Here is a 55044-nt window from a genome sequence, read left to right on the forward strand (position 1 = left end):
GCCGGGGCGGTGGACGCCTGCGCGGCCGGAGCGCCCGAGCCCGGCGTGACCGCGCGCGCCACGGTGGTCCGCGACCCGCACGAGCCCGCCGGGCTGCCCGGCATCGCCTACGTTGAGGTGCGCAGCGCCGCCGAGGAGGAATGGGAGTCACGCGAGCGGGACGCCGTCATCACCGCGATCCACGAGGCCGAACGGCCGGGCGGGTGCGGGCTCGCCGCGCGCACCCGGGATCCGCAGGTGCTGGAGGACATGGCGGTGCTGGCCCGTACGTTCGGGCTGCGGCTGCTGGCCGACCTCGACGCCCACGCGCCCGTCGCCCTCGACGAGGCCGGGGTGCTCGGGCCGCTGTGCCACGTGATCTGCTCCCGGCCGCTGGATCCCGGCGAGCGCAAGCTGCTGCGGCTGCGCCGCACGGCCGTCGCCGTCGGGCCCGCGCATCCCGCGGCGGACGTGCTGGCCCTGCTGGAGGAGGGCAACGTCGTCGCCTTCGGCTGTCTCGGGCTGCCGGGCGGGCCGCTCGCGCAGGCGGCGGACGTCCGGCGGCGGGCCCGCGAGCTCGGGCTGCGCCCCCGCGCGCTGGACCGGCGGCTGGTGGCGGCGGCCACGCTGGGCGGAGCGCGGGCGCTGGGCATGGACCAGGGGGCGGGCCGGATCGGGACGCTGGGTCCCGGGGCGCGGGCCGACTTCGCGGTGCACGACGCGCGCGGGCGTTATCCGTACGCGGCGCTGCTGGCCGGGGCGCCGTGCGCCGGCACGGTGCTCGGCGGCGCGATCGTCGCGGGCGCCCCCCAGTAGCGCGGTCGCCCTTGCGCGGGCCTGCTCGACGTCGCTCCCCCGCTCAGGGCCGCCCTTCGCGGGCCTGAGCAACGTCGCTCCCCCGCTCAGGGCCGCCCTTCGCGGGCCTGAGCAACGTCGCTCCCCCACTCCGCTCAAGGCCGCGCCTCGCGGGCCTGCTCCAGGTCGCGGTCCCTGGCCTGCGCCGCCGCGTCCACGGTGGCGAGCAGCTCGCCGAGCTGCTCGCGCTGCCCGGGCGTGAGCACGGCGAACAGCTCCTCGCCCACCTGGCGGCGCGCGTCGCGGGCCCGCTCGTCGGCCGCCCTCCCTTCCGGCGTCAGCTCGACCAGCGTGGAGCGGCGGTTCGCCGGATCCGTACGCCGCCGCACCAGCCCCGCCTCCTCCAGCGCGTCCACGACGGGCGTGAGCGAGCGCGGCACGATGCGCAGCCTCTCGGCGAGCTGGACCATGCGCAGCGGCCGCTCCGGATCGGCGGCGAGCACCCGCAGCGCCCGCGCGTGGCTCGGGCTGAGCCCCATCGGGACCAGCCCCTGCACATAGCCGTGCCGCAGCCGCCGGTTGACCAGGTGCATCAGCTCCGCCAGCTCTCTCTCACCCATGCCGACAGTTTAGCCGAGAAAAATATGAGTTAACCTCTGTTTGAGTGCGCATCTGAAAGGAGCACCCCCTTGGCGGAGGAACCACGCGCGCCGCTGCGGCGCATCTTCACCCTGTTCCGCGCCTACCGGGGCCCGCTGGCCCTGGTGGGCCTCCTCATCCTGCTGTCGTCGCTGGTGTCGCTCGCCTCGCCGTTCCTCCTCCGCGAGGTGCTGGACGTCGCCATCCCGGCCAGGGACGCGGGGCTGCTCGCGCTGCTGTCCCTCGGCATGATCGCGGTGGCCGTCGCCACCAGCGTGTTCGACGTGATGCAGACGCTCATCTCCACGACGGTCGGTCAGCGGGTGATGCACGACCTGCGCATCGCCGTGTACGCGCACCTCCAGCGCATGTCCCTGGCCTTCTTCACCCGCACCAGGACCGGCGAGGTGCAGTCCCGCATCGCCAACGACATCGGCGGCATGCAGCAGGTCGTCACCTCGACCGCCTCCTCCCTCGTCTCGAACCTCACCACCGTGATCGCGACGGTCGCCGCCATGGTCGTGCTCGACTGGCGGCTGACCGTGATCTCGCTCCTGCTGCTTCCGCTGTTCGTGTGGATCAGCCGCAGGGTGGGGGCCGAGCGCAAGCGCATCACCTCCGAACGGCAGCGCAAGCTCGCCACCATCGCCTCGATGGTCCAGGAGTCGCTGTCGGTCAGCGGCATCCTGCTCGGCCGCACGATGGGCCGCTCCGACGCGCTGACCGAGCGCTTCGGCCGCGCCTCCGACGAGCTGGCCGACCTCGGCGTACGGACGAGCATGGCAGGACGGTGGCGCCAGGCGTCCATCCAGATCGTCATGGCCGCGATGCCGGCGGTGGTCTACTGGGCGGTCGGACACACGGGGGTCGTCTCGGTCGGGACGCTGGTGGCGTTCACCACGTTGCAGAAGACCCTGTTCCGGCCGGCGGTGTCGCTGCTGCGGCTGGGCGTGGAGGTGCAGACCTCGCTGGCGTTGTTCGGGCGCATCTTCGAGTACCTGGACCTGCCGGTCGACATCCGGCCCGGCACGCGCACGCTGGAGCGGGTGCGCGGCGAGGTCCGGTTCGAGGGGGTCGAGTTCTCCTACGGCGACACGCCCACGCTGAGGGGCGTGGACCTCACCGTTCCCGCAGGGTCGAGCGTGGCGGTCGTGGGCGGGACCGGCGCGGGCAAGACCACGCTGAGCTACCTGCCGACCCGCCTGTACGACGTCACCGGAGGCCGGGTGACCATCGACGGGGTGGACGTGCGGGAGCTGACGTTCGAGACGCTGAGCGCGGCCGTCGGCGTGGTCTCGCAGGAGACCTACCTCTTCCACGCCTCGATCGCCGACAACCTGCGCTTCGCCCGGCCGGAGGCGAGCGACGAGGAGCTGGAGGCGGCGGCCAGGGCCGCGCGCATCCACGACCACATCGCGGCACTCCCCGACGGGTACGACACGCTGGTGGGCGAGCGCGGCTACCGCTTCTCGGGGGGCGAGAAGCAGCGTCTGGCCATCGCGCGGACGCTGCTGCGCGACCCGCCGGTGCTGATCCTCGACGAGGCCACCAGCGCGCTCGACACGCAGACTGAGCGGGCGGTGCAGGAGGCGCTGGACGCGCTGGCGCGGGGGCGTACGACGATCACGATCGCGCACCGGCTGTCCACGGTGCGGGACGCCGACCAGATCGTGGTGCTCGACCGCGGCCGGATCGCCGAGCGCGGCACCCACGAGGAGCTGATGGCGGCCGGCGGCCATTACGCGGCCCTCGTCAGCCGGGACCGGCCGGAGCCGCTGTCCGCGTAATCGGGTTTTAAACCGTGTTCTGCCTCACATTTCGGTCAGACCGGAATGGACGTCCCGGATCCGCACGTTCGGACCTCCGGTTTGCAAGTTCAAGGCTAGGACCCCTGTTGCTGTCAGCGTCATCCTCCACGTTCCGCGCTCTCCGCCATCACAACTACCGGCTGTGGGCAGGAGCGGACATCGTCTCCGTCACCGGCACCTGGATGCAGGTCCTCGGCCTCAACTGGCTCGTCCTGACGATCACCGATTCCGCGACCAGCGTCGGCGTCAGCCTCGTCGTACAGGCGCTGCCGACGCTGCTGCTGGGGATGTGGGGCGGGGCGCTCGCGGACCGGCTGCCGACCCGTCCCGTCGTGATCGCCGCGCAGCTCGCGCACGCGGCGCTGGCGGCCGCGCTGGCCGTGATCGCGTTCACCGGGGTCTCGTCGGTGGCGCCGATCTACGCGGTGGCACTGCTCAGCGGCGTGGTGGGGGCGCTCGGCGGGCCGGCGCTCGGCCGCTTCGGCGCCGAGGTCGTGCCGCCCGACGACCTGCCGAACGCGATGGCGCTCGGCTCCGTCCTCAGCTCCGGAGCCCGCATCCTGGGCATGAGCCTGGCCGGGGCGCTGCTGCCGCTCACCGGCGACGGCGGGCTGTTCGTGATCAACGCGGCCACGTTCTTCGTGGTCATCGCGGCGGTGCTGGTGATGCGGCGCGCGGAGTTCCACCCGCTGGAGGCGGCCGAACGGCAGCCCGGCGCGGTGCTGGAAGGACTGCGGCTCGTGCTGCGCACCCCCTGGCTGCTCGTGGTGCTGGCGCTGTGGTTCGTCTCGGGCAGCGTGGGCCGCAACTTCCAGGTCACGATGGCCGCCATGAGCGCCGGCCCCCTGGGGGCGGGCGTGGGCGGCTACGGCCTGCTGTCCACGGTCTTCGCCGTCGGCACGGTGCTCGGCGGCTTCCTCGCCGCCTCCCGGCCGAGCCTCACCGTACGGCTGCTGCTGATCACCACGTTCGTGACCGGGGCGGCGCAGACGCTGAGCGGGCTCATGCCGGGACTGTGGACGTTCGCGGCGCTGATGGTGCCGATCGCGGCGGGCGCGGTGACCGTGGACACCACCGTCAGCGCGCGGGCGCAGCTCGACAGCCCCGAGGCGATGCGCGGCCGGATCATCGCGGCGCTGTCCATCGTCAGCGCCGCCGCGGGCGCGCTCGGCGGGCCGCTGCTGGGCTGGCTCAGCGACACCTTCGGGCCCCGGCTCGCGCTGGAGATCGGCGGCGTGTGCTGCGTGGCGGCCTCGCTCCTCGCGGCCGTGGCACTGGCCCGCCTCTCGGGCCGGACGCTCCGGCAAGCGGTACGGCCGCGCCCGGCGCCCGCGTCGGCCTAACCGTTCGGACAGGTTTTGCTTACCTCGCTTGCCTACCGCTTCTGCTGGAGCTAACCTGTAACTGCAGTTGGAGGTTAGATGCAACCGAGAGCGCAGCGAGGAGGTCCCGACATGCTTCTCACCTCGATCGACCCGTTCATCCAGGAGTTCGAGCGGCAGTTCAACCGCCTGGCCCGGCAGACCTTCGACAACGGCTCGGCCATGCCGATGGACGGCCTGCGCCGTGACGACGACGTCGTCCTGCGCTTCGACCTTCCCGGCATCGACCCCGACTCCATCGAGGTCACCGTGGACCGCGGCGTCCTCAGCGTCAGCGCGCGCCGCGAGGAGGAGCTCGGCGAGAACGAGCGGGTGTTCGTGCGCGAGCGCCCCATGGGCGTCTTCACCCGCCGGGTCTACCTGTCCGAGCACCTCGACAGCGACAGGATCGACGCGGGCTACGCCAACGGCGTGCTCACCGTCCGCATCCCGGTGCTGGAGCGGGCCAAGCCGCGCAAGGTCGAGATCCGGCGAGGCGACACCAAGGCCATCAGGGCGTGACCCCGGGCGGCGCGGGGGCGGACGCCCACGTCCGCCCCCGTACCATGAGGAGGTCATGATGGCCGATCTGCCCTTCGACGACGACCATGCCCCGCTCTACTCCCTCGGGCAGGTGGCGGCGATGCTCAACGTCCAGCAGGCCTACCTGCGCCGCCTCGACCAGCACGACGTGGTCACGCCGCACCGCTCCGAGGGCGGCCAGCGGCGCTACTCCCGCCGCGACATCCTGATCGTCCAGCACGTCACCCGCATGGCCGACGAGGGCATGACCCTCATCGCCATCCGCCGCATCCTGGAGCTCGAACGCGAGCTCGCCACACTCCGCGAGGAGCTGAAGCGGACCCGCGAGCGTCTGCGCGAGCTGGAGTGACCCGGCGATTGGACGGCGTTCCCTTGGGTAGCGCTTGACCTCATGGCAACCGACGTCATCACCCTGATCACCAAAGACCACCGGACCGTCGAATCGCTCTTCGACCGGCTCAAGAAGGGCGAGGGCGACACCAAGGCCACCGTGGCCGAGCTGCACGCCCTCCTGGTCGCGCACGCCCGTGCCGAGGAGGACCGCGTCTACCCCGGCATCGACGCCCACCACGGCGTCGAGGAGCACAAGGAGGCCGAGGTCCTGCTCGACGCACTCGTACGGGCCACCCCCGGCACCCCCGAGTTCCGCACCACCCTGGACAAGCTCGTCGAGTCGGTGCAGCACCACGTCGAGGAGGAGGAGAGCGACCTCCTGCCCCAGCTGCGGAAGTCCGCCGACGACAAGCGGCTCCAGGAGCTCGGACGGGCCTTCGAGGAGCGCAGGAACACCGAGCTCAAAGCCCTCCGCGCGACCGCCCCGGCCACGGGCGAGGCCACCAAGGCCGAGCTGTACGAGCAGGCGCAGCGGGCCGACATCCCCGGCCGTTCCCAGATGGACAAGGAAGAGCTGGCCGAAGCCCTCAAGCGGGCCGATTCATAGGATTTCGTACCTGTCCGGGGGTAGGGGATTCTTATGAGTCAACTACCTCCGGACCGGTTCGGAATGAGCGACGAACAGGACATCGAGGTCTCGGAGTGGACCGACGACCTCGGGCTCAACCACGAGGTCGTCCCCGACGACCCGCGGCACCGGGACACGCTCGACGAGCGGCTGCGGCGCGAGGCGCCCGACCGCCTGCACGAGCGGCGCTCGCTGCACCGGCTCACGCAGCCCGACGAGGGCCTGGAGCCGGATCGGGAAGACGAGGAAGTGGCCGAGGACCAGGGCGCCGACAGCGGCGACCTGTCGGCCGAGGAGCGGGCGATCCACATCGACCTCGGCGAGGACCTCGACGAGGACTTCAGGTGAGGCCTTAAGCGAGGACGCTCCGCGTGAAGGCCCCGCGTGGAAGGCTTCCCGGGTGAAGGCCCGCGCGAAGGCCCCGCGTGAAGACGCCGCGCGACCGCCCCGCGCGAAGGCCCAGTGTGAAGGCGTCGCGTGAAGGCGTCGCGTAAAGCTCCCCTGGTGATGGCCCCGGAGTGAAGCCCCCGCGTAAAGACGCCGCGCGATCATCCTGTGCGGACTCCAAGTGCGTGGCGCCGCCGCTAGGTCAGCCGCTGCGCCACCGCCAGGACCTCGTGCAGGTCGTCGACGATCGCGTCGGCGGCCCGTGCCTCCGGCCGCGCGGCGTGCAGATATCCCCAGGGGCCGCGGCGGATGAGCGCGGTGCGCATGCCGGCCCGCCCCGCCGGGAGCACGTCGTTGTCGAGCCGGTCGCCGACGTAGAGGATTTCCCCGGGCTCCCGTCCCGCCACCGCCGCGACCTTCGCGAAGAACTCCGGCTGCGGCTTGGCCACCCCCCATCCCTCCGAGGTGTGGACGGAGTCGGCCGGCAGCTCCATCGCGGCCAGCGCGTCATAGGCCCGGCGCGGCTGGTTGCCCGCGATGATCACCTGGTAGCCGGCCTCGCGCAGCGCGCCGAGCGCCGGGCGGACGTCCGGGTAGAGGTCGTCGCCGTCGAAGTGGTTGCGCAGCCCGTCCGGGTCGTCCCGCTCCCACGCCACCTCCTCGGCTTCCAGGTCGATGCCCGGCCGGATGATCTCGAACGCCTCGCTGTGCGACCGGTCCAGCGCCGCCATGCCGCCGAGCGCGCCCATGAGCACGAAGTGGCTCACGCCGATCCGCTCGGCCCACCGCGTCCAGATGCGCGTCTCGTCGATCAGCGTCTCGCCGACGTCGAACACCACAGCCCTGACCATCGATCCCCCTGCACTTCGCAATCAACCGCAAACCGGGATTCTCGCACGCTCGGGTTCGTCTCCCTCGACCGGCCGTGCGATACTTAGCGTGCCCGTTCGAATACGAAGGGATAACTCCGATGGTAGCGATGGCGACCGAGCCTCCGGCAGCCCAGCCAGAGGAGATCAACATGCCGCACACAGCACGTGAGTTGCTCGATGCTCTGCCCCCCCTCCCCGGTTTCCGGGCCGAGGTCATCGAAGGGAACCTGATCGTGAGCCCGATGGGCAGCCCGGAACACACCTTCATGGCGGTGAACCTGCACAACGTCCTGCTGCCGCTGAGTCTCGAACGGGGGTGGCTCGCGGCGCCGGGCGGCCTCAGCGTCTGCGTCGAAGGCCCCCGCGACGCGCTCGTACCCGACTACACCCTGCTGCCACCCGGCTGTCCCCGCTGGGGCCGAGGCGAGCTGCTCTCCTCCGGTCTGATCATGGTCGCCGAGGTGGTCTCCCCCAGCAGCACGCACATCGACCGCGAGGAGAAGCGCCGCCTCTACGCCGTGGGCCGGGTGCCCGTCTACCTGCTGATCGACCCGCTGCCGGAGGTGCCGGCCGTCACCGTCCACAGCGACATCAAGGACGGTGGCTACCGGTCGATCGCCACCGTCCCGGTGGGCAAGCCCCTGCATCTGCCCGCCCCCGTCGACTTCGAGCTCGACACCTCGATCTTCATGGCGTGAGCTTGTCCATCGCCTTGGTGATGCGCTTCTCGCTGATCGGCGTGGGCGTGCCCAGGGTCTGGGCGAAGAAGCTGACCCGCAGCTCCTCGATCATCCAGCGGATCTCCACCACGTCGGGATCGCCGCGCCGCGCCGGCGGCAGCTTGTCCAGCAGGTCGTGGTAGTCGTCCTCGACCTTGTGCACCCGGTCCATCCACTCCTGGTCGCGCCACGGGTCCTCGGGCAGCTTGCCGAGGCGGCGCTCTACGGCGCGGACGTAGCGGAGCAGGTCGGACAGGCGGCGGTGGCCGGTCGCCGTGACGAACCCCTTGTAGATCAGGTGGCCGAGCTGGTCGCGTACGTCGTCGGTGGCGGCGCTCGGGCGCAGGGCGTCGAGGCGGGCCGTCGCCTCGTGCCAGACGGCCAGGATCTGCTCGACCTTCGCCAGCACCCCGGCCGCCGTGTCGTGCAGCTCGGCGCGGACGTGCTGGTAGAGGCGGTCAAAGGCGACCGGGTCCCAGGCGGGACCGCCGGCCTCCCCCATGAGCTGGTCGACGGCCGCGTTGACCACGTCGTCGAAGAGCGCGACCGCGCCGCCGTGCGGGCTGCGCGACAGCGCCAGCTTGGCCTGGTTGGACAGGCCGGCCAGCAGGGACTTGGCCGGGTTGGTGACGTTGAGCAGGAGCAGGCGGCGTACGCCCGGCCAGTGGGCGCGGCGCTGCTCGGCCTCGGTCTCGAAGATCTTGATGGAGACGGAGTCGCCGGCGTCCACGAGCGCCGGGTAGCCCTTCATCCGGCCCTGCTCGAACACCTTCGGCAGGCTGCCGAAACTCCAGGTGCGCAGGCCCGTCCGCTCCAGGTCGTCGCCGGCCTCGGCGAGCGTCTGACGCAGCCGGGGCGCGAGACGGCGCTTGAGCGCGTCGAGGTCCTTGTCCTCGGCCAGCGTGCGCTTGCGCTCGTCGATCACCCGGTACGTGATCCGCAGGTGGTCGGGGATCTGGTCGAGCTGCCAGGCCTCGCGCGGCACGCGTACGCCGGTCAGGCGCAGCAGCTCGCGCTCCACGGCGGCCAGCAGCGGCTCACCACCGGGCTTGACCGCGGCCAGCACCTGCTTGGCGTAGTTGGGGGCGGGCACGAAGTTGCGGCGCAGGTTCTTCGGCAGGGAGCGGATCAGCGCGGTGATCAGCTCCTCGCGCAGGCCGGGGATCTGCCAGTCGAAGCCGTCGGAGCCGACCTGGTTGAGCACCTGGAGCGGCACGTGCACGGTGACGCCGTCGGCGTCGGCGCCCGGCTCGAACTGGTAGGTCAGCCGCATCCGCTGGCCGAGCTGCTTCCAGGTGTCGGGGTAGTCGCGCGCGCTGACGTCGGCGCCCTCGTTGACCAGCATCTCCGGCGAGAAGGTGAGCAGGTCGGGCGTCTGCTGCCTGGCCGTCTTCCACCAGGAGTCGAAGTGCCGGGCCGAGACCACGTCGGCGGGGACGCGCTGGTCGTAGAAGTCGAACAGCGCCTCGTCGCCCACCATGATGTCGCGCCGGCGGGCGCGGTTCTCCAGCTCCTCGACCTCGCCGAGCAGCTTGCGGTTGTCCTTGAGGAACCGGTGGTGGGTGTCCCAGTCGCCCTCGACGAGCGCGTGCCGGATGAACAGCTCGCGGCACAGGTCGGGGTCGATGCGGCCGTAGTTGACCTTGCGGCCGACGACGAGCGGCACGCCGTAGAGCGTGACCTTCTCCAGGGCGATCACCGCGCCCTGGTTCTTCTCCCAGTGGGGCTCGGAGTAGCTCCGTTTGACCAGGTGCTGGGCGAGGGGCTCGACCCAGGCCGGCTCGATCTTGGCGTTGACCCGCGCCCAGAGCCGGGAGGTCTCGACGAGCTCCGCCGACATGATCCACTGCGGTTGCTTCTTGGCGAGGGCCGAGCCGGGGAAGATCGCGAAGCGGGCGTTGCGGGCGCCGAGGTATTCCTGGATCGGGCGGCGGCCGCCGTCGGCCGGGCGCTGCTTGTCGAGCACGTCCTTGACGCCGATGTGCGACAGCAGGCCGACCAGCAGCGACACGTGCACGTGGTAGGGGTCGGCGGGGGTGCTGTCGGGCTGCACGCCGAGCGACTGGCGGAGCTGGCTGTAGATGTCCTGCCACTCGCGTACGCGCAGGTAGTTGAGGAACTCGGCCTTGCACAGCCGGCGGAACGCGCTGGAGGACAGCTCCCGCTGTTTCTCGCGCAGGTAGTTCCACAGGTTGAGGTGGGCCATGAAGTCGGAGTCGGGGTCGGCGAAGCGGCGGTGCTTCTCGTCGGCCTGCTGCTGCTTGTCGGCCGGCCGCTCGCGCGGGTCCTGGATGGACAGGGCGGCGGCGATGACCATGACCTCGCGCAGGCAGCCGTTCTTCTCCGCCTCCAGCACCATGCGGCCGAGACGCGGGTCGACCGGCAGGGTGGCGAGCTTGCGGCCGATCGGCGTGAGCCGGCCCTGCGCGTCGAAGGCGCCGAGCTCGTGCAGCAGGTTGACGCCGTCCTTGACCTGGCGGCGGTCCGGCGGCTCGACGAACGGGAACGCCTCGATGTCGCCGAGCCCGATCGCGGTCATCTGCAGGATGACCGAGGCCAGGTTGGTCCGCAGGATCTCAGGGTCGGTGAACTCGGGCCGGCCGAGGAAGTCCTCCTCCTCGTACAGCCGGATGCAGATGCCGTCGGAGGTGCGGCCCGAGCGGCCCTTGCGCTGGTTGGCGCTCGCCTGCGAGATGGGCTCGATCGGCAGGCGCTGGACCTTGGTGCGGTGGCTGTAGCGGGAGATGCGGGCGAAGCCGGGGTCCACGACGTATTTGATGCCGGGGACGGTGAGCGAGGTCTCGGCCACGTTGGTGGCGAGGACGATGCGCCGGCCGGTGTGCGACTGGAAGACGCGGTGCTGCTCGGCGGCGCTGAGCCGGGCGTAGAGCGGCAGGATCTCGGTGTTGCGGAACTCGGCCTTGCCCAGGGCGTCGGCGGCGTCGCGGATCTCCCGCTCGCCGGACAGGAACACGAGGATGTCGCCGGGCCCCTCGGTGATCAGCTCGCGGCAGGCGTTGACGATGCCCTGGGTCTGGTCGTCGTCCTCCTCCAGCGGCCGGTAGCGCACCTCGACGGGGTAGGTGCGGCCGGAGACCTCGATGATCGGCGCGTCGTCGAAGTGCCGGGAGAAGCGCTCGGGGTCGATGGTGGCGCTGGTGATGATGACCTTGAGGTCGGGGCGCTGGGGCAGGAGCTGCTTGAGATAGCCGAGGATGAAGTCGATGTTGAGGCTGCGCTCGTGGGCCTCGTCGATGATCAGGGTGTCGTACTGGTCGAGCAGGCGGTCGTTCTGCAGCTCGGCCAGCAGGATGCCGTCGGTCATCAGCTTGACGAGCGTGCGCTCGCTCGCCTGGTCGGTGAAGCGCACCTTGTAGCCGACGACCTCGCCGAGCCCGGTGCCGAGCTCCTCGGCGACGCGCTCGGCGACCGTGCGGGCGGCGATGCGGCGGGGCTGGGTGTGGCCGATCAGGCCACGGACGCCGCGCCCCAGCTCCAGGCAGATCTTGGGGATCTGCGTGGTCTTGCCGGACCCGGTCTCACCGGCGATGATCACGACCTGATGGTCGCGGATCGCGGCGAGGATGTCGTCCTTGCGCTGCGAGACCGGCAGGTTCTCCGGGTAGCGGATGGCGGGCACGGCGGCGCGGCGGCGTTCGAGACGCCGCTCGGCGCGTTCGACGTCGGCCAGGATCTCCGCGACGATCTTGTCCCGGGTGTCGCGGGAGCGGACCCGGCGCATGCCGTCGAGCCTGCGCCGCAGCCGCCGCTGGTCGCGCGGCATGAGCTCGGGCAGGCGGGACTGGAGGTCGGCGAGCGGAGAGGACACGGAAGGCGTTCCCATACTGCTTTCAAGGATATTTGAGCCGCGCAGAAGCGGAGCCAACGGCCCATCGTGCCCCACCGTCCGCGACCGGCGCACCCCAATATCGGCGGACCCGGCCAGGGCTGGTCAGGGGCGGGCGGCCAGGGCCGCGCCGATGATGCCGGCCTCGTTCTGCAGCCCGGCCGGCACCACCCGGGTGCGCAGCGTGATGTGCGGCAGGAACTTCTCGGCCTTCTTGCTGACGCCGCCGCCGATCACGACGAGCGACGGAGAGAACAACATCTCCACGTGCTCCAGGTATTCCTGGACCCGTTCGGCCCACTTCTCCCAGCTCAGGTCGTGCTCCTCGCGCGCCCGCGAGGAGGCCCGGTGCTCGGCGTCCTTGCCGTGGAGCTCCAGGTGCCCCAGCTCGGTGTTGGGCACCAGCACGCCGTCGCGGAACAGCGCGCTGCCGATGCCCGTGCCGAAGGTCAGCATGAGCACGGTGCCCTTCTCCCCGCGCCCGCAGCCGAACCTCATCTCGGCCACGCCGGCCGCGTCGGCGTCGTTGAGCACGGCCGCGCCGCCGAACAGCGCCGCCGCGTCCACCCCGATCCACGACCGGTCGACGTTGGCGGCCGTGCGCACCACGCCGTCCACGATCACGCCGGGGAAGGTCACCCCGACCGGCCCCGTCCAGGCGAAGTGTTCGCGGATCTGCCGTACGGCGGCCTCGACCGCCTCGGGGCGGGACGGCTCAGGGGTGGGGATCCGCAGGCGCTCCTCGGTCAGCTCTCCGGCGTCGGTGTCCACGGGGGCGCCTTTGATCCCCGAACCACCGATGTCGATGCCCAGTACGTTCATGCGTGTCCCTTCCCCGATCCTGCGCGATGAAGTCGCCTGACGATTTTTCCCCATGACGGAACCTGAACCTGCCTTCCCCCGTCCACGTACCTCCCGTCACAAGCGCTAACTAGGAGGCAACGGATGCGGCCACGCATCATCACACTCTGCGCTGTTGCGGTCGTCTTGGGAGCGACTCTCACCACTCCCGCACACGCCACCACCAGGACTCGTTTCGACGTCACCAACCTTGTGTCGGACGTTCAGGGCAAAGCCCCGGTCACCGACGCCAAGGTCGTCAACCCGTGGGGCCTGGCCATGGGCAAGACGCTGTGGGTCTCCAACACGGGCACCGGCACCGCCACGGTCTACTCCGGCACCGGCAAGAAGGAGCAGACCGAGGTGTGGATCCCCGGCGGAGCACCCACCGGCCAGGTCTTCAACCCCGGCAGCGGCTTCACCGTCAAGGGCAAGCCCGCCACGTTCATCTTCTCCAGCCCGAGCGGCGCCATCACCGGCTGGAACGCCGAGGTGGACCCGAAGAACGCGATCATCGCGGCGTTCACCCGGGGCGCCGACTACAAGGGGCTGGAGCTCGTCCAGACCGAGGACGACGCCTTTCTGCTGGCCGCCGACTTCGCCGGTGGCCGCATTCACGCCTTCGACCAGGACTTCCAGCGCATCCGCCTGTCGCGCTGGCAGTTCAGGGACCCGGGGGTGCCGAGCAACTACCACGCCTACAACGTGGCGGTGGCCAACGGCAACATCTGGGTGTCGTACGCGCTGCGTGACCAGTCCACCGGCAAGCCGGTCTTCGGCAACGGCAAGGGCTTCGTGAGCCGTTTCAACGCCTCCGGCCGCGTCACCGGCCGCATCTCCCGCGTCGGGCTCAACGCCCCCTGGGGCATCACCGCGGCGCCCAGAGGCTGGGGCCAGTTCTCCGGAGCCCTGCTCGTCGGCAACTTCGGCGACGGCACCGTGCACGCCTACAAGAACAGCCGTCACCTCGGCGCGCTGGCCACGGCGAACGGCCGGCCGATCGTGCTGCCGGGCCTGTGGGACCTGGAGCCGGGCACCGCGGCCACCGGCGGCGAGCGCTCCCTGTGGTTCTCCGCGGGCATCGACGGCACCAAGCACGGCCTGATCGGCGTCATCAGCCCGCAGGGCGTGAAGCCGACCTCCACCGGCGCGGCGGCCAACCCGTCCGCCTCCCCGAAGCACCCCTCGGGGCACAAGACGAGCGCCCCAGCCACCACCTCGCCGTCCTCCCAGAACCCGTACGGCGGGTATTAGGCCGGCGCTCCCGCGCCGCCGTCCCCGGCGGGCTGCTTGGCCCGGCGAGGAGCGCAGCTCGCCGAGACAGCGAGCCGGGGACGGCGGTCCCGCAGACGTTTCCGGCGCGGCCGGCGCGAGCCGCGCCGGAAACCTGCCGGTGAGGCAGAGCTCAGAACGCGCCGGCGAGCACGGCCGCCAGGTCGGCCGCCGTGCGGAAGTGCACCCCGGTCATGCCGAGAGCCTCGGCGGCGTGCACGTTCTCCAGCCGGTCGTCGACGAACAGGCATCGCTCCGGCGGCACGCCGGCCCGCTCGGCGGCGATCTCATAGATGCGCGGGTCGGGCTTGGCCACCCGCACGCGGTAGCTGCTGACCAGGTCGTCGGCGAAGTAGCGCAGGCCCAGCCGGTCCAGGTGCTCCTCCACGGTGTCCATGGCGTTGGTCACGAGGATCACCGGGACGTGCCGCTGCGCGCTCGCCAGCAGCGCCCTGACCTCCTCGTCGACGAAGAACGGCACCTCCATGAACTCGGCGACCGCCCGCCTGGCGGCCTCTCCCCCGCCGAGCGCCGCGACGATGGACTCGGCCCACTCCGTCTCGGTGGCGAGGCCCAGCGTGGGCGGCCCGATCAGGGCGGGGTCGAAGGCGGTCTTCCGCAGCGGCAGGCCGTAACGGGCCTCGATCTCGGCCTGGACGCCGTGGTCGAACTGGCGCAGCACTCCGTCAAGGTCCGACAGGACCGCATCAAACCGGATCACAGCGCTCATTGTCGCAGCTCGCGCCTTTTCCCGTACCACCGGAAGGTCTCTGAGCGATCGTCGGCACTACCATCTCCGAGACAGGATTCGGTATCGGAACGGTAGGGCATGAGCGATCACCGGCTGCCACGTGAGCTGAGCCGGCTGTTCCCCGACGGCGGCAGGGGGCGCAGCCTCGGCGTGTCGCTGCCTCCGGGCGAGCTGGTCTGGCCCGATCCCGGTTACACGGGGCAGGGCCGGGCGGTGACTCCCGCGTTCTGGATGAGCTCCGAGCCGGTCGCCGGCGAGGACTGGGCGCTCATGCGCGCCTGGCATCCGCACAGCGGGCTGTGGCCGCTGCTGCTGGACGAGTCCGCGCAGCCGTGGGCGGTGGGCCAGGTCGTCCCCGACGATCCCCGCCAGATCGACCACTTCACCGCCGAGGGCTTCATGACCGAGGTGTGGCAGGAGTGGGTGGCGCAGATGCCGGCGGACGCGATGGAGGAGCTGGAGCCGTACGGCGCGATCTGCCCTGGTCCGGCGCCGCCGGGCGAGCTGAGGGCCGATCCTGAAGCGGTCGCCGACTGGTACGCGGCCCGGCTCGCCGCGCGGAGCCTGCCGCTCGGCCTGGTCGCCGCGGCGCGCGGGGCGGACGCGCTGGCCGTCATGGGCTGGCAGGGGGCGCTGCACCACAACGAGTGGATGGTGCCGATGGCGGCGGTCGTGCGCAGCTGGGAGGAGCGGTTCGGGGCGCGGGTGGTGAGCGTGGGCTTCAACACGCTCGAACTGAGCGTGGCCGCCCCGCCGGTGGACCCGGAGCACGCGCTGCACGTGGCGGCCGAGCACTGGACGTTCTGCCCGGACAACGTCGTGCAGGGCCCCGGCGACCTGCGAGGGTACGCCGAGCAGATCATCGGCGGGCACGCGTGGTCGTTCTGGTGGGACTGAGGCCGCCTCACGGGATGCGGGCCACCGCCCCGTAGGTGCCCGACGCGCTCGGGTCGTCCAGTCCGGCGGCGTCGTGACCGTCGGGCCGCCACTCCGGGACCCACACCAGCCCCGGATCGACCAGCACCAGACCGTCCAGCAGCGCCGCCACCTCCTCCTTGGCGCGGATCGCGTGACCGGGCAACGTCATCGCCAGCAGGTCGTGGACGGCGGGCAGCAGCTCGGGCGGCACGCCGTCGAACGTGGTCTGCAGGAGCGACAGGTAGCTGCCCTCCGCCACCGCCTGGCGGACGCGCTTGATCACGTAGTGGAAGTACTCCTCGTCGTTCAGGCTGTGGGTGGACAGCAGCAGCACCGCCACGGGCCGGTCCCAGTCGAGGAAGGTCCGCATGACGTGGTCGTCGAGGACCTCGTCGATGTCGCGTACGTCGCCCTCGACCACGCGGACGAGATCGGTGACGGGCTCGATGGTCGCCCGCGCCCCGGCCAGCACCATGGGGTCGTTCTCCACGTAGACGACGCGGGGCCGCCCGCCGGGGAGCGCCTCGCGGGCCACGTCGTGCAACTGCCGGCCGGCGGGCAGCCCGGAGGGCACGCCGCTGCCGACGACGACGAATTGTTCGACGCCACCGGCGGCCAGCCAGCGCACCACACGGCGCACATGGTGAAGCACCGCCCGCGCGGCTTTCGTGGTGATCGGAGCCGCGAGGTCATAACGCCGCATCGCATCCCGGTCGGCCACGAAGTTGTTCTTTCCACCCGCGGCCGCGTCGAGGATGCGGGTGGCACTGGCCTGGGTCATCTCCAGCTTCGCCAGGTTTCGGATGGCACGCTGACGCATTGAGTGTTGCCCCTTTCCCCTCGCCCACAATCTCGGGAAAAGTTGTCCTTTCGGACCCCACTCGATGACCCAGAACCTATGATCCCCGCCGGATGAGAGAACACAACACGAAATGCCATTAGTTTTGGGTATATCTGGCTAACCGCCGGAAATGATCACTTTCCGAGCGAACGCGAAAGCCTTTCGCAATGGGCGCTCAGCAGCTCGACGGTCTCCTCGCGGGTGGTCGTCGTCACCGACAGCTTCGTGAACGCCTGGTGGTAGGACTCCACCGCGCCGGTGTCGGTGAGCAGCTCGTCGCGGTCGATGCCGTGCGCGCAGGCGACGTCGGCCTCGTACGCCTCGGCGAAGCGCCAGAGCGTGAAGGGGCCGGTGCGCGGCACGTAGGCGGGGTCGTCCATCGGCACCACGTGCAGCGAGACGTTGGGCCGCTTGGCCTGGTCCATCAGCGTTTCGAGCTGGCGCAGCTGGATGTGCCTGCCGACGATCGAGCGCAGCAGCACGCTCTCGTCGACGATCGCCCACAGCACGACGCCGCTCTCGCGGGTGAGCGCCTCCTGGCGGGCCGTCACCAGGGCGAGCGCCTCCTCGACGGTCGGCTGGCCGTACGTGGCCGGGCCCATCACGGTGAGCGCGGCGCGGGCGTATTCCTCGGTCTGCAGCAGCGGCGGCACGAACTGGGTGTGGAAGGTGCGGATCAGCGTGGCCCGCTGCTCCAGCGCGTAGGTGGTGGCCAGCCAGACCGGGATGGAGTGCGCGTCGTACCAGGCGGCCTCGCGCTCGCCGCGGGCCAGCGACAGGACGTATTCGCGGATCGGCGGCGAGCCCACGCCGAAGAGCGTGAGCAGCCGCTCGACGGTGATCGGCGGCGGCGCGAGCCGGCCCTCCTCGATGGCGGGGATCGGCGCCGCGCCCCTGCCGAGCGCGGTCTCGACCTGCTCGACCGTCAGGTCGGCGGCCAGCCGCAGCCCGTGCAGCCGGCGGCCGAGCGCGCGGCGCTGGGGGCCGGTCAGCGGGGCGGCGGCCTCGGGGATCTCGTCGGCGGGCTCGGGCTCGTCGGGCAGCCCCTCGGCCCTGCGGGCGAGGTCGACCACGCCGCGCAGCACGCTGAGCGACGCCTCGGACAGGCCGGAGGCGGACAGGCCGAGCGTGGCGGCGCGCACCTGGAGGTCCTCGACCGCGCCGGACTCCAGGTGGTCGTCGCCGACCAGCCAGCCCACGCTCACCTGGAGGCAGGAGGCCAGCGCCCGCAGCACCTGGAGCGTCGGGTTGGTCTGTTTGCCCGTGCGTAGCTGGCTGACGTAGGCGCGGGTGATGGGGATGCCCGCCTCCGTCAGCGTGGAGGCGACCTGGGCGCCCGTGAATCCGCGCTTGGTCAGCGCGAGATCGAGCCGCTCGGCGAAGTTCGCCACGGCACACCTCCTACTGCCCGTGAACTTTTCCAGCGTAAGGGACGCGGGGCCCGGTGTCCCCCGCCATGCGGGCTAGCTCTGCCCCGCGGGTGGGAACCAACTTATGCGGAAACTGTCAGTTGACATAGCCCCCTCTTGAAGCAGACTATCGGAGCACGTTGATAAGTGAGGCTTAACGGCCGGAAGATTCTGGAGAGAGTCCCCGACGAGGAGGTGGCCGGAGGTGACCATGGAAGTCTCGGGCGGTTCCTGGTTCCAAGAGGATTCGGTCCCTTCCCCGCAGGAGCGCGTGGTACATCGCATCTGCAGTCGTGTCGCCGGGGCGGACGTGCACGTCGCCGATCTGCCTCTGGGCGGCGTACAGGTCTGGCTGGACGACGCCGGCGACCGCTGGCGTCACTACCACCGGATGGCCCGCGAGCTGCGGCTGGCCGGCTGGCACACGGAGACCGGGCCCGACCGGCTGCTGCTGCTCGGCTGGAGCTCGGTGTGCCTGAGCCACCGCGCGAGGATGCTGGGCGCGGCACTGTCGGGACGGCTCGCCGACTTCGACCGTACGGCGTTCACCGCCGTCATGGCGGCCACCCGGCTGCTGCACGACGGCTTCCCCGCCCAGGACCTCGCGGCCGAGGTGGAGGCGCGCTGCCGCCACCTGCTGCGCTGGCCCGAGCGGCTGGCCGACCTCGACGGCCTGCAACGTACGTCGTCGCTGGAGCCCATGCGGCTCCGCCTGGCCCAGGTGGCCGGGCTGGAGGCCAAGGTGGGCCGGCGCTGCGGCGAGCACCTGGCGCTCGCGGCGAAGGTCGCGCGGATGGTCGCCGGCGGCGCGATGCCGGCCGCCGCCCCCGCGGGCGGCCCGCGTGCCCGGCACGCCGGCCGGACGGCCGAGCGGGCGGGGCTGGGCCAGCGGGCCGGGCTGACCGAGCGCATGGTCTGCGCCAGCGTGCCGAACCTGGCCTTGAGCGCGGTGACCGCGCGATGACGACCGCTTCACTCCACACGTACGCGCCGCCGTCCGCGAGCGGGCCCGGCCCGCTCGTCCCCGCAAGGGGACCGGCGGCGCGCCTGGCGCTGGCCCCGGCGCTGTCCTGCCTTCCCGGCACCGTGCGGCACGTGCCCGAGAAAATCGGCGCGGTGCTGTTGGCCAGCGCGGTCGCGGCTGGCGTGCTGGCCAAACCGGAGGACAGCGCCTGGGGTCGGCTGGGTGCGCGTCCGCCGGGGTGCGGGGTCGCGCCCCGCCCCCGGCGGCGCGCGGCCCCGACGACACATCTCTTCACCGAAATGCTGATGACCACAAGGGACGGGATCATCTCTGGCGGGGGTCCCGTCCCGTGCGGAGGCCGCGCGATGCGCGTCTCCGTGTCCGAGGCCATCGGCATGGGGGCGATGCCGGGCAGTGCGATCGGCGTGACGGGCGCCGCTGTGCTGATCGGCCGGCCGTCAGGGAACGGTCCGGTGCCCAAGCGTTCCTCCGTGCTGGTGGCCGTCCTGATGGCCGCCGTTCCGCTCGACTCCGCGGCGCTGGTGCGGGTCGCCGCCGCGTCGAGCCATGAGACCGCACGTCGATCTCACCATCGATCTCAACGTCGATCTCAGCGCGCGGCAGGTGGGGGGCCGGCGATGCCGAGCCGGCCCTCCGCCCACTCCGGGCGCGACCGGTTTCATCGGGTCCCCAGCCCAGCCATGCACCGATAGACAGGAGCGGACATGCTCGCGGACGAGATGCGCAGGTCACGACCACACGAGGTTCGCCCGGCCCGGCCAGGGCCGCCGCACGACGAACCCGGCGCCGAGACGGAAGCGCGCGGCGCGCACCGGTTGCGCAGGATAAGGCGGACACCCGTGCCGCCCGGCCGGACGCCGCGGCACCGTGCGCACTGATCCCGCCGCTCCCGAGGAGACCTCGATGCGCACTCGTTCGGTGGTGAGCCGCGGCAGGGTGGGCGTGATCGTGGCGCCCGCGAACCCGTCGGCGGAGCCGGAGCTGACCCGCCTGCTCGGGTCGCGGGCCGACATGCACGTGGCCCGCTTCCCCGTACGGCGCGGGCTGCCCCTGGCCGAGCGCCTGGAGAGCTACAACGACGAGCTCCCCCTCATGGTGTACGCCTTCGACGGCCTGCCGCTCAACGCCATGGTCATGGCCTGCAGCGAGCCCCGCTACCTGCTCGGACCCGACGAGGACCGCGAGCAGTGCGCGCGCCTGAGCGCGGCGGCCGGCGCGCCGTTCGCCTCGTCCACCCTCGCCACGCGTGAGGCGCTGGCGCACGTCGGGGTGAGCGACATCGTGCTGGTGTCGCCGTACCAGCCGTGGCTGACGGAGCTCGCCGAACGCTTCTGGAAGACCGCCGGGCTGACGGTCACCCAGACGGTGCAGGTGCGCGCCAAGACCGGCTACTCCTCGTACGCGGTCACCCCCTCCGAGCTGATCAGCCAGGTCGAGCTGGCCGACGTGCCCGAGGACGCGGTGCTGCTGTTCACCGGCACCGGCCTGCCCACGCTGCCCGTGCTCGGCCCGCTGAGCACCGGCAACGACCGGCTGCTGCTCACCTCGAACCTCTGCACGGCCTGGTGGGCGCTGTCACGGGCCACCGGACAGCACGTGACGCTGAGCCGCGTCCCCCACCGCAGCCGCGTCCCCGCGCAGGGAGGTCACGTCCCGGCGCAGGGAGGCCCCGTGCCGCCGCAGGGGAGCCCGATCCCCGCGCAGGGGAGGCGCCCGGCATGAACGGCGTCATCGTGGTGGGCGCGGGGCCCGCGGGACTGACCGCGGCGCTCTCGCTGGCCAGGGCGGCGATCCCGGTCACCGTGCTGGAGAGCGGGAACGAGCCGCCGCGCCAGCCACGCGCCTGCACTTTCCACCCGGCCACGCTCGACCTGCTCGACGGGCTGGGCGTGGCGGCGCCGCTGGTCGCGGGAGGGCGGGTCGTGGACCGGGTCCAGTGGCGCGACCGGCTCGGGACCGTGCTCGCCGAGATGGGCATGAACCGGCTGGACGGGCTCACCCGGCACCCGTTCCGGGTCCACGCCGACCAGAACGCGCTCACGCCGCTGCTGCTGCGGGCGCTCGCCGTCTACGGCGACGCCGACGTGCGCTTCGGCGCCCGCGTGGACGGCGTGGCCGAGGGCGGCACGGGCATCCGGGTCCGCGTGGGCCACACCTGGACGCGGGCCAGGTACCTCATCGCGGCCGACGGCGCGCAGAGCACCGTGCGGGCCGCGCTGGGGCTGCCGTTCCCCCGGTCGGGGCACATCGCGCAGGCGCTGCGGGTGTTCACCGACTCGCCGCTGGACCGGATGCTGCCGAGCCTCGCGCCGCTCACGTACGTGCGCGACGTCCAGCAGTCGTGCACCCTGTTCGGGCTGTCCGACCACTGGCGGATCATCTTCAAGATCCCCGTGGACGGGCACGAGCCGCTGTCGCAGGGCAACCTGTCGATGCTGGTGCGCCGGGCGCTGCCGGGCGCGGGCGGGCCGATCAGGGTGGCCGGCGCGGACCGGTTCGGCCTGTCGCGGGGGGTGCTGCCCTCGTACCGGTGCGGGCGGGTGCTGTTCGTCGGCGACGCGGCGCACCTGACCTCGACCGTCGGCGGGCTCAACATGAACGCCGGCATCCACGACGCCGCCGAGGCCGCCCAGGTGATCGCCGCCGTGCTGCGCGGCCGCGCCCGGCCGGCCGCGCTGGAGGCGTGGGCGTGGCGGCGGCGCTCGGTGCTGATGCAGCGGGTGCTGCCGCGTGGCGAGACCCGGCTGGTGGGCGTGCGCGAGCACGACAGCGCCCGGCTGGCCGCGGCCATGGACGGGTTGCGGGCGATCGCCGGCGACCCCGACGCGACCCGGGCGTACCTGGCCCAGGCGTCCCTGCTCGACAACGTGCCGGGACGAACGTGACGAGGAGGTGACAGCCGGATGTGGCGGACGCTGTCCGACGACGCGCGGCAGGCCATCCGTGACCTGTGCGACCAGCACGGGGCGCGCCTGTACGACTACTGCCGCACCGAGCTGGCCGAGGGCGACGCCGAGCAGGCGGTCGCCGGCGCGCTGCTGACGGCTCACCTGTACGCCGAGCGCGCGGGCGACCCGGCACTCAACCGGCCCTGGATGTACGCGCTGGCCCGCGCCCACCGCGCCGTCGTCGCCAAACCGGCGAGCATCGGCTCCTGGTCCCGCCCCGGCCGCATGTCGGAGCTGCTGCCCGAGGCCCTGCTGTCGCTGGAGCGGCCGCAGCGCGAGCTGCTGGACCTGTCCGTACGGCACGGCCTGGCCGACGCCGAGCTCGCCACGATCTTCGAGCTGGACGCGGCCGAGGTGCGCGCGATCGTGACCCGGGCCGCGGCCGGCCTGGAGGAGTGGTTCGCCGCGATCCTCGCCGCGCGCGGCCCCGACGGCTGCCCCGACCTGACCGCGCGGGTGTCGGCGTGGGTGGCCGCGCCCGGCCGCCGGGCCAGGGCGAGGCTCGGCCGCCACATCCAGTCCTGTGCGACCTGCCGGGCCGCGCCCAGGACCGTGACGGCGGCGGCGCTGCTGCGCCGGCTGCCGATCGCCACCGTGCCCGGCACCCTCGCTGACCGGCTGGCGTCCGCGCAGCCGCTGCCCGGAGAGGGTCCCCTCTGGCGGGCGGACGGCTTCCCCGTGCAGGCACGCACACTGGTGGAGACCGGTTCGGCGGAGACTGGCCGCTGGGCCGGCGCTCCACCGGTCGCCGACGCCACGCCGTCCGTCCCCGTCGCCGACCCCACGACGGCGACGCAGGGAAAGCCCTGGTCGGCGGCGGGCGCGGCCGCCGCCGACCAGGAGCTCCCCGCCGCTCCCGCGGCCCGCGGGCGGCATCCGTTCGCGCCGCAGAGCCGGACCAGGGCCTTCCGCGGGGGCGCGTACACCGACAAGCTCGTCTACAGCACCACGCTCAAGGGCGAGAGCAACGGCCACGCCCGGTCGCCCGACGCGATCATCCGCTACGGCGGCATCACGATGAGCGGCGAGCCGGACGGCGCGGGCAAGCAGTGGCAGGACTACTGGAAGGAGCCGCCGGGCGACGATCCGGAGGCGGGCGCCCCGATCCGGGCGGTGTCGCGGCTGGCGCTCGTCCTCGGCGTGGGCCTGCTGGCGGCCGGCCTGGTGTGGGCGCTGCTGAACGCCCGCGACCATCCGGCCGTGGTCACCAAGGCGGCGGCGCAGACGAACGTGCTGCTGGAGCGGCCGTCGAAGTGGGTGGCCGAGGTCACCGCGCCGACGGCGGAGCCGGTCCCCGCGGGAGGTTCCGGGCTGAGCAGCGTGCCGAGGACGGCTGAGCTGCCCCGGCCGGCGCCGCCGGTGGCGCGGCTGACGCCGGCGTCGATCTCGCTGGGCGCGGCCCGCGCCGGGTCGTTCGCGCTGGCGTGCACGGGCCGCTGCACGATCACCTCGGTCAGCGCCACGTCCGGTCTGTCGGTCTCAGGCCGAAACTTCCGGGTACGCGAGGCCGCCGACTGCGGCGACCGGAACCGCAAAGGCCGGATCCTGGTCCGCTGGACCGGGACGGCCACCGGCGACGGCGTGCGCACCGGCGGCACGGCCACCGCGCGGGGCACGCTGGCCCTCGCCGTGAGCTGGACCACCGGCCGGGGCCCCTGCGAGTAGGGGCCCCGGGGGGGTCTAGAAGAAGGTGAACCCCTCCTCGGGCTGCGGCAGCTCGACGCGGTCAGGTCCGTGGAACCTGGCCTTGTCCTGCGGCACGTCCGCGAGCGGCGTCCCGAGCACGAACGGCACGGAGACGGAGCTCCGCGACAGGTCGACGGTGACGGTGGCGCCGGTCCCGCTCTCCGCCGTGTAGGTGGAGTCGGTGCCGGCGATCACCAGGCCGATCCTGTGGCCCTTCCTGAAGGTGTAGTCCTGCGGCAGCGTCAGCCACTTGACGGTGCCGTACGTGCCGGCCGGCAGCGGCTTCGCCTGGCTGAGCGAGTCACGGTTCTGCACGTCGATCCAGCCGCGGGCGACGATCTCCAGCGGGCGGGTGGCGACGTTCGTGACGACCTTGCGGTAGCAGCCGTCGTCGGCCGCGGTGCTCTCGCCCCAGCAGTCCTCCTCGGTGAGCGTGGTGATGCCCTGGCCGCGCCGCCAGTCGACGCGGGCGCTCTCGCCGAAGTCGACGAGCAGGGCGGTCAGGTTGGCGGTCGGCTTGTCCAGCTTGACCCGAAGGTCGGCGGTGGGCGTGCCGGACAGGCGCAGGTCCAGCGGGAGCGCGCCGGTCGTGAACGCGACCCGGCCCGGGTGGGCGGTGCCGACGTCGGCCACCATGTCGTTCTCGCTCATGGCGACGTCGGTGAAGGTCGCGGTGCTGTTCCTGGCGGCCGGGCGCAGGCCGAGCGAGCCGTCGGCGGCGGGCCGCAGCGACGCCTTGAGCGCGAGCGGCGCGGGCCAGTCGCGCTGCGTGATCCACTGGGCCGGGCCGATCTCCACGTCGGCGCGGGGCTCCTGCGCGATGCCGTTGCGCACGCCGTGCAGGTAGTGGTCGAACCAGCGGTGCAGGGTGTCCACCCAGAGCCCGCGCCGGCCCTCGAAGTCGAACGGGTCCACGTGCTGGGTCTGGCCGACCCAGATCTTGCGCGGCACGCCCCGGTCGGCGAGCGCCTTCCACCAGGTGGAGAAGTTGTCCGGCCGGACGTTGAGGTCGTTGACCGTGTGCACGGCGAACACGCTGGCCCGGACCTTCGAGGCGTCGCCGAGCAGGCCCTTGATGTAGTCGCGTTCGGCCCAGAACGCGTTGTAGTCGCCGGTGGCGTCGCCGTCCTCGGCGTCCATCCGGTCGCGGACCGCCTGGCACTTGGCCTCGGGGTCGGTGTCGACGTAGTTGGCCAGCCAGGAGGCGTAGTCGTAGTTGTAGATCACGCCGTTCGAGCGCTGGTACTTGTACCAGGAGCTGATGGCCGAGATCGGCACGATCGTCTTCAGCCCGGCCACGCCGGTGGCGGCGACGGCGTTGGCCAGCGTGCCGTCGTACGACTTGCCGATCATGGCGGCGCTGCCGGTGGTCCAGTCGGCGACGGCGGCGCTGCCGTCGGCCCTGGTGGCCTTGGCGCGGCCGTTCAGCCAGTCGATGACGGCCTTGCCGCCCAGCACGTCGGCTCTGCCGCCGACGTCGGGGCAGCCGTCGGACTTGGTGGTGCCGAGCATGTCGACGTTGAGCACGGCGTAGCCGCGGGGGACGAAGTAGTTGTCGTAGAAGAGCGGGAACTTCATGACGTTGCCCGCCGCGTCGTAGACCTTGCGCTCGCCTTCGTTGCCGCGGCCGGAGTTGTCGTAGTAGGGGCTCTCGTCGATGATCACCGGCACCTTGAGTCCGGGGCCGGACTCCTTGGGGCGGATGATGTCCACGCGTACCTTGTCGAGCGCGCCGTCGGCGTCGCTGTCGACGGGGGACTCGACGTACACGTGCTCGCGGACGGCGTCGGCGTAGGAGAAGACGGGTTGGGTGCGGCCGTTCTCGACGGTGATGGTCGGAGTGGCGGCGCGCGCGGGGAGCGCCGTGACGGTCGTGGTCGCCAGGGTGGCCGCGACGGCCACGAGGGCCGGACGTAAGGATGACACGCATGACCTCCAGAGGAGCATCCGGGACAAAACGCAATCTCTCAGACAGCCGGTGACGGTGACAAGATTTGACTCGCGGAGGTCGGGGCCGGATGCCCGGCGGGCGTACGGCTTAGGGTGAGAGTCCCCACCTGAAGGAGAAGAGGGGGCACATGCGCAACGTGGCGCGGACCTCGCTCGTCGACGCGGCGATCGGCGAGCTCCGCCGGGAGATCGCCGACGGCACCTGGCCGGTCGGGACGAAGATCCCGTCCGAGAGCCAGCTCGCCCAGAGCCTCGGCATGAGCCGCCTGTCGGTGCGCGAGGCGGTGCGCGTCCTCGTCCACGCCGGGCTCCTGCACACGCGGCAGGGCGACGGCACGTACGTCACCGCGACCGACGAGTCCAGGGTCGCGCTGCGCCGCCGCCTCGACACGGCGGCCGCCATGGACATCATCGACGTACGCCGCGGCCTCGACCTCGTGGCCGCCCGCCTGGCCGCCGGCCGCCGCACCGACGAGGACCTGCTCGCGCTGCGCGAGATCCTCGCCCGCAGGGCCGCCGCCGCCCGGGCCGGCGACCTCGACGGCTTCGCCGACGCCGACGTGGAGTTCCACGTACGGGTGGCCGACGCCGCCCACAACCCGCTCCTCGCCGACCTCTACCGGGGCATGAGTGACGCGCTGCGCGACAGCGTCCGCGACCAGGAGGAGGCGGCGCTGACGCCGGACACCTCGCACGAGGAGCTGCTGGGCGCGATCGAGGACGGCGACCCGGGGCGCGCGGTCGCCGTCTCGATCGCCATCCTCGACCAGCAGGCCCGCGAGCTCTGACGCGTCAGGGGCTCAGCCGGAGATCACGATGGTCTCGGCGGAGGGATCGCGCGGCGGCTCCTCGTCCTCGGTCTCCCGCCGCCTGACCAGCCACCACCCCGCGCCCGCGAGCGCCGCTCCCCCAGCCGCCGCGAGCGGCAGCGTCCACGCCGGCACCCCGGTGTCCTCCGCCACCCTGGACGGAGGGGGCGAAGGGGGCGGAGCGGACGCCGCGGCCGTGGCCCGCGCGACCGGCGCCGGCTCCGCGGGCAGGTCGGGGAAGCCCGGCGGCCGCACCGCGCCCCAGTAGTCCACCCCCTGCGCCACGAACCCCTCGATCGACTCCTTACGCACCGGCTCGGCCTTCAGCCCGCCGGGCACGGACACCGTCCCGGCAAGGTACGGCGCGAACATCCCCTGCAGCCCCTCGATCTTCCAGTCGCCCTCCGGCAGTACCACGGAGGCGGCGTAGTGCCCGGCCTCCGGCAGCGGCGTGCCGGGGAAGGTCAGGCTCTCGCCGTCAGGGCGGGTGAAGCGCAGCCCGACCGGCGACAGCTCGCCCTCGTACGGATGGGTGCCGTGCTGCAGCACCCAGAACCCCAGCGTGTACGACGTCCCCGCCACGAACCGCTGCGGCGCCGGGTCCAGGGACGTCTCGGCCCACGCCCCGCTCGCGCCGCCGAGCCAGCCGGCGACCAGCAGAGCCAGAATCCATTTCATACGCCGGATACACCGCCCGCCGGGCGGAGGTTCCGGGACAATCGACATTTCCTGATGGGAGGCGCGTCTTTTCCGTGCACCACGCGCACAATGAAAAGGTGTCCGCCGCCGGACGTCAGAATCTCGACGCGATGCTGGACGTGCTCGTCTACGAGAACGTGCTGGTGGCGTGGCGCCACGCGCCGCTGGGCGGCTACCTGATCGTCTCCCACGAGGGCGAGGAGATCAGGCTGACCGCGCAGCAGGCGGACATGTGGTCGCGGGGCGCGTTCGCCGTCTATCTGGCGCTGGTCGACGCCCGCAGGATCAGCCCGCGCATCCCCGGCGACGGCGCACGCCACTAGGGCGTCAGGGGTTGCGCGCGCGCCCCAGGATGTGGGTCAGCGTCGGCGACGACGGCAGCGCCTTGAAGGGGAAGCGCTCGCACTCCTCGATGACGAGCCCGCTGTCGCGGAGGGCGCGGGCGGTGTCGCGGTTGGGCCGGCAGTCGCCGGTCACCAGGCGCCACAGCGGCGTGACGGCGTGCTGGAGCAGGCCCACCGCCGGGCGGGGCGAGCGTACGTGCTCGAAGAAGCGCACCTCGCCGCCGGGCCGCAGCACGCGGCGCACCTCGGCCAGCGCGGCCCGCTGGTCCGGCACCGAGCACAGCACCAGCGACAGCACCACCGCGTCGCAGCCGCCGTCGGCGACCGGCAGCGCCCCGCCGTGGCCGGCCACCACGCGCACGGGCACCTTCGCGGCTCCCGCGGCCCGCTCGGCGTACGCGCGCAACACGTCGTCCGGCTCGACCGCGACGACCTCGCGCACCTCGGCCGGGTAGTGCGCGAAGTTCAGCCCGTTGCCCGCGCCGACCTCCACGACCCGCCCGGACAGGCCGGTCAGCAGGCGCCCGCGCAGCTCGCCGGTGGCGCGGGTCTCCGCCTCGGCGCTCAGCCTGGCGTAGGCGCGGGCGAAGCGCGGATGCTGGAACCGCGACAGGTCCTGCGGCAGATCACCCATGACCCCACCGTAGGTCAGGACCGCACGAGGCGCGCGATCGCGTCCGAGGCCTCCTTGACCTTGGCCTCGGCCTCGGCCCCGCCCTTGCGGGTGGCCTCGGCCACGCAGTGCGCCAGGTGCTCCTCCAGGAGGGACAGCGCGAACGACTGCAGCGCGCTGGTCGTGGCCGAGACCTGGGTGAGGACGTCGATGCAGTACTTGTCGTCCTCGACCATGCGCTGGAGCCCGCGCGCCTGTCCCTCGATGCGGCGCAGCCGCCGCAGGTGCTCCTGCTTGCTGTCGGTGTATCCGGGCATCACGGCCGTCCTTCCGCTCGTCACACCGACCGCAACGCCATACCCCCCTGCCGTATTCCGGAGCCCGCTCCGGTCAGCCCGCCTTGTTGGTCATGAGGTCCGTGATCTTCCACTGGCCGCCCTGGTCGGCCAGCAGGAACAGCTCGCGGTAGGCGTCGCCGCCCTGCTTGCTGCGCGCGCGGACCACCGCGTACTGCTGGCCGAGGTCGCGCGAGTCCTCGATGGTGTGCGTGGCCTTGGACACGTCCTTGTTCTTGAACTGGTCCTGGTAGAGGCTGCGGATCGCGCTTCCGCCGGTCGCCGTGGCCTTGCCGGCGATGGCGACCACCGCGTCGTCGGAGAAGGAGTTGACGACCTTGTCCACGTTGCCCGACTTCAGCACGTCGAAGAAGCTCTGGACGGCCGAGCGCGCCTGGGCGGCGCCGGCGGTTCCGGTGGGCGAACCCGTCTCCATGGGCGATCCGGACTCCATGCCGGTGCCGGTCTCCATCGGTGACGTCATGCCGGTGGGCGAGGCGGGGCTCGCCTCGCCCTTCATGGCCTGCGAGTCGGTGCCCGCGGCGCAGCCCGCCACCAGCATGGCGGGAACGACGGCGGCCAACAGGAATGCTCTGCGGTGAGAAATCTTGCTCATGGCGGCTTTGATGCCCCGCCGGTCGATTAACGAATGCGTGGTTTAGGCACTTCCGACGGGTTCTTTACTCGGTCCGGTATTACTCGACGGAATGACCCGATATGCCGAGACCGTTCAGAGCTTCGATCGTTGCCGGGGCGAGACCAGCAAAGCGGGAGCCCCCGATACCGTCGCTTCAGTGCCGCGAACCCAGGCGAATCCGGACCCCCTTCCGCAGCGTGAGGACGCCGAGCGTTGCGACAGCTCCGAGACGGGACGCCGTTGCGTCCTGCCGGCGGGCCACCGCAGCCCACACGTCTTCCCGCCGGTCGAGGATCCCCTGCGCTGACGGCTACGTGCTGACGGCTACGTCCGCACCTCCACCGCCGCACCCGCCCGCCGCACCTCGTAGACCGGCACGCGCACGCCCCGCTCGTCCAGGCAGTGGCCGGTGGCCAGCGAGAACACCTGTTTGTGCAGCGGCGAGGCCACGGTCGGCTCGCCCTTCCTGGTGCCGACGATGCCGCGCGAGAGCACGTACGCCCCGCTGAACGGGTCGAGGTTGTCCAGGGCGTGCAGCCCGCCGTCCCAGGTGCGGAACAACGCGACCTGCCGGCCTCCCACCAGCACGCACACGCCGCGCTCAGGCAGCAGGTCGTCGTAGCCGCAGACCGGCGTCCACGCGGCGCTCATCGGGCCATCACCGGCTTGATCTGGCCGCGCTCGCGCTCGAACACGATCGACGGGTCGGGGACGCCCGGCGCGTTGACGAAGCTGACGAACCGCCGCAGCTTGTCCGGGTCGTCCAGGGTCGCCGACCACTCGTCGGCGTACGTGGCCACGTGGTGCGCCATCTGCGCGTCGAGGTCGGCGCAGATGCCCAGCGAATCTTCCATGATCACCTCACGCAGGTGGTCGAGGCCGCCCTCCAGCGACTCCAGCCACGCGGAGGTGCGCTGGAGGCGGTCGGCGGTGCGGACGTAGTACATCAGGAACCGGTCGATGGTCCTGATCAGCTCCTCGGTGGACAGGTCGGCGGCCAGCAGATCGGCGTGGCGAGGCTGGAAGCCGCCGTTGCCCGCGACGTACAGGTTCCAGCCCTTCTCGGTGGCGATGATCCCGAAGTCCTTCGAGCGGGCCTCGGCGCACTCGCGCGCGCAGCCGGAGACCGCGGACTTCAGCTTGTGCGGCGAGCGCAGGCCCCGGTAGCGCAGCTCCAGCTCGATCGCCAGGCCCACCGAGTCCTGCACCCCGTAGCGGCACCAGGTGGAGCCGACGCACGACTTCACCGTGCGCAGCGCCTTGCCGTAGGCATGGCCGGACTCGAACCCGGCGTCCACGAGCCGCCGCCAGATCAGCGGGAGCTGCTCGACGCGGGCGCCGAACAGGTCGATGCGCTGGCCGCCGGTGATCTTGGTGTAGAGGCCGAAGTCGCGGGCCACCTCGCCGATCACGATGAGCTTCTCCGGCGTGATCTCGCCGCCGGGGATGCGCGGCACGACCGAGTACGTGCCGTTCTTCTGGATGTTGGCGAGGAAGGCGTCGTTGGTGTCCTGGAGCGCGGCCCGCTCGCCCTCCAGCACGTGCCCGTTGTGCAGCGAGGCCAGGATCGAGGCCACGGCCGGCTTGCAGACGTCGCAGCCCCTCCCCTGCCCGTGCTCGGCGATGAGCTGCGAGAACGTGGTGATGCGGCGGACCCGTACGATGTCGAACAGCTCGGCCCGCGAGTGCGCGAAGTGCTCGCACAGCGCCTTGCCGACCTCGACGCCCGACTTCTCCAGCAGCCGCTTCAGCATCGGCACGCACGAGCCGCACGTGGTGCCCGCCCGGGTGCACGCCTTGAGCCCCGGCACGTCGGTGACGCCCTGGTCGGCGACGGCGGTGCGGATGTCGTCCGCGCACACGTTGTTGCACGAGCAGACGAGCGCGTCGCCGGGCAGGTCCAGGCTCGCCCCCGCGCCGCTGAAGAGCAGGTCGGACGGCGGGGCGGGCAGCTCCTTGCCCACGAACGGCCGCAGCGAGGCGTACGGCGCGGCGTCGCCCACGCAGATGCCGCCGAGCAGCGTCCGCGCGTCGTCGCTGATGAACAGCTTCTTGTAGACGCCGGCCACCGGGTCCATGTAGGTGACGTCGAGCGCCCCCGTCATGGCCCCGAACTGCGCGACCTCGACGCCGAGCAGCTTGAGCTTGGTGGACAGGTCCGCGCCCGTGAACGTCGCCGAGCCGCCCGTGATCCGGTCGGCGGCGACCTCCGCCATCGTGTTGCACGGCCCCACCAGGCCGTAGATCATGCCCCCGGCCAGCGCGCACTCGCCGATCGCGTAGATCGACGGGTCGGAGGTGCGCATCCCGGCATCGACGACGACGCCGCCCCGCTCGCCCACCTCCAGCCCGGCGGCGCGGGCCAGCTCGTCGCGCGGCCTGATGCCCGCCGAGAACACCACGACCTGTGCCTCCAGCAGCGTCCCGTCCGGCGTGCGCAGCCCGGCGACCCGGCCCGCGCCGTCCACGACGACCTCGCGCACGCCCGAGCCCGCGTGCACGCCGAGCCCCAGGCCCTCGATGTGCCGCCGGAGCACCGCGCCGCCGCCCTCGTCCACCTGCCGGGGCATGAGCCAGGGGCTCATCTCCACGATGTGCGCCTTCAGCCCGAGCGCCCGCAGCGCGTCGGCCGCCTCCAGCCCGAGCAGGCCGCCGCCGACCACGACGCCCTCGGCCGCGTCCTTGGCGGCGGTCCTGATGGCGTCCAGGTCCTCGATCGTGCGGTAGACGTGGGCGTGCTCGGCCCCCGGCACCGGCGGCACGAACGGCGCCGAGCCGGTGGCCAGCACCAGCACGTCGTACGGCAGCGCGCCCCCGTCGGCGGTGAACACCCGCCGCGCCTGCCTGTCGATGCCGGTGACGCGGGTCCCCAGCCGGGTGACCGTGCCCTCGGGCACCTCGTAGGCGAGGTCCTCGGCGCTGGTCCCGGACAGGTACGACGTCAGCCGCACCCGGTCGTAGGCCGGCCGCGGCTCCTCCCCGATCACCGTGACCCGCCCGCCGAAGCCCCTGTCCATGAGGCTTTCGACGAGCCGATGGGCGGCCGGCCCGAACCCGACCACGACGAGCTCCTTCATACGGAAATCCCTTCCTGCTCGCACAGCCAGCCGACGATGCCTTCCACGGCGTCGCGGCAGGTTCCGCATCCGGTGGTGGCGCGGGTGGCGGCGGCCACCCCGGCCAGGTCGCGCGCCCCCGCCTCCCAGCACGCCCTGATCTGGCCCTTGGTCACGTTGTTGCACTGGCAGACCCTGGCGGCGTCCGGCATGAGCGTCGGACTGGCCGCCACGGGCGCCGCCGACAGCCCGGGGAACAGCAGCCCCGCCCGGTCGCCCGGCACCGGACCGCCACGGTCGAAGAGCTGGGTGAGCGTGCCGACGGCGTCGCTCTCGCCCAGCAGGATCGCGCCGACCAGGCGACCGTCGCGGATGACGAGCTTGCGGTAGGTCCCGCGGGCCCGGTGGCTGAACCTGACCACCTCGGCGTGCTCCTCGGTGAGGTGCGTCTCGCCCATGGCGGCCAGCTCGACGCTGCGCGCCTTCAGCCGGGTCACCAGGCGGGAGCCGCGGTAGAGCGCCTTGCCGCCGGTGATGACGTCGGCGGCGACGGCGGCCTGCTCCCAGGCGGGGGCGACCAGGCCGTAGACGGTGCCGTCGTGCTCGGCGCACTCCCCGATCGCGAAGATCGACGGGTCGTCGGTACGCAGCTCGTCGTCCACGACGACGCCCCTGCGCACCTCCAGCCCGGCCTCGGCGGCGAGGCCCGTGACGGGACGGACGCCGCAGGCCAGCACCACGAGCCCGGCCTCGACCAGCTCGCCCCCGGCCAGCCGGACGCCGTCCTCCAGCACCGCCTCGGCGGAGACGCCGGTCCGGGTCTCCACGCCGAGCCCGGCCAGCGTCTCGCCCAGCACCTCGCCGGCCTCGACGTCGAGCTGCCGCTCCATGAGGTGCCCGGCGAGGTGCAGCAGCGTGACCGGCAGCCCGCGCCCGGCCAGGCCGCGGGCCGCCTCGACGCCGAGCAGCCCGCCGCCGACGACCACGGCCCGGCCGGCGTGCTCGGCCGCGGCGAGGATGCGCGCGCAGTCGTCCAGGGTGCGGAACGGCACGGCCCGCTCCACGCCGGGGATCGGCGGCACGACGGCGTCGCTGCCGGTGGCCAGCACCAGCAGGTCGTACGGCTGGCGGCGGCCGCTCGCGGTGACGACGTGCCTGGTCTCCCTGTCGAGGTGGGCGACGGCGTCGCCGAAGACGGCCTCGACGTCGTGGGCGGCGTACCAGGAGGCGTCGAGCAGCCGCACCTGGTCGGGGCGGGAGCCGCCGGCCAGCACCTCCGACAGCAGCACCCGGTTGTAGGGCCGGCACGACTCCGCGCCGAACACGGTGATCCTGATGTGGGGATCGTGGGCGCGCACCTCGCTGACGAGCCGCGACCCGGCCATCCCGTTGCCCACGACGACGAGCCTCATGAGTCCCTCTCCACCCTGACCGCGCAGACCTTGAACTCCGGCATCCTCGACGTCGGGTCGAGCGCCGGGTTGGTGAGCCGGTTGGCGCCCTCCCAGTGGAAGGGCATGAACACGGTGTCGCGCCTGATGGCGTCGCTGATCCTGGCGACGGCCTTGGCCTCGCCCCGCCTGCTGGTGAGCCGCACCATGTCCCCGGCGGCGATCTCCAGCCGCTCGGCGAGGTCGGGGTGCAGCTCGACGAAGGGTTCCGGGGCGGCCTGCACGAGCGGCGCGATCCTGCGCGTCTGGGCGCCGCTCTGGTAGTGGGCCAGCAGCCGGCCGGTGGTGAAGTGGACCGGGTAGTCGTCGTCCGGCTCCTCGGCGGCCGGCCGGTGCCGGACCGGCACGAACCTGGCCAAACCGTCCGGGTGCGCGAAACGGTCGAGGAAGGGGCGCGGGGTGCCCGGGTGCCCCGGCTCGGGGCAGGGCCAGAAGACGCCCTTCTCCTCGGCGATGCGCTCGTAGGTGATGCCGGAGTAGTCGGCGGGCCCGCCCCGCCCGGCCCGCCGCAGCTCGTCGAACACCTCGGCCGGCTCGGTGGCGAACCTGTGCCCCAGCCGCGCGGCGAGGCCCGCGATGACCTCCAGGTCGCTCCGCACGCCGTCCGGCGGGGCGACCGCCTGGTTGCGCAGCAGCACGCGCCCTTCGAGGTTGGTCATGGTGCCGGACTCCTCGGCCCACTGCGTCACCGGGAACACCACGTCGGCCTGGGCGGCGGTCTCGGACAGGACGAAGTCGCAGGCGACGAGCAGGTCCAGGGCGGCGATCCGGGCGGCGACGTGCTCGGCGGCCGGGGCCGAGATCAGCGGGTTGGAGCCGAACACCAACAGCGCCCTGGGCCCGCCGGGGGTGCCGAGGGCGTCAAGCAGCTCGTACGCCGACCGCCCCGGCCCCGGCAGCGACTCCGGCGGCACGCCCCACACGCCGGCCACGTGCGCCCGCGCCGCCGGGTCGTCGATCCTGCGGTAGCCGGGGAGCTGGTCGGCCTTCTGGCCGTGCTCCCTGCCGCCCTGGCCGTTGCCCTGCCCGGTGACGCAGCCGTAGCCGGAGCCCGCGCGGCCCGGCAGGCCGAGCGCGAGGGCGAGGTTGACGAAGGCGGTGACCGTGTCGGTGCCCTTGGCCTGCTGCTCGACGCCGCGGCCGGTCAGCACGTACGCGTTCGACGCGGCGGCCAGGGCCCGCACCGCCTGCCGCATCCGGTGGACGGGCACGCCGGTGATCCGCTCCACCCGCTCGGGCCACCACTCCGCCAGCGAGGTCCGCACGTCCGCGAAGCCGGTGGTGCGGGCGGCCACGTACGCCTCGTCCACCAGGTTCTCGGCGACGACGAGGTGCAGCAGGCCGAGGGCGAGCGCCAGGTCGGTGCCGGGGGCGGGCTGCAGGTGCAGCCAGGCGAGCCGGGCGGTCGGGCTGCGGCGCGGGTCGATGACGATCAGGCGCGGCCCCTCCAGGTGGCGGACGAACGGCGGCATGGTCTCGGCCACGTTGCCGCCGGCCAGCAGGACGACGTCGGCCGCGGCCAGGTCGGTGACCGGGAACGGCATCCCCCGGTCCATCCCGAACGCCCGGATCGACGCGGCGGCGGCCGAGGACATGCAGAAGCGGCCGTTGTAGTCGATCTGGCTGGTGCCGAGCGCCACCCGGGCGAACTTGCCCAGCATGTACGCCTTCTCGTTGGTCAGGCCGCCGCCACCGAACACGGCCACGGCGTCGGGGCCGTGCTCGGCGCGGATCGCGGCCAGCCGGCGGGCGACGTGGTCGAGCGCCACGTCCCACTCCACCGGCTCGCCGTGCAGGAGGGGCATGGTGAGCCGCTCGCCGCTGGTGAGCAGCTCACCCGCCGTCCAGCCCTTCTGGCAGAGCGCGCCCGAGGCGTTGGCGGGGATGTCCGTCCTCGGCCGGACGGCCAGCTCGGGACCGATCTCCATCCCGCACTGCAGGGCGCAGTACGGGCAGTGCGTCTTCACCGGCTCGCCCACGGTCAGACCCTGGCGTGGGCGAGGCTGGCCACGATCCGGACGCCCACCTTGCGGACGTAGCACCACCAGGTGAGCGCGAAGCAGGTGGCGTAGAACAGGCCGAAGGCGAGGAAGGCAGGGGCGGGCGAGCCGGAGGCGGCGAACGACATCCCGAACGCGCGGTTGATGAGGAAGCCACCGAGCGCGCCGACCGCCGAGATGACGCCGATCGCGGCGCTGGCCTGCCGCTTGCCGTACAGCAGGGCCTCCTCGCCCTCGCCGCGCTCGGCCACGGCCTTGGCCTGGAAGATCGCGGGGATCATCCGGTACGTGGAGCCGTTGCCGATGCCCGAGGTGAGGAACAGCAGCTGGAAGGCCAGGAAGAACGGCCAGAAGCCGCCGCCCTCGCCGGCCGCCCAGACCAGCAGGACGCCGCCGCCCATCGCGGCGAAGTTCCACAGGGTGACCGGCGCGCCGCCCAGCCGGTCGGCCAGCCAGCCGCCGAACGGCCGCACGAGCGAGCCGAGGAGAGGGCCGGCGAAGGCGACGGCCGCGTACGGGGAGTCGGGGAACAGGCTCTTGCTGAGCAGCGGGAAGGCCGTGGAGTAGCCGATGAACGAGCCGAACGTGCCGATGTAGAGGAACGACATGATCCACGTCTGGGCCTTGCCGGCCACCGCGATCTGCTCGCGCGGGTTCGCCCTGGCGGTGGTCAGGTTGTCCATGAAGAACCAGGCGCAGGCGGCGGCCACCACGATGAACGGGATCCAGAACCACCCGGCCGCGGCCAGCCCGAACGCGCCGATCACCAGCGGCATGACGAGCTGCACCGAGCTCACCCCGACGTTGCCGCCCGCGGCGTTGAGCCCGAGCGCCACCCCCTGCTTGGCACGGGGGTAGAAGTAGGTGATGTTGGCCATGCTGGAGGCGAAGTTCCCGCCGCCGACCCCGGCGAGCGCCGCGATCACCAGGAACAGCCAGTAGGGCGTGCCGGGGTTGTTCACCGCGACCGCCAGCAGCACCGCGGGGATCAGCAGCAGCAGCGCGCTGACCACGGTGAAGTTGCGCCCGCCGAACCTGGCGGGGCCGAAGGTGTAGGGCAGCCGCAGCGCCGAGCCGATCAGGTTGGGCAGCGCGACCAGCCAGAACAACTGGTCGGTGGTGAACTCGTAGGAGCCCATCCTGGTCGCGACGATGCTCCACAGGGTCCACACGGTGAAGCCGAGGTGCTCGGCGAGAATCGAGAAGATCAGGTTGCGCCGTGCGACGCGCCTTCCTGAGCTCTCCCAGAAAGCTGGGTCATCGGGGTGCCAGTCGGCGATCCAGCGCGCCATCGACCTCTCCTACGCTCGGCGTCCGGGGAGCTCCAACGTAGGAATCGGTCGTTACGCACGCGCACTTTCCGTGGCTGTGCATCCGTTACAGGTGATTCACCGCGGTAACAAGCCACGCACAAGCGTCACGCCGGAAACGTGCGCGTAACGCCTGGTTACTGCCGCCTTCCTGGGGTAACGACACTCAGCAAGGGGGGGGAATCATGATCAAAACACTTCACAAGATGGGCATCAAGTCCAATCACATGTACGTGGCCGGGATCTGCTCGGTCGGCCTGGCCTTCGCTTCCTGGTTCGCGTCGAAGCAGACCGAGCACGCAGGGCTCGACCGCGCGGACCGATGGGGCATCTTCGTCGGGGAATGGGCGCCCACGTTCTTCGCGATGGGGGTCGCCCTGCGGATCGAGGAGACGCACCGCGAGCTGGAGGAGTCCGAGATGGAGTCCTTCGGCAGGTCCCAGGACATGCGCAGCCGGACGCACGCGGGGGTTTGACCGGCACGGCACGCGGGTCACGCTTGTGTGACCCGCGTGACCGCCGTTGTCACGCGGGATCGAGAGCGCGGTCCGCCAGCCGCCGCAACGGCTCGTCGGTGAGCCGGTACTTGTACCAGTCGTCCTGACGCACCGCGCCGAGGCCCTCGTAGAAGCCGATGCTCGGCTCGTTCCAGTCGAGCACCGCCCACTCCAGGCGCTGGTAGCCGCGCTCGGCGCAGATCCTGCCGAGCTCGCCCATGAGCGCCATCCCGAGGCCGCTGCCCCGGTGCTGCGGGCGCACGTAGAGGTCCTCCATGTAGACGCCGTGCACGCCGCGCCAGGTCGAGAAGGTCAGGAACCACAGGACGAAACCGGCGACCTCGCCGTTGATCTCGGCGATGTGGGCGAAGACGGCGGGCCCGTCGCCGAACAGCGCGGCGCGCAGGCCCTCCTCGGTGGCGCGCACCTCGTGGGCGGCCTTCTCGTACTCCGCCAGCTCGCGGATCAGGTCGAGGATGACGGGCACGTCGTCGGGGGTAGCGGGACGAATCATGCCCACCAGGGTACGGCCAGGTCAGACCCGCCCCGCTCCCCCGTTCCCCGCTACCAGCGGTCGTGGACCTGCGGGCGGATCAGCTCGTCGTAGACCCCGTTGACCGTCTCCAGCGTCGCGGCCGGCAGCGGGTCGAGCCCGGCCGCGGCCGCGTTGGCGGCGGCCTGCGCCGGGTTGCGGGCGCCGGGGATGACCACCGAGACCCCTTCCTGGTCGAGGATCCAGCGCAGCGCGAACTGCGCCATCGTCGCCCCCTCCGGCACCAGGGGAGCCAGCCGCCGCACCGCCTCCAGGCCGGTCGCGAAGTCGACGCCCGAGAACGTCTCCCCCACGTCGAACGCCTCGCCGTGCCGGTTGAAGTTGCGGTGGTCGTCGGGGGCGAAGGTGGTGTTCTCGTCGTAGCGGCCCGACAGCAGGCCGCTGGCCAGCGGGACGCGGGCGATGATGCCGACCCCGGCGGCGCGGGCCGCGGGCAGCACCCGCTCCAGGGGCTTCAGGCGGAAGGCGTTGAGGATGATCTGCACGCTCGCCACGTTGGGGCGGGCGATGGCGGTCAGGGCCTCCTCGCAGGTCTCCACGCTGACGCCGTACGCGGCGATCTTCTTCTCCGCGACCAGCGTGTCGAGGGCGTCGAAGACCGCGTCCGTCGAGTAGACCGGCGTCGGCGGGCAGTGCAGCTGCACCAGGTCGATGGTGTCCACGCCGAGGTTCTGGCGGGAGCGCTCGTTCCAGGCGCGGAAGTTGGACATCACGTAGTTGGCGGGGAGCTGCTCCATCCGCCGGCCCATCTTCGTGGCGATTGTCAGGCCGGGGCGGCCCTTGGCGAACCGGCCGACGATCTGCTCGCTGCGGCCGTCGCCGTACACGTCGGCGGTGTCGATGAAGGTGACGCCCGCGTCGGCGGCGGCGGACAGCGTGGCGAAGGCCTCGTCCTCGGAGACCTCGCCCCAGTCGGCGCCGAGCTGCCAGGCGCCGAGGCCGATGACGCCGACCTCACGACCGGTGCGTCCCAATATGCGGTGTTCCATCAGGGTGGCTCGCTTCCTTTTTGTGCTGCCTCATATTCCACCACGGCCCGCTCACGGCCTTCCGCTGACGGCATCCAGCGGGAGAGCCGGAGCCGTCACCGTGGCCGGTAGCAGCAGCGCAGTCCGGTCTGCACAGACGCGCGCAGTTCCTCCCCGATCACCGGATCCACCCCGGCGATCCGCGACAACGCCCGCCGGATCGCCTTGCCCACCGCGATCCTGGCCCGCTCCTCGCCGCCCGCGAACGGCCGCGCCCGCCCGCCGATCCCCGTGGCCGCCGTCAGCTCCCGCACCAGCCACTCGCGCTCCAGCCGCAGCGCCGACGCCCGTTCCAGGTCGTTCATCTCCTCCAGCTCGTCGATGTCGGCCTGGAGCTGCGTCAGCCGTTCGCGGTAGGAGTCCCGGGCGAGGTCGTCCAGCACGGGCTGCGCCGACGAGCCCTCGCCCTCCTGCGACCAGGTGCCCGCCGCCAGGTCGGCGGCCAGGATCTCGCGCCCGGGATGGGCCACGAGCGCCGCCAGATGGGCCATGCCGACGCTGTGGTCCGCCACCGCGACCCGCCCGCCCAGCTCGATCCGCCAGTGCCGCCCGTCGCGGTGGAACCGGCACGTCCGCCGCACCTCGCCGGCCCCGCTCAAGGCCGCGCTGCCGACCACGCCGGGCAGCGCCATCCCCAGGTCCCTGGCCTCCCGCGCCGCCGCGGCCAGTTCGGCGCGGGCCGCCGCGTCCCGCGGCCCGTCGCGCAACGCCAGCGCCTGCCCCAGACGGCACCGCGACAGCGCCGCCGCCGGCCAGTGCCCCAGCGCCAGGTTCGCCTGCACGGCGGCACGCAGATGCCGTACGGCCAGATCCAGATCCCCCGTGGTCAGCGCGGCCATCCCCAGCGGGTGCTCCGCCGACCCGAAGCACACGACCCCGAGACTGCCGATCACCGGCAGCGCGGCGTACGGGCTGAGCAGCGCGTACGCCCGCGCCGCCGTCCCCGCGTCCTCCAGCAGGTGGGCCGTCTCGGCCACGAAGTACATCGAGACCAGCCAGGAGCTCGAACGGGGCAGCTCGGCGAGGTCCCGCCCCCGTACGCGGGCCAGGTGCCCGGCCGCCAGCCGATGATCCCCCGCGACGGCCGCGACCAGCGCCAGTCCCGCCAGGTAGGAGTTGTCGATCGGGCTGAGCGTGGGCGAGCTGGCCAGGTCGCGCAGTCCGGGCAGGAGCTCGGCGGCGCGCCCCTGGAACCAGCGGACGGCGCCGAGCTGGCCGCCGAGCCAGCCGGTGGCGTCCATGTCGCCGGCCTTGACGCCCCGCTCGAAGCACTGGCCGGCCAGCCTCTCCGCCTCGTCGAAGCGGCCCGCGCGGATGGCGAGCATGACCTCGACGGCGTCGACCACGTACCCGACCGCGAGGTAGGCGTGCTCGCGCAGCAGCCGGCGCAGCTCCTCCAGGCAGCGTTCGGCGTGCGGGTCGGCGGCCAGGAAGAGGTTCACGGTCCGCCACATCAGGCCCATCAGCAGGTCGCCGCGGCGCTCGGTGACCCCCGCCAGGCCGATCAGCTCATCGGCCAGCTCGCGCCTGAGCGCCGCGTGCTCGGGACCGAGCAGGCAGTGGTGCGCCAGGCTGAGCGCCTCCGCGACGGCGAGCGGGTCCCCCGCGTCCCGCGTCTCGCGGAGCAGCCGCAGGATCCCGTCGTGCGTGCCGTTCCGGTAGTCGTCCTCCCCCTGGAGCCGGATGCGCAGCCGGAGCGCCGTCGGCGAGGACGGGTCGAGCAGCGACAGCGCCCGTAACTGCCGCGTACGCACCCGCTCGGACTCCGCCGACGTCCGGTGCTCCCGCACCCAGCGCCCGCCGAGCCCCAGCGCCGCCAGCCCGAGCGCGACGGGGTCACCGGACTGCTCGGCCTGGCGGTAGGCGGCGTCGTACCAGCGCCGCGCGGTCTGCAGATCCCCGTTCACGTGCAGCGCCCGCTCCCCCAGGACGAGCGACAGCCTGGCATCCGAACTCGGGGCCGGCCACACCTCCGGCCGTTGTGCTACGCCCACACTCCGCTCCTGTCGGTCTCCTGGGCTGAGCCCGCGAACGGCCCCCCGGATACCGGGCGGTTCAATTGAGTCGAAACTGTCGGTGCCGCACGGAAGAATGCGAAGCACCATGATTCCTTTCAACGCCGTACGCACTCCGGGTGGCGACATCGTCGTCTTCTACGTGGGCTCCGAGCCCCGCCTGACCCCCGACCAGGCTCTCGCGTTCGCCGACCAGCTCCGCGCCCTCGCCGACGCCGACCCCTGCCCGGCCCCCGCGATGGCCGCCGCCGTCTGACCCTTCCCAGTCCTGCCCGTCTTGATCTTCGTCGGCGCCGTACGGCACGATGGCCCCACCCCTGACCGACCCGATCCGAGGAGCCGGCGCACATGGACCTGACAACGACGGTGCTCAGGCTCGTGCCAGCGTGCGTCCTGGCCGCCCTCGGCATCCACACCCTGGCCACCGGGCGGATCCTCGTCGCGACGGAGCGTCAGCGCACGAAGCTCCGGCCACGCCCATACGGTCTGGGCCAGCTCCTCACGGGCCTCTGCTTAGTTCTCCTGCCACTGTCCAGCCTCGTGCCGGACCGGTCGCTGTACTACGTGGTGTTCTTCGCATCGATCGGATGCCTGGTGGCAGGGATCTGCTTCCTGGTGGCCGCGATGATCCCCCAGGACCGGCCCTAGCCCCGGCAGCGGCAGACCGCCCACAGAAGCGGCGGCAGACCGCCCACGGAGGCAGCGGCAGACCGCCCACGACACCTCCGGCAGAACGCCCACACAACCGCCTCTACCTGCGATGACAACAGCAGACCGGCACGAGCACGCGGGCGGCAAGCCTCCGGCGAGGTGGTCGGGATCGAGGTCAAGGCAGCGGAGACCGTGCGCGGCGACGACTTCCGCGGCCTGCGCCATCTGGCCGACCGGCTCGGCGCACGGTTCCGCGCGGGTTTCGTGCTCTATGCCGGGGAGCAGGCGCTGGCGTTCGGCGAGAAACTGCGGGCCCTTCCCATCGCGGCCTTGTGGACGCTCGGAGACGCTTAGGAGAGCCGGCGCGGGCCGGCGCCAGGTCAGCCCTCCTGCGCTCGCTGCTGCTTGAGGCGGAGCGCCTCCTTGCGGGCCTCGGCCTGGACGGAGCGCTCGTGCTCCAGCCACGCCGGGTTCTCCGCCTTGATCTCGTCGATCTCGGCGGTGGTGAGCGGCTTGGTGATGCCGCTTCTGGCCAGCCCGGAGATGGAGACCCCGAGCTTGGCGGCCACGACCTGCTTGGGGTGGGGGCCGTTGCGGCGCAGGTCGGCGAGCCAGGCGGGCGGCTTTGCCTGCAGGGCGTTCAGCTCGTCCCTGGAGACCGGCCCGGCCTGGAACTCGGCGGGAGTAGCCGAGAGGAGGACCCCCAGCTTCTTCGCCGCGGTCTCGGGCTTCATCGTCTGGACGGTCTTCGGTTTGGGCGACGGCATGATGTCAAGCGTAGTCAGTCGGAACGGGTTCCCTGACATCGGTACGCTGAGGCGGTGACCGATGGCGAGAGCGGCAGGGCCTTCCGATTGGCGTACGCGCCCGGAGTGACACCCGCCAAATGGGTCAACATCTGGACCGAGCGGATGCCCGACGTACCGCTCACCCTGGTCGCGGTCCCCGCCGCCGAGGTGGTGGCGCTCCTGCGCGACGGCGGCGCGGACGCCGGATTCGTCCGGCTGCCGGTCGACCGCGACGTGCTCAGCGTGATCCCCCTCTACGTGGAGACCACGGTGGTCGTGGTGCCCAAGGACCACGCGGTGACCGCCGCCGACGAGGTCACCCTCGCCGACCTGGCCGACGACGAGATCCTGCACCCCCTGGACGACACCCTGGAGTGGACGACCCGGCCGGGCCTGCCCGCCTTCACCCGCCCGGCTACGACGGGCGAGGCGGTCGAGCTGGTCGCGAGCGGCGCCGGGCTCCTGGTGGTCCCGCAGTCGCTGGCGCGCCTCCACCACCGCAGGGACCTCAAGTACCGGCCGCTGCTCGACGCACCGCAGTCGCAGGTCGGCCTGGCCTGGCCCACCGACGCGACCACGGACCTGGTGGAGGACTTCATCGGCATCGTACGCGGCCGCACGGTCAACAGCTCCCGAGGCCGCACCCCCGCCCCCGCCGCCGCCGAGAAGCCGGCCCAGCGCCGCCAGGAACGCAAGCCCAGCCAGACCGCCTCCGGCCGCCGCGCCACGCCTCCGTCGCCGAACCGCAGAAGAAAGGGCAATCGAAGCCGCTGATCCGCAGGACGACGAAGAGCACTGGGAGCGACCGTCATCCCAAGCGAATCTCACCACGACGGCAGCGACCAATTCACCACGACCTGTACCGCTGACGGTCGTCGCCTATTCGACGGCGCGTGGGACGACGACCACTTGATCGTCGTCCTCGTAGATGATCCTGCCCGGGTCCGCCGATTCGAGGCGTACGCACTCCACGCCGTGCGCGGCGAGAATGGCCAGGTATCCCGGCACCCGCCGGATGAGGTGCCCGGCTGACGCCTTGAACCAGGCCGCCGCCTCCGGATTGACGGCGCGGTCGTAGACGGTGGGGTCCACGGTGGCGGGGTCGGTGAAGTTGGTGTCGTACCAGGCGTTGTTCTCGCGCCTGAAGGCTTCCTCCGCGTCCGACAGGCGTCCCTGCTCGGCCAGGGCGTTGACGAGGCCGAACACTCCCGGATATGTGCCGCGCCTGTTCGGCACGGGACTTTGGAACCGCACGTACATCTGTCCCCCTTGACGGCTCGGCCCGGACAACGACGGCGGCCCCCCGGCGTTCCCAAGCCGGGGGGCCTTGAATGTTGCCGCCATATGTGAGGCCAGCAGCGTTTAAGAGAGCAGGTCAGCTATGACGAATGTGCGCTCTGCCATTGAGCCACCGCGGCATGAAGAGCCGCGGGCCGGATTCGAACCGGCATCTCAACAATCATGGCCTGCCCTCGGTCGATGTGGCTCTCGACGGTCAATGCTGAGCTTCGAGCGAGAATCTGAATGTGATCGGCTGCCTCTGCCGGTTGGGCTACCGCGGCGCGAACCGCGGGGAGGGCTCGAACCTCCGCTTTGGCCGTTCGTCAGCTTCAGCTTCAGCCTCAGCTTCGCGCTTTCGCGCACCCCGCGCTCAACGGGGAGTCTCTACGCTAGCCGAACAGGTAGGCGAACACCGCGTCGCCGACCCTGCGGTCCTCGACCTCGGCGCTGTTGGCCTCTTCACGGGCGTACTTCACGGCGTCCTGCAGCTTCTGCACCCGGGCCAGCAGCTCGTTGACGCGGCGGGCCGGCAGGGCGCCGGAGAACGCCGTCTTGGTCCAGTAGCCGACGACGATGTCCTCGGTGAACACCTGCACCTGCGCCGGATGCTTGTCGGTCGCCTCGGCGAGCACGTGGTTGCGCGGCACCTTCTTGGTGCGGGTCGTCTTGACCGGCTCCGTACGCCACGCGCCGGAGTTGTCGTCGAACGTCCACGTCTCCGCCGGGTCCAGGGTCGGCAGTTTGGCGATGAACGCGTACAGCTCGACCAGCTGCTTCTCCAGGAACAGCAGGTAGGTGACCGGCGCGCCTTCGATGAGGGTGGTCCCGTCCACGACGACGTCGGCCTTGGCGACGGTGTTCGTCCAGTCCTTGGTCGCCGTCACGTCGAACAGCTTCGTGAGCGCCTTGCCGACCTCGGCCAGCACCTCCTCCGCCTTCACCTGGACGCGGGTGGACTCCGGCGGGAGCTGCTCGCCCTCGTCGTCGATCGGCTGGTACGTGCGCGACAGGCCCGACAGCAGGGGGTGCTTCTGGATGGTGTGGTGGGCGTCGGCGACCGCGCGCTGGCTGCTGGCTTTGACGCCCTTCTCCACGGCGAGGATCTGGTTCAGCTTCGCCACGGCGAGGTCCGTTCATGCGAGGGGTTGACGGGATGAGGCGAAAGCGTACAGCGGCCCGCCCAAAGCCGCGCAACTCGTTAAATCGGTCACCTGAGACGACGCTCATCCACCTGGGCAGTCGCTGTCGCCGCCGCTGTACTCGGCGCAGTAGCCGGACGGCAGAGGCGGCGGAGGACGGCGCAGCTCCGCCTGTCGCGCCTCCGTGTACAGACTCGCCAGGACGAAGAGCACGCACGCCGTCGCGACGAGGCCGAAGATCCAGGCGCGTACGACTCTGGCGGTGAAGACGCAGATGCCGGTGGCGAGGACGGGCGCGACAGTGAAGATCACCGCCGCCGCGGCCAGCCACGCGTTCGTGCCGCCACGATCGAGTTCGGCGTCACCCGTGAACGCGGTGGCGAGTGCCTGCCAGAGGCACAGCGGAACCCCGATGAACCAGATCACCGCCAGCAGGCCGAGGACCATGCCGCTGACCTCGCTTGGCTCCGTGCCCTTCGCTTTCACGACAAGGGACTGTTCCGTCCGCTCGTCATGACGCACAAGTCAGGAGTCAAGCTGCTTGCGTCCTTTGTCCGTCAGCGACGCCAGATGCACTGCCACGCCGAAGGTGGTGAACCCCGACCTGGCCGCGGCGGTGAACCCGGCGATCACCGCCTCCGACGGATGATCCCGGACCAGGACGTCATAGGCCGCGAACTCGTGGTCCCGGATGGCGGCGAGAACCATGTCCGTGGTCAACTCGGACTGACTCACGATCTCCTCCAGCAGGTCGCCCTGCCCCTTACAGTCTCACCGTCTGCCGACGGCGGTCTACCGTCTGTCCAGGATCGGGCACGAACAATCCTTCAGGCACGTGCTCGCGTGCGGCGCGCGGGCGAGCGGACCACCACGCTCGCCCGGCAGCGCTCGCTTCGTCATGCCTGCGTGAGAGGCCGGGCCTCCACGGCGCCGGTGCCCGCGAGGTGGCGGCGGCGGCTCGGCATCAGCATGGTCGGGTGCGAGATGCTCCAGGCCGCGCTCGCGCAGATCATCTCCTTGATGCGGGCGGCGGTCCGCCCGGTGAAGACGCTGGACGTGACCTGGTCGTCGGGGGTCACCCGCTGGATGATCCCGTCGCGGCGTCCGAGGCTGATGCACTGCACCGAGTAGCCGATCGTGGTCTCGGGAACCTTGCGACCGGTCAGGCGCGCGGCGATGACGTCGGCCGCCAGCCACGCCATCGGGTTCGCCGAGGCGCAGGACATCCGCAGCGGCTTGCCACCCGCTCCTTCTGCGTACGCGGCGTCGCCGACGGCGTACACGTCGGGGTGCGAGACCGATCGCATGCCGGCGTCGACGACGATCCGCCCGGTGTCGGACACCTTCAGGGTGGTGGCGGCCGCGATCGGGTGCACGCCGAACCCCGCGGTCCACACGGTCACCTCGGCCCGGATCTCGCTGCCCGCGGCGGTGACCACGCCGTCCGCTTCGACGCGCGCGATGTCGACGTGGTCGTGAACCGTGATGCCGAGCCGGTCGAAAGCGCCGCGCAGGTGGCGCTGGGCCTTGTCGCTGAGCCAGCCGCCGACGCGGCCGCGGGCGGCGATCGCGACCTCCAGGTCCGGGTGGGCCTCGGCGATCTCGGTGGCCGCCTCGATGCCGGTCAGGCCGCCGCCCACGATCAGTACGGTCCCGCCGGGCTTCACCTCGTTCAGGCGCGCCCGCAGCCGGAGAGCGGCCTGCTTGCCGGCCACGTTGTAGGCGTGCTCGGCGACACCTGGGACGCCCTGGTCGGCGTGGGTGCTGCCCAGGGCGTACACGAGGGTGTCGTAGGCGAGGGTCTCGCCGCCGAGCTCGACGGTCTTGCCTTCCACATCGACGGCGGTGACCCGCGCGGTCCTGACCTGTACGCCGGTGCCCGCGAAGACGTCGCGCAGCGGGCGGGGCCGCAGATCCTGCCCGCTCGCCAGCTGGTGCATGCGGACCCGCTCGACGAACTCCGGGTCGCCGTTGACCAGCGTGATCTCGACGTCGTCGCGGTGCAGCCGCTTGGCGAGGCGGCCGGCGGCGTTGGCTCCGGCGTACCCGGCTCCCAGGACGACGATGCGGTGCTTCATGGCTACGCTCCTATCTGGTTGCTTTCACCTCCTGAACCGGACAGGCGCGCGATCCCTGACAGGGACCTGATGTGATGTGGGTCACCAACTCAACGGGACCGGGCGACGAGATCCATCGGCCGCCCACTGACGCGCGATGCGCTGAAGCTTGTCGGGGTTGACCTGGATGTGGATCGAGGCGAGGCCGTCAGGGGTCATGTCGAGACAGATCACGCCGATGACCTGCGCGCCGACCTCGACCAGCACGGCAGGACCGCCGTTGACGACGACGGCGTAGAAGACGGGATCGCCGCCGACGAGGGTCCGCTTGGAGTCGCTCGGCTGGAACATGCCACGCAGGTACTGGGCGATGCCCAGGGCTCCGATGACCGGCGTCCTGCGCGCGACGACCTTCCCGCCGCCGTCGGCCACGCTGACCGCGTCGTCCGCGAGCAGCCGGATCAGCGGCTCGGTGTCGCCGCTGAGGGCCGCGGCGAGGAACTCCTCGACGATCTTCCGCGCGGCGGCGGCGTCGACCTCCGTACGGGATCGCTCGGCAGCCAGATGCTGCCTGGCCCGCCGGTAGATCTGCTGGCAGTTCGACTCCGTGATGTCCAGGATCTCGGCGATCTCGCGGTGCGCGTACCCGAACGCCTCGCGCAGCACGTAGACGACGCGCTCGTTGGGCGTCAGCCGCTCCATCAGCGTGAGCATCGCCATGGAGACCGACTCGCGCTGCTCGAAGGTGTCGGCGGGACCGAGCATCCGGTCCCCGTCCAGCACCGGCTCGGGAAGCCACTGCCCCACATACGTCTCCCGCCTGGCCCGCGCCGAGGTGAGCTGGTTGAGGCAGAGATTGGTGAGCACTTTGGTCAGCCAGGCCTCGGGCGTCTCGATGCGTTCCCGGTCCGCCGCGTGCCAGCGCAGGTACGTGTCCTGCACCGCGTCCTCCGCATCCCCGGCAGATCCCAGCAGCCGGTAGGCAATCGCCTCCAAACGGCCCCTAGAGCTCTCGAACAGATCGGTTTCGTACACGCGGAGCGACATGGCCTTATGATCGGCCATCCGTCCAGGTCACGCCACACCGCCCCGGCTATTTCCCGCCGGAACGCCCGGGCCAGAGACGTTCATCCTGGTGCAGCTCAGGCCCGCGTCGTCTCAGCTGCGCTGCCGGGCCTCATGCCATAGACGGAAACCTCACCGTGACTTTGACGTTGCCGCGCGGGTCAGCCTTGCCCAACTCCTCCGAGAGCGCCTCATGGGAGAGATCGGGCGGCCCATAGCGGGCGTACCACTTCTGACCGTCGAGCGTCGAGACGGAGATGCGTTGCTCGTCGTAGATGAGAGTCGCTTCGCTCACCTGGCCTTCACGCACGGGCCACGGCACCTCTTTCACTCGGCTGGTCACCTGTGCCATGCACCTTCATGCGTTCTTCTGTCGTGAACCCGAGTGGCTCAAGCCCGTCGCCCTGCTTACTTGTCGCCGGCGCCGTTCGCGCTGTAGACATAGCCGGTGCGATGGCGTCGCGTCACCTGGTGCCACGTCGCCGCGTCACAGGATCCTGCGACGCGCCGAATCGCCTGATCCCAGATGAAGTAGCTCTCACCCAGGTCGAGCCAGCTGTCTTCCCGTGCTCGCTTGTCCCAACTTCTCGTTGGTATCTGTATGCATTCATACCGATGCGACTTGTTTTTGCTGGTGATTTTCAGCACTTCCACGCCCTGCTCATGGGTGCGTATCACAAGACAAGGGCGGTCTTTCCAGCCTGGACGATCCGCGAACTGAAGGGACGCCCAGCAAATCTGACCTGGGTGAACCCGGGATCTCCAGGACGCGTCCGGGGGCTCCAAGTGAACCGAGGGGCGCGTGGCGGCCCGGCGCTCGGCGATATAGCGGATGAGCTGCGTCAGAAGGGCCAGGCCGCCTACGAAGACGATCAGGCCAAGGATCACGGCGAGAGCGGATGGCGCTGTGCCCGAGATGGCCATCGCGTAAGGGAGTGTGCCCATCACCGGAGGCACCTTACATACAGGTCGAACATCACGGTAGCGTTTCCTCCGTTTCATGCCGAATAACTGCTTCGGGAGGGCGCGCCCCGATCACCAGAGGCGCACGTGGTCCGGAATATGTTGCGACTTCCGGCTGCCGGCGATCGGTTCAGGGAATGCAGGGGCTGGGTGGTGGCACCCGGTTTTGAGGAGCGTGGCCACCAGGGCGGCGAGGGCGGCGGCCCGTGCCCAGGTCGTTGTCGTGGTCATCGAAACTTCCTCGATCAACGTACGCAGGTGATGGAGGGGCCGCGCACGGTCGAGGTGCGACTCTGGGCGCCGGCGAGAGACACGTTGATGGTGATGTCGCCGTGATACCGCTTGCCGGACTGGCACGCCGAGGGCGTCTCCAGCGTGGTGTTGATGCCGGCCTGCGCGGGGTCCCGGAAGCTGTCGAACTGGTACGACGTCTCGACCGCGTCCGGGAGTCCGGCCCGGTGTCGCCTCAGGGCTAATGTGACCTTGACGTACCGAATACGACGGTTATTGCACGAAAAGTAGTAATTTACCCCGACTCGCTGGCCCACCACGATGTGCGGGTCCGGTCGATAAAGGCGGCATCCGGGAACGGATGTCCCTTCTGCGGCCGCCGCCGCTTCCGTGGCCGTTGCCCCCATGGTGCCGATCGCCAGAACCATGGCCGCGAAGAGGGCTTTGCCCCTGCTGTTTGTGTTCATGCCCCGACATTCGCGCCTCGGGAAGCCGGCGGGCAAGGGGTTTCGTGTCCGCGGACAGAGTGCGGACAGAGCCCTCCCCATCAATGCCGAAATTGCGGCACTATCTCAGACATACCGGCGGCTTCGGGATTGGACAGGCGAGTGGATACCGGACAACACACTGATTATCGCCAGGTTCTTCGCCAGTTCTATGCCGATCTCAAAGAGCTGCGCAAATCCGCCAATTCGCCCAGTACGCGAAAAATCGCCGGTGATATCAACCGCAGCAAGACCGTGATCGGCGATCTCTTCTCCGGCCGCGGCATCCCACCGGAACCGGCCGTGCGGGACATCATCGAATATCTGGGCGGCGACTGGCGCGAGTGGGAGCAGCGCGTCCGCGAGGCACGACAGGCTGAAGCGAGAGCGCGGACCGAAGAGCGGTCCCCGCGACCTGACCACCCATGGCTGCGGCACCTCGCCATCGCGTCGGTCAGCGCGGTGCTCGCCGCCGGGGTGAGCCAACTCATCAACGCCGCACTGGAGTCGAAGACGACGGCCCAGGCGCCGAGCCTCGCCCGGATGCCCATCGTGGGGCGTCAGCACTGCGCCGTGGTGATCGTCGACTCGGCCCCCGTCTATCACCTGCCGGACCCACAGGCAGGCATTCTCAGGGAGAAGACCAGGCAGCAGCTCATCACGTACGACGACAAATACCCCGACAAATGGTCGAGCGGCGTTCTGTTCCGCGCCGTACGGACGCCGAACGACCGGCCTCAGTACCACTGGATGATGGCCGACCACCTCAAGGTCACGGCATGCGCTTCCTGAGGGGCGTCGATCTCCTTGCGCTCTTCGGGCTTGGTCACGAAGCTGCCCACGCCGGGCTCCGTACGGATCAGCCCGTCCGCGCGAAGGGCGCGCATGACCAGCGGGCCGGAGGCCTCGTCCGGCGTACTGTCCAGCACAGCACAGGGCACGTGGTGGCACGACAGCCCCGTAGCGAGATCGCTACGGGGCTTCCCGGTGCAGGTGGGCAGTACTGGATTCGAACCAGTGACCCCTCGCTGGCAGGGAGCGAAGATCGTTCCCGTCGGTGCGCCGGCCTGTGGGCCGACCTGGGGAACCACTTCCCCGCTGACCGTCTCCGCGCTGCCCTGATGGCATGACGGTCAGGGCCGGGGGCCCGCGCAGGAGACGTTCTTGGCCGGCAGGGTTCCCTTGATCAGGAACGCGACGGTGGCCTTGTCGGCGCAGGTCGAGCCGGTGCCGTAGACGAAGTGGCCGCCGTGCTCGACACCGAGGAAGCCGGCGCGGTCACCCAGGGCCCTGTGCATGCCCCGGCCCGCGGCCCACGGCGTGGCGTTGTCGCGGCGGTTCTGCAGGATCAGGATGTTACGCGGACCGTGCGAGGTGACCTTGACCACCGGCTCGATCGGCTTCTGCGACCAGAACGCGCACGGCAGGATGTTGTTGGGCATGCCCGCGCTCAGCGGGTACTTCGCGCGGGCGGCCGCGGTGGCGTCGGCGTAGGAGCCCACCTCTCGCGACCAGGTGGTGTCCCCGCAGAGCATGGCCAGGACCATGGTCGCCTGGTTGTCCGCCGGCACGCCCTTCACAGCCGGGGTGTCGGCGAGAATCTGCCGGAGCACGGCGGCGTCCGCGTCCGCCAGGGCCTTGCCGGCGGACAGGTCGGCCGCCGCCTTCCAGAATCGGGTGAGCGGCGCGAGCATCTCGTTGCGCTGCAACATCTGGTACGTGACGCCGCGCAGCAGCGCACCGCTGATGGCCACTGATGTGCCCGGCATCATGGCCGGCTTCCGGTCGAGGCGGTCGGCCAGCGCGATGAAGGTGTCGGTGACCTCGCCGGCGGTGCCGCCCAGCCCGAGGTCGGCGTCGGCCGCCGCGGCCACGCGGGCGGCGTCCGGAAACCGGTCGTTCATGCCCTGGTTCCAGGTGTTCAGCATCTTCGCCCACACCTTGTTCGGGTCGACGTTGCCCTCCAACACCATCCGGTCGGTGTTGCGGGGGAACAGCGAGGCGTAGACCGCGCCGAGGTAGGTGCCGAAGGACTGGCCCCAGTAGGAGATCTTCCGCGCCCCGAGCGCCTGGCGGATGCGATCCATGTCGCGCGCTGTGTTCGCGCTGTTGAAGAAGCGGAGCTTGTCACCGATCGTGGCGCACTGCCGGGCAACGGCGCGCGCGGTGGTGACGTTGCCCTCGATCGAGCCGCCGGCGCCGGGGTAGGGGAAGATGGTGAGAAGGCTGGGGCCGGACAGACCGCAGCTCATCGGGGTGCTGTGGCCGACGCCGCGCGCGTCGAACCCGATCAGGTCGTAGGAGTCCCGCACCTCCTTCGGGAGAGTGAGTGCCATCTGGCCAGGCATGTCCAGGCCCTGCAGTCCCGGACCGCCCGGGTTGAACAGCAGGTCGCCGCGCTTCTTGCCGTGCTTGGCGGTGGCGATCCTGGAGACCGCGACGGTGATGGTCTCTCCGTCGGGGCGGCGGTAGTCCAGAGGCACCTTGACCGTGCCGCAGGTTTGCCTGGGGTCCCGTTCGACGCCTGGCGCGAGTTCGGGGCACTGACCCCACTTGATCGAAGTCTGGACGTGACCGGCGGTCGCCACGGCCCTGGCGTCGGCCGGCTGCCCACCGATCACTGCCCCCGCTGCCGCGACCGTGGTCAGGGCGCCGGCGACGACGACGCGTACGCGGATGGTGTTCCCCATGGTGCTGTCCTCCGAATGACCGATATACCGTGATCTGGCTTCGCGGTTGACCGTGGTTGTCGGCCGCTGATGAGAAAGGTAGGGATGGAGGGCCCTGTCCCGAATCACCGCGTTGCGGACATTCCGTGTAGCTCACATGAGGGACAAGCACGGCAACATCGGAGATCAGGGATCGCTAGGCTCTGGGCCATGTCGGGGACCTGGGCCAGCGACCGCTTACGAAGGTTGCGGAAGGTGTGGCGCGTCTACGACGCCACGGTGTGGGACCGGTGGCTGGCCGTCGTGACCACCGGGCTGGCGTTCGTGCCGGCGCTGTCGATCATGAGCGTCGAGTTCGGCAACCTGTCAGGACGCCCGGCCGACGCGTTCCAGATCGTCCTGATCCTGGCCCAGACGGTGCCTCTGGCCGTGCGTACCCGATGGCCCGCCGCGTGTCTGGCGATCAACGGCACGGCTTTCATGATCCACGAGACGCTCGGCTACCCGATGCAGTTCGGCACCGTGACGGTGTACATCGCGCTGTACTCGGTGGGCGCGCACCAGGAGCGGTTCCGGGGCGTCATCGCCGTCGTGGCATCGACCGCGTACGTCGTGCTGTGCGTGGCCGTGGTCCTGCTCGGTTCACCGGTTCTGCAGAGCGAGTTCCTGGTGTTCTACCTGCTTTTCGCCGCGTGCTGGCTGGGCGGCGCCTTCGTACGCGGGCAGCGGCTCCAGGAGGCCGAGCGACGGCGGCTCGCCACCGAGGCCGCGGCCGCCGCAGAGCGGGCGCGCATCGCGCGGGAGCTGCATGACGTGGTGACCCACCACGTCACCGCCATCGTCGTGCAGGCCGACGCCACGCAGTTCGTGGCCACGTCACCGGAGCGCGTGGCCACGGCACTGTCCACGATCGGCGGCGCCGGCCGCCGAGCCCTGGCCGAACTGCGGTATCTGCTGGACGTGCTGGAGGCGACCGGAGAGTCGGCCACGCCTGTCGTGGGCAGCGTGCGAGACCTGGTCGAACACATGCGAAGCGGCGGCCAGCCGATCGAACTGGTGGAGGACGGCGACCAGCCCTCGCTCCCGGTCGGCGTGGGGCTGGCCGTGTACCGGACGGTGCAGGAGGGCCTGACGAACGCCGTCAAGTACGCCCAAGGCCGCCCCACCACCGTTCGCATCGGCTACCGGGATGACCACCGCGTGGAGGTCGAGGTGACGAACGCCGCTGGCGCGGTCCCCGTCGGCGCGAGAAGCAGCCTCTCCGGCGGCCGCGGCCTGGCCGGACTAAGCGACCGGATAGGCGCGCTGGGCGGCGAGCTGGCCGCAGGCGAGCAACCGGACGGCGGTTTCCGAGTCTCCGCGTCGATCCCCGTAGGCGGTGCCAGATGACCATCCGCGTCGTGATCTGCGAGGACCAGGAGATCGTCCGTGCCGGCTACGTGACGGCGTTCGACGCGCAGCCGGACATGGCGGTGGTCGGCGTGGCCGCCGACGGCCCGGCCGCGGTCGAGGCGGTCACTAGCCTGAAGCCCGACGTGGTGGTCATGGACATCCACATGCCGCTGATGGACGGCATCGAGGTGACGAGGCGCATCGCCGGCCCCGGTGTCGTGGCGCCGCCGAAGGTACTGGTGGTGACCACGTTCAACGTGGACAAGTACGTCTACGAAGCGCTGCGTGCCGGAGCCAGCGGCTTCCTGCTGAAGGACGCCCCTCTCCTGGACCTGGTGAACGGCGTCCGCACCGTCGCCCGCGGAGAGTCCCTGCTGTCCCCCACCGTGACCCGTACTCTGATAGGTCGCTTCGCCGACCGCCTCCGCCCGGCCGCCCCCACCCCCGACGAGGATCCGCTGGCCGTCCTGGCTCCCCGCGAACGCGAGGTACTGCGGCTGATCGCCCGTGGCCTCTCCAACGCCGAGATAGCCGCAGAACTGGTGATCAGCTTCGAGACCGTCCGAACCTACGTCTCCCGGATCCTCACCAAACTGGACCTACGCGACCGCGTCCAAGCCGTGGTCTTCGCCTACCGCACAGGCTTCGCCGACGACGACCGCTGAAACCGGCAATCGCCTTTCCGAGCCGGACGAGCAAGATCCCCACTGCTCGGGCACGTGACGGAAGCAAGATCGGTTGCGTTCGCTGATGGCACGTCAATGACACGAGTCCCGTTTCCCTGATGGGAGACGGGGCTCTTTCTGCTGGTGGGCGGTACCAGGTTCGAACCAGTGACCCCTCGCTTGCAAGGCTCGCCGCGAGAAGGTGGGACCTGGGGTGATTCGAGGTCCCACCTCAGCGAACCTTCCGCGCGGATCCCCTGCTGTCTACGCTCGTCCTGGGCCGTTGTCACTCAGATTGTCACTCAGTGGGGACGCCCTGGCCGTGCTCCAGATACATCCACGGTCATGCCAAGCTACGCCAGGGGGACTGCCTTCAGCTGGCGGCTGAGGTAGCGATGGCGCACCTGCTCGGGAGCGATGGTCTCGGCTTCCAACAGCGAGGCCATCGCGTCGTCGGCACGGTCCCACAGGCACAAGGCGTACGCCACGGCCAGGCCATGGCAAGCGCGCCCGCTCGCTGATATCCAGCTTCGGCCCGAGTTCCACGACCACCTGGATGTCTCCCAGCTCGCCTGCCGTGGCCACCTGATGGATAGGGACGTTCGTCGGCCCGAACGCAGGGGCGTGCCGACTGTTTGCCAGGCCATCGATTGAGCCAGATGCTCCCCATTTGTCACATGGGTATCTGCTGTATGCCCTGACCCCGGCACTCACAGACAAGGAAGCAAGATGATCTCACCGAAGCACGCAGTCTCCTTGGCCACAACCACCTTGGCGGGAGCCATCCTGGCCGCCTCGTT

57 protein-coding genes and 1 tRNA gene (2 of these 58 running past the window's edge) are annotated in these 55044 nt (G+C 71.3%); 26 read left to right on the top strand and 32 right to left on the bottom strand.

What is annotated here, in order from left to right:
- Window positions 1-795 carry the 3' portion of an amidohydrolase family protein gene (locus ABD292_RS28425; RefSeq protein ID WP_344212519.1) on the top strand. The gene continues 246 nt to the left of window position 1, outside the view, so the window shows 795 of its 1041 coding nt (coding positions 247-1041); its start codon lies beyond the left edge, outside the window; its stop codon occupies window positions 793-795.
- Between the two features lie 134 nt (window positions 796-929).
- Here ABD292_RS28425 and ABD292_RS28430 read toward each other — a convergent pair whose 3' ends face one another.
- Complete coding sequence (locus tag ABD292_RS28430; RefSeq protein ID WP_344212521.1) at window positions 930-1394, bottom strand: MarR family winged helix-turn-helix transcriptional regulator; 465 nt, start codon at window positions 1392-1394, stop codon at window positions 930-932.
- Between the two features lie 69 nt (window positions 1395-1463).
- On the opposite strand from ABD292_RS28430, the gene ABD292_RS28435 reads away from it, so the two are divergent.
- From ABD292_RS28435 to ABD292_RS28460, 6 genes are all read left to right on the top strand, one after another.
- On the top strand, window positions 1464-3200 hold the full coding sequence (locus ABD292_RS28435; RefSeq protein ID WP_344212523.1) for an ABC transporter ATP-binding protein: 1737 nt from the start codon (window positions 1464-1466) through the stop codon (window positions 3198-3200).
- 107 nt (window positions 3201-3307) lie between these two features.
- The gene (locus tag ABD292_RS28440) at window positions 3308-4564 is read left to right on the top strand and encodes an MFS transporter (RefSeq protein ID WP_344212525.1); all 1257 of its coding nucleotides are present in this window, start codon (window positions 3308-3310) and stop codon (window positions 4562-4564) included.
- A gap of 111 nt (window positions 4565-4675) precedes the next feature.
- A complete protein-coding gene (locus tag ABD292_RS28445; protein WP_091092062.1) occupies window positions 4676-5104 on the top strand; it encodes an Hsp20/alpha crystallin family protein in 429 nt (142 codons plus the stop codon).
- 55 nt (window positions 5105-5159) lie between these two features.
- Entirely contained in the window at window positions 5160-5474 is a 315-nt protein-coding gene (locus tag ABD292_RS28450; protein WP_344212528.1) for a MerR family transcriptional regulator, read from the top strand.
- Window positions 5475-5516: 42 nt separating this feature from the next.
- Window positions 5517-6065, top strand: a complete 549-nt coding sequence (locus ABD292_RS28455; RefSeq protein ID WP_344212530.1) for a hemerythrin domain-containing protein — start codon at window positions 5517-5519, stop codon at window positions 6063-6065.
- A 63-nt stretch (window positions 6066-6128) separates the two neighbouring features.
- On the top strand, window positions 6129-6434 hold the full coding sequence (locus ABD292_RS28460) for a DUF5709 domain-containing protein (protein WP_344212532.1): 306 nt from the start codon (window positions 6129-6131) through the stop codon (window positions 6432-6434).
- 236 nt (window positions 6435-6670) lie between these two features.
- On the opposite strand, the gene ABD292_RS28465 is transcribed toward ABD292_RS28460, so the two are convergent.
- Entirely contained in the window at window positions 6671-7324 is a 654-nt protein-coding gene (locus ABD292_RS28465) for an HAD family hydrolase (RefSeq protein WP_344212534.1), read from the bottom strand.
- Between the two features lie 170 nt (window positions 7325-7494).
- On the opposite strand from ABD292_RS28465, the gene ABD292_RS28470 reads away from it, so the two are divergent.
- Window positions 7495-8043 (top strand): Uma2 family endonuclease, encoded by a 549-nt coding sequence (locus tag ABD292_RS28470; protein ID WP_344212536.1) that lies wholly within the window; start codon window positions 7495-7497, stop codon window positions 8041-8043.
- On the opposite strand, the gene hrpA is transcribed toward ABD292_RS28470, so the two are convergent.
- Together hrpA and ppgK are read right to left on the bottom strand one after the other, a co-directional pair.
- A complete protein-coding gene (gene hrpA / locus ABD292_RS28475) occupies window positions 8033-11908 on the bottom strand; it encodes an ATP-dependent RNA helicase HrpA (RefSeq protein WP_344212538.1) in 3876 nt (1291 codons plus the stop codon). The two genes, ABD292_RS28470 and hrpA, sit on opposite strands and share 11 nt — an antisense overlap.
- Before the next feature lie 108 nt (window positions 11909-12016).
- Window positions 12017-12733 (bottom strand): polyphosphate--glucose phosphotransferase, encoded by a 717-nt coding sequence (gene ppgK, locus ABD292_RS28480; protein WP_344212540.1) that lies wholly within the window; start codon window positions 12731-12733, stop codon window positions 12017-12019.
- Window positions 12734-12856: 123 nt separating this feature from the next.
- Between ppgK and ABD292_RS28485 the strand changes: the two genes are divergently transcribed.
- Entirely contained in the window at window positions 12857-14005 is a 1149-nt protein-coding gene (locus tag ABD292_RS28485) for a TIGR03118 family protein (RefSeq protein WP_344212542.1), read from the top strand.
- 151 nt (window positions 14006-14156) lie between these two features.
- On the opposite strand, the gene ABD292_RS28490 is transcribed toward ABD292_RS28485, so the two are convergent.
- The gene (locus ABD292_RS28490; protein WP_344212544.1) at window positions 14157-14744 is read right to left on the bottom strand and encodes an HAD family hydrolase; all 588 of its coding nucleotides are present in this window, start codon (window positions 14742-14744) and stop codon (window positions 14157-14159) included.
- A gap of 108 nt (window positions 14745-14852) precedes the next feature.
- On the opposite strand from ABD292_RS28490, the gene ABD292_RS28495 reads away from it, so the two are divergent.
- A complete protein-coding gene (locus tag ABD292_RS28495) occupies window positions 14853-15671 on the top strand; it encodes a DUF4253 domain-containing protein (RefSeq protein WP_344212546.1) in 819 nt (272 codons plus the stop codon).
- Window positions 15672-15678: 7 nt separating this feature from the next.
- On the opposite strand, the gene ABD292_RS28500 is transcribed toward ABD292_RS28495, so the two are convergent.
- Window positions 15679-16512: an SAM-dependent methyltransferase gene (locus ABD292_RS28500; protein ID WP_344212548.1), complete on the bottom strand. Its 834-nt coding sequence runs from the start codon at window positions 16510-16512 to the stop codon at window positions 15679-15681.
- A 155-nt stretch (window positions 16513-16667) separates the two neighbouring features.
- On the bottom strand, window positions 16668-17924 hold the full coding sequence (locus tag ABD292_RS28505) for a helix-turn-helix domain-containing protein (protein ID WP_344212550.1): 1257 nt from the start codon (window positions 17922-17924) through the stop codon (window positions 16668-16670).
- 289 nt (window positions 17925-18213) lie between these two features.
- Here ABD292_RS28505 and ABD292_RS28510 point away from each other — a divergent pair, with 289 nt between their 5' ends.
- The 5 genes from ABD292_RS28510 to ABD292_RS28530 all read left to right on the top strand — a co-directional run bounded on the left by ABD292_RS28510 (window position 18214) and on the right by ABD292_RS28530 (window position 23540).
- On the top strand, window positions 18214-18906 hold the full coding sequence (locus ABD292_RS28510) for a hypothetical protein (RefSeq protein WP_344212552.1): 693 nt from the start codon (window positions 18214-18216) through the stop codon (window positions 18904-18906).
- Between the two features lie 131 nt (window positions 18907-19037).
- Window positions 19038-19619, top strand: a complete 582-nt coding sequence (locus ABD292_RS28515) for a hypothetical protein (RefSeq protein WP_344212554.1) — start codon at window positions 19038-19040, stop codon at window positions 19617-19619.
- A 211-nt stretch (window positions 19620-19830) separates the two neighbouring features.
- Window positions 19831-20649: a maleate cis-trans isomerase family protein gene (locus tag ABD292_RS28520; protein ID WP_344212556.1), complete on the top strand. Its 819-nt coding sequence runs from the start codon at window positions 19831-19833 to the stop codon at window positions 20647-20649.
- Window positions 20646-21812: an FAD-dependent oxidoreductase gene (locus ABD292_RS28525; protein ID WP_344212558.1), complete on the top strand. Its 1167-nt coding sequence runs from the start codon at window positions 20646-20648 to the stop codon at window positions 21810-21812. Before ABD292_RS28520 ends, ABD292_RS28525 begins: the two co-directional genes overlap by 4 nt.
- Before the next feature lie 18 nt (window positions 21813-21830).
- A complete protein-coding gene (locus tag ABD292_RS28530; protein WP_344212560.1) occupies window positions 21831-23540 on the top strand; it encodes an RNA polymerase sigma factor in 1710 nt (569 codons plus the stop codon).
- A 15-nt stretch (window positions 23541-23555) separates the two neighbouring features.
- Here ABD292_RS28530 and ABD292_RS28535 read toward each other — a convergent pair whose 3' ends face one another.
- The gene (locus ABD292_RS28535) at window positions 23556-25487 is read right to left on the bottom strand and encodes a Xaa-Pro dipeptidyl-peptidase (protein WP_344212562.1); all 1932 of its coding nucleotides are present in this window, start codon (window positions 25485-25487) and stop codon (window positions 23556-23558) included.
- Window positions 25488-25639: 152 nt separating this feature from the next.
- Here ABD292_RS28535 and ABD292_RS28540 point away from each other — a divergent pair, with 152 nt between their 5' ends.
- Window positions 25640-26299: a FadR/GntR family transcriptional regulator gene (locus ABD292_RS28540; RefSeq protein ID WP_344212564.1), complete on the top strand. Its 660-nt coding sequence runs from the start codon at window positions 25640-25642 to the stop codon at window positions 26297-26299.
- A 12-nt stretch (window positions 26300-26311) separates the two neighbouring features.
- Here the strand turns inward: ABD292_RS28540 and ABD292_RS28545 are convergent, their stop codons facing one another.
- A complete protein-coding gene (locus ABD292_RS28545; protein ID WP_344212566.1) occupies window positions 26312-26998 on the bottom strand; it encodes an LPXTG cell wall anchor domain-containing protein in 687 nt (228 codons plus the stop codon).
- 98 nt (window positions 26999-27096) lie between these two features.
- On the opposite strand from ABD292_RS28545, the gene ABD292_RS28550 reads away from it, so the two are divergent.
- A complete protein-coding gene (locus ABD292_RS28550; protein WP_344212568.1) occupies window positions 27097-27342 on the top strand; it encodes a hypothetical protein in 246 nt (81 codons plus the stop codon).
- A 4-nt stretch (window positions 27343-27346) separates the two neighbouring features.
- Here the strand turns inward: ABD292_RS28550 and ABD292_RS28555 are convergent, their stop codons facing one another.
- From ABD292_RS28555 to ABD292_RS28590, 8 genes are all read right to left on the bottom strand, one after another.
- Window positions 27347-27997 (bottom strand): class I SAM-dependent methyltransferase, encoded by a 651-nt coding sequence (locus ABD292_RS28555; RefSeq protein ID WP_344212570.1) that lies wholly within the window; start codon window positions 27995-27997, stop codon window positions 27347-27349.
- 14 nt (window positions 27998-28011) lie between these two features.
- Window positions 28012-28293, bottom strand: a complete 282-nt coding sequence (locus ABD292_RS28560) for a metal-sensitive transcriptional regulator (RefSeq protein ID WP_344212572.1) — start codon at window positions 28291-28293, stop codon at window positions 28012-28014.
- Between the two features lie 73 nt (window positions 28294-28366).
- Complete coding sequence (locus ABD292_RS28565) at window positions 28367-28927, bottom strand: YybH family protein (protein ID WP_344212574.1); 561 nt, start codon at window positions 28925-28927, stop codon at window positions 28367-28369.
- A 345-nt stretch (window positions 28928-29272) separates the two neighbouring features.
- Window positions 29273-29599 carry a nitrite reductase small subunit NirD gene (nirD, locus tag ABD292_RS28570; RefSeq protein WP_344212576.1) on the bottom strand — a complete coding sequence of 109 codons (327 nt, stop codon included), beginning with the start codon at window positions 29597-29599 and terminating at the stop codon, window positions 29273-29275.
- Window positions 29596-32025: a nitrite reductase large subunit NirB gene (nirB, locus tag ABD292_RS28575; RefSeq protein WP_344212578.1), complete on the bottom strand. Its 2430-nt coding sequence runs from the start codon at window positions 32023-32025 to the stop codon at window positions 29596-29598. Before nirB ends, nirD begins: the two co-directional genes overlap by 4 nt.
- A complete protein-coding gene (locus ABD292_RS28580) occupies window positions 32022-33416 on the bottom strand; it encodes an FAD-dependent oxidoreductase (RefSeq protein ID WP_344212580.1) in 1395 nt (464 codons plus the stop codon). The genes nirB and ABD292_RS28580 overlap by 4 nt, the downstream gene beginning before the upstream one ends.
- Window positions 33413-35434: a molybdopterin oxidoreductase family protein gene (locus ABD292_RS28585; RefSeq protein WP_344212582.1), complete on the bottom strand. Its 2022-nt coding sequence runs from the start codon at window positions 35432-35434 to the stop codon at window positions 33413-33415. The genes ABD292_RS28580 and ABD292_RS28585 overlap by 4 nt, the downstream gene beginning before the upstream one ends.
- A 2-nt stretch (window positions 35435-35436) precedes the next feature.
- Window positions 35437-36747, bottom strand: coding sequence for an MFS transporter (locus tag ABD292_RS28590; protein ID WP_344212584.1), 1311 nt, complete (start codon window positions 36745-36747; stop codon window positions 35437-35439).
- Window positions 36748-36950: 203 nt separating this feature from the next.
- Between ABD292_RS28590 and ABD292_RS28595 the strand changes: the two genes are divergently transcribed.
- On the top strand, window positions 36951-37241 hold the full coding sequence (locus ABD292_RS28595) for a hypothetical protein (protein ID WP_344212586.1): 291 nt from the start codon (window positions 36951-36953) through the stop codon (window positions 37239-37241).
- A gap of 49 nt (window positions 37242-37290) precedes the next feature.
- Here the strand turns inward: ABD292_RS28595 and ABD292_RS28600 are convergent, their stop codons facing one another.
- From ABD292_RS28600 to ABD292_RS28610, 3 genes are all read right to left on the bottom strand, one after another.
- Entirely contained in the window at window positions 37291-37776 is a 486-nt protein-coding gene (locus tag ABD292_RS28600; protein ID WP_344212588.1) for a GNAT family N-acetyltransferase, read from the bottom strand.
- Window positions 37777-37826: 50 nt separating this feature from the next.
- The gene (locus tag ABD292_RS28605; protein WP_344212590.1) at window positions 37827-38804 is read right to left on the bottom strand and encodes an aldo/keto reductase; all 978 of its coding nucleotides are present in this window, start codon (window positions 38802-38804) and stop codon (window positions 37827-37829) included.
- A 95-nt stretch (window positions 38805-38899) separates the two neighbouring features.
- Window positions 38900-40837 carry a hypothetical protein gene (locus ABD292_RS28610; RefSeq protein WP_344212592.1) on the bottom strand — a complete coding sequence of 646 codons (1938 nt, stop codon included), beginning with the start codon at window positions 40835-40837 and terminating at the stop codon, window positions 38900-38902.
- A gap of 109 nt (window positions 40838-40946) precedes the next feature.
- Here ABD292_RS28610 and ABD292_RS28615 point away from each other — a divergent pair, with 109 nt between their 5' ends.
- The 3 genes from ABD292_RS28615 (at window position 40947) to ABD292_RS28625 (ending at window position 41863) form a co-directional block, all read left to right on the top strand.
- On the top strand, window positions 40947-41114 hold the full coding sequence (locus tag ABD292_RS28615) for a hypothetical protein (RefSeq protein WP_344212594.1): 168 nt from the start codon (window positions 40947-40949) through the stop codon (window positions 41112-41114).
- Window positions 41115-41206: 92 nt separating this feature from the next.
- Window positions 41207-41506, top strand: a complete 300-nt coding sequence (locus tag ABD292_RS28620) for a hypothetical protein (protein ID WP_344212596.1) — start codon at window positions 41207-41209, stop codon at window positions 41504-41506.
- A gap of 162 nt (window positions 41507-41668) precedes the next feature.
- Window positions 41669-41863: a hypothetical protein gene (locus ABD292_RS28625; protein WP_344212598.1), complete on the top strand. Its 195-nt coding sequence runs from the start codon at window positions 41669-41671 to the stop codon at window positions 41861-41863.
- A gap of 26 nt (window positions 41864-41889) precedes the next feature.
- Here ABD292_RS28625 and ABD292_RS28630 read toward each other — a convergent pair whose 3' ends face one another.
- The gene (locus ABD292_RS28630; protein ID WP_344212600.1) at window positions 41890-42276 is read right to left on the bottom strand and encodes a DUF5997 family protein; all 387 of its coding nucleotides are present in this window, start codon (window positions 42274-42276) and stop codon (window positions 41890-41892) included.
- Window positions 42277-42330: 54 nt separating this feature from the next.
- Here ABD292_RS28630 and ABD292_RS28635 point away from each other — a divergent pair, with 54 nt between their 5' ends.
- Window positions 42331-43071, top strand: a complete 741-nt coding sequence (locus tag ABD292_RS28635; RefSeq protein ID WP_344212602.1) for a LysR family substrate-binding domain-containing protein — start codon at window positions 42331-42333, stop codon at window positions 43069-43071.
- 105 nt (window positions 43072-43176) lie between these two features.
- Here the strand turns inward: ABD292_RS28635 and ABD292_RS28640 are convergent, their stop codons facing one another.
- The 10 genes from ABD292_RS28640 to ABD292_RS28685 form a co-directional block, all read right to left on the bottom strand.
- Window positions 43177-43533, bottom strand: coding sequence for a hypothetical protein (locus tag ABD292_RS28640; RefSeq protein WP_344212604.1), 357 nt, complete (start codon window positions 43531-43533; stop codon window positions 43177-43179).
- 188 nt (window positions 43534-43721) lie between these two features.
- A tRNA-OTHER gene (locus tag ABD292_RS28645) sits at window positions 43722-43859 on the bottom strand.
- A gap of 108 nt (window positions 43860-43967) precedes the next feature.
- On the bottom strand, window positions 43968-44699 hold the full coding sequence (locus tag ABD292_RS28650) for a DUF7873 family protein (protein WP_344212606.1): 732 nt from the start codon (window positions 44697-44699) through the stop codon (window positions 43968-43970).
- 102 nt (window positions 44700-44801) lie between these two features.
- Window positions 44802-45203 (bottom strand): hypothetical protein, encoded by a 402-nt coding sequence (locus ABD292_RS28655; protein WP_344212608.1) that lies wholly within the window; start codon window positions 45201-45203, stop codon window positions 44802-44804.
- Between the two features lie 39 nt (window positions 45204-45242).
- The gene (locus tag ABD292_RS28660) at window positions 45243-45452 is read right to left on the bottom strand and encodes a hypothetical protein (protein WP_344212610.1); all 210 of its coding nucleotides are present in this window, start codon (window positions 45450-45452) and stop codon (window positions 45243-45245) included.
- A 161-nt stretch (window positions 45453-45613) separates the two neighbouring features.
- A complete protein-coding gene (locus ABD292_RS28665) occupies window positions 45614-46795 on the bottom strand; it encodes an NAD(P)/FAD-dependent oxidoreductase (RefSeq protein ID WP_344212612.1) in 1182 nt (393 codons plus the stop codon).
- Between the two features lie 81 nt (window positions 46796-46876).
- Window positions 46877-47821: an RNA polymerase sigma-70 factor gene (locus ABD292_RS28670; RefSeq protein ID WP_344212614.1), complete on the bottom strand. Its 945-nt coding sequence runs from the start codon at window positions 47819-47821 to the stop codon at window positions 46877-46879.
- Window positions 47822-47951: 130 nt separating this feature from the next.
- Window positions 47952-48191 carry a hypothetical protein gene (locus ABD292_RS28675; protein ID WP_344212616.1) on the bottom strand — a complete coding sequence of 80 codons (240 nt, stop codon included), beginning with the start codon at window positions 48189-48191 and terminating at the stop codon, window positions 47952-47954.
- A 56-nt stretch (window positions 48192-48247) separates the two neighbouring features.
- Window positions 48248-48787 (bottom strand): hypothetical protein, encoded by a 540-nt coding sequence (locus ABD292_RS28680; RefSeq protein ID WP_344212618.1) that lies wholly within the window; start codon window positions 48785-48787, stop codon window positions 48248-48250.
- Window positions 48788-49047: 260 nt separating this feature from the next.
- Window positions 49048-49500, bottom strand: a complete 453-nt coding sequence (locus tag ABD292_RS28685; RefSeq protein ID WP_344212620.1) for a hypothetical protein — start codon at window positions 49498-49500, stop codon at window positions 49048-49050.
- Window positions 49501-49641: 141 nt separating this feature from the next.
- On the opposite strand from ABD292_RS28685, the gene ABD292_RS28690 reads away from it, so the two are divergent.
- Complete coding sequence (locus tag ABD292_RS28690) at window positions 49642-50310, top strand: hypothetical protein (RefSeq protein WP_344212622.1); 669 nt, start codon at window positions 49642-49644, stop codon at window positions 50308-50310.
- A 341-nt stretch (window positions 50311-50651) separates the two neighbouring features.
- On the opposite strand, the gene ABD292_RS28695 is transcribed toward ABD292_RS28690, so the two are convergent.
- Window positions 50652-52208 (bottom strand): alpha/beta hydrolase, encoded by a 1557-nt coding sequence (locus ABD292_RS28695; protein ID WP_344212624.1) that lies wholly within the window; start codon window positions 52206-52208, stop codon window positions 50652-50654.
- A 234-nt stretch (window positions 52209-52442) separates the two neighbouring features.
- Between ABD292_RS28695 and ABD292_RS28700 the strand changes: the two genes are divergently transcribed.
- The 3 genes from ABD292_RS28700 to ABD292_RS28710 all read left to right on the top strand — a co-directional run.
- A complete protein-coding gene (locus ABD292_RS28700) occupies window positions 52443-53576 on the top strand; it encodes a sensor histidine kinase (RefSeq protein ID WP_344212626.1) in 1134 nt (377 codons plus the stop codon).
- Window positions 53573-54244, top strand: coding sequence for a response regulator (locus ABD292_RS28705; RefSeq protein ID WP_344212628.1), 672 nt, complete (start codon window positions 53573-53575; stop codon window positions 54242-54244). Before ABD292_RS28700 ends, ABD292_RS28705 begins: the two co-directional genes overlap by 4 nt.
- A gap of 729 nt (window positions 54245-54973) precedes the next feature.
- Window positions 54974-55044, top strand: the 5' end (the start) of a protein-coding gene (locus tag ABD292_RS28710) for a hypothetical protein (protein WP_344212630.1). Its footprint extends 319 nt past the window's final position; only the first 71 of its 390 coding nucleotides appear in the window; its start codon is at window positions 54974-54976; its stop codon lies beyond the right edge, outside the window.

It is taken from the genome of Nonomuraea bangladeshensis (assembly GCF_039529455.1).
GTDB lineage: Bacteria > Actinomycetota > Actinomycetes > Streptosporangiales > Streptosporangiaceae > Nonomuraea > Nonomuraea bangladeshensis.

Coding starts and splice junctions, on each gene's coding strand:
- ABD292_RS28555 (WP_344212570.1), bottom strand. CDS start 27,997: ATGGGTGATCTGCCGCAGGACCTGTCGCGGTTCCAGCATCCGCGCTTC.
- ABD292_RS28580 (WP_344212580.1), bottom strand. CDS start 33,416: ATGAGGCTCGTCGTCGTGGGCAACGGGATGGCCGGGTCGCGGCTCGTC.
- ABD292_RS28685 (WP_344212620.1), bottom strand. CDS start 49,500: ATGAACACAAACAGCAGGGGCAAAGCCCTCTTCGCGGCCATGGTTCTG.
- hrpA (WP_344212538.1), bottom strand. CDS start 11,908: ATGGGAACGCCTTCCGTGTCCTCTCCGCTCGCCGACCTCCAGTCCCGC.
- ABD292_RS28595 (WP_344212586.1), top strand. CDS start 36,951: ATGATCAAAACACTTCACAAGATGGGCATCAAGTCCAATCACATGTAC.
- ABD292_RS28670 (WP_344212614.1), bottom strand. CDS start 47,821: ATGTCGCTCCGCGTGTACGAAACCGATCTGTTCGAGAGCTCTAGGGGC.
- ABD292_RS28450 (WP_344212528.1), top strand. CDS start 5,160: ATGATGGCCGATCTGCCCTTCGACGACGACCATGCCCCGCTCTACTCC.
- ABD292_RS28495 (WP_344212546.1), top strand. CDS start 14,853: ATGAGCGATCACCGGCTGCCACGTGAGCTGAGCCGGCTGTTCCCCGAC.
- ABD292_RS28705 (WP_344212628.1), top strand. CDS start 53,573: ATGACCATCCGCGTCGTGATCTGCGAGGACCAGGAGATCGTCCGTGCC.
- ABD292_RS28540 (WP_344212564.1), top strand. CDS start 25,640: ATGCGCAACGTGGCGCGGACCTCGCTCGTCGACGCGGCGATCGGCGAG.
- ppgK (WP_344212540.1), bottom strand. CDS start 12,733: ATGAACGTACTGGGCATCGACATCGGTGGTTCGGGGATCAAAGGCGCC.
- ABD292_RS28445 (WP_091092062.1), top strand. CDS start 4,676: ATGCTTCTCACCTCGATCGACCCGTTCATCCAGGAGTTCGAGCGGCAG.
- ABD292_RS28590 (WP_344212584.1), bottom strand. CDS start 36,747: ATGGCGCGCTGGATCGCCGACTGGCACCCCGATGACCCAGCTTTCTGG.
- ABD292_RS28665 (WP_344212612.1), bottom strand. CDS start 46,795: ATGAAGCACCGCATCGTCGTCCTGGGAGCCGGGTACGCCGGAGCCAAC.
- ABD292_RS28630 (WP_344212600.1), bottom strand. CDS start 42,276: ATGCCGTCGCCCAAACCGAAGACCGTCCAGACGATGAAGCCCGAGACC.
- ABD292_RS28520 (WP_344212556.1), top strand. CDS start 19,831: ATGCGCACTCGTTCGGTGGTGAGCCGCGGCAGGGTGGGCGTGATCGTG.
- ABD292_RS28600 (WP_344212588.1), bottom strand. CDS start 37,776: ATGATTCGTCCCGCTACCCCCGACGACGTGCCCGTCATCCTCGACCTG.
- ABD292_RS28530 (WP_344212560.1), top strand. CDS start 21,831: ATGTGGCGGACGCTGTCCGACGACGCGCGGCAGGCCATCCGTGACCTG.
- ABD292_RS28620 (WP_344212596.1), top strand. CDS start 41,207: ATGGACCTGACAACGACGGTGCTCAGGCTCGTGCCAGCGTGCGTCCTG.
- ABD292_RS28455 (WP_344212530.1), top strand. CDS start 5,517: ATGGCAACCGACGTCATCACCCTGATCACCAAAGACCACCGGACCGTC.
- ABD292_RS28465 (WP_344212534.1), bottom strand. CDS start 7,324: ATGGTCAGGGCTGTGGTGTTCGACGTCGGCGAGACGCTGATCGACGAG.
- ABD292_RS28500 (WP_344212548.1), bottom strand. CDS start 16,512: ATGCGTCAGCGTGCCATCCGAAACCTGGCGAAGCTGGAGATGACCCAG.
- ABD292_RS28485 (WP_344212542.1), top strand. CDS start 12,857: ATGCGGCCACGCATCATCACACTCTGCGCTGTTGCGGTCGTCTTGGGA.
- ABD292_RS28545 (WP_344212566.1), bottom strand. CDS start 26,998: ATGAAATGGATTCTGGCTCTGCTGGTCGCCGGCTGGCTCGGCGGCGCG.
- ABD292_RS28605 (WP_344212590.1), bottom strand. CDS start 38,804: ATGGAACACCGCATATTGGGACGCACCGGTCGTGAGGTCGGCGTCATC.
- ABD292_RS28615 (WP_344212594.1), top strand. CDS start 40,947: ATGATTCCTTTCAACGCCGTACGCACTCCGGGTGGCGACATCGTCGTC.
- ABD292_RS28565 (WP_344212574.1), bottom strand. CDS start 28,927: ATGAGCAAGATTTCTCACCGCAGAGCATTCCTGTTGGCCGCCGTCGTT.
- nirB (WP_344212578.1), bottom strand. CDS start 32,025: ATGAAGGAGCTCGTCGTGGTCGGGTTCGGGCCGGCCGCCCATCGGCTC.
- ABD292_RS28525 (WP_344212558.1), top strand. CDS start 20,646: ATGAACGGCGTCATCGTGGTGGGCGCGGGGCCCGCGGGACTGACCGCG.
- ABD292_RS28695 (WP_344212624.1), bottom strand. CDS start 52,208: ATGGGGAACACCATCCGCGTACGCGTCGTCGTCGCCGGCGCCCTGACC.
- ABD292_RS28560 (WP_344212572.1), bottom strand. CDS start 28,293: ATGCCCGGATACACCGACAGCAAGCAGGAGCACCTGCGGCGGCTGCGC.
- ABD292_RS28430 (WP_344212521.1), bottom strand. CDS start 1,394: ATGGGTGAGAGAGAGCTGGCGGAGCTGATGCACCTGGTCAACCGGCGG.
- ABD292_RS28675 (WP_344212616.1), bottom strand. CDS start 48,191: ATGGCACAGGTGACCAGCCGAGTGAAAGAGGTGCCGTGGCCCGTGCGT.
- ABD292_RS28460 (WP_344212532.1), top strand. CDS start 6,129: ATGAGCGACGAACAGGACATCGAGGTCTCGGAGTGGACCGACGACCTC.
- ABD292_RS28470 (WP_344212536.1), top strand. CDS start 7,495: ATGCCGCACACAGCACGTGAGTTGCTCGATGCTCTGCCCCCCCTCCCC.
- nirD (WP_344212576.1), bottom strand. CDS start 29,599: ATGAGCGCCGCGTGGACGCCGGTCTGCGGCTACGACGACCTGCTGCCT.